This is a genomic window from Humiphilus diazotrophicus, assembly GCF_059726315.1.
On record NZ_AP040871.1, the window covers coordinates 865,072 to 922,742 of the forward strand.

28 protein-coding genes (2 of these 28 only partly in view) are annotated in these 57,671 nt (G+C 53.2%); 20 read left to right on the forward strand and 8 right to left on the reverse strand.

Annotated features, from left to right (window positions below):
- Nucleotides 1-995: the 5' portion of a B12-binding domain-containing radical SAM protein gene (locus AC6I7T_RS33215; protein ID WP_497795038.1), read on the reverse strand. 517 nt of this gene lie to the left of the window's left edge; only the first 995 of its 1,512 coding nucleotides appear in the window; its start codon is at nt 993-995; its stop codon lies beyond the left edge, outside the window.
- 147 nt (nt 996-1,142) lie between these two features.
- Between AC6I7T_RS33215 and AC6I7T_RS33220 the strand changes: the two genes are divergently transcribed.
- The 7 genes from AC6I7T_RS33220 (at nt 1,143) to AC6I7T_RS33250 (ending at nt 8,890) form a co-directional block, all read left to right on the forward strand.
- Complete coding sequence (locus AC6I7T_RS33220) at nt 1,143-2,234, forward strand: hypothetical protein (protein ID WP_497795040.1); 1,092 nt, start codon at nt 1,143-1,145, stop codon at nt 2,232-2,234.
- A gap of 64 nt (nt 2,235-2,298) precedes the next feature.
- Nucleotides 2,299-2,679: a hypothetical protein gene (locus AC6I7T_RS33225; RefSeq protein ID WP_497795041.1), complete on the forward strand. Its 381-nt coding sequence runs from the start codon at nt 2,299-2,301 to the stop codon at nt 2,677-2,679.
- Nucleotides 2,676-3,995, forward strand: a complete 1,320-nt coding sequence (locus AC6I7T_RS33230) for a nucleotidyltransferase family protein (protein WP_497795043.1) — start codon at nt 2,676-2,678, stop codon at nt 3,993-3,995. Before AC6I7T_RS33225 ends, AC6I7T_RS33230 begins: the two co-directional genes overlap by 4 nt.
- A 58-nt stretch (nt 3,996-4,053) precedes the next feature.
- Nucleotides 4,054-4,818, forward strand: a complete 765-nt coding sequence (locus AC6I7T_RS33235; RefSeq protein ID WP_497795044.1) for a response regulator transcription factor — start codon at nt 4,054-4,056, stop codon at nt 4,816-4,818.
- A 24-nt stretch (nt 4,819-4,842) separates the two neighbouring features.
- On the forward strand, nt 4,843-6,618 hold the full coding sequence (locus tag AC6I7T_RS33240) for an ATP-binding protein (RefSeq protein ID WP_497795046.1): 1,776 nt from the start codon (nt 4,843-4,845) through the stop codon (nt 6,616-6,618).
- Nucleotides 6,619-6,620: 2 nt separating this feature from the next.
- A complete protein-coding gene (locus tag AC6I7T_RS33245; protein ID WP_497795047.1) occupies nt 6,621-8,144 on the forward strand; it encodes a hypothetical protein in 1,524 nt (507 codons plus the stop codon).
- Nucleotides 8,145-8,272: 128 nt separating this feature from the next.
- Nucleotides 8,273-8,890, forward strand: coding sequence for a hypothetical protein (locus tag AC6I7T_RS33250; RefSeq protein WP_497795048.1), 618 nt, complete (start codon nt 8,273-8,275; stop codon nt 8,888-8,890).
- Between the two features lie 87 nt (nt 8,891-8,977).
- Here the strand turns inward: AC6I7T_RS33250 and AC6I7T_RS33255 are convergent, their stop codons facing one another.
- The gene (locus AC6I7T_RS33255) at nt 8,978-9,481 is read right to left on the reverse strand and encodes a hypothetical protein (protein ID WP_497795050.1); all 504 of its coding nucleotides are present in this window, start codon (nt 9,479-9,481) and stop codon (nt 8,978-8,980) included.
- Nucleotides 9,482-9,750: 269 nt separating this feature from the next.
- Nucleotides 9,751-12,042, reverse strand: a complete 2,292-nt coding sequence (locus AC6I7T_RS33260) for a nitric-oxide reductase large subunit (RefSeq protein ID WP_497795052.1) — start codon at nt 12,040-12,042, stop codon at nt 9,751-9,753.
- A 461-nt stretch (nt 12,043-12,503) separates the two neighbouring features.
- On the opposite strand from AC6I7T_RS33260, the gene AC6I7T_RS33265 reads away from it, so the two are divergent.
- Nucleotides 12,504-13,100 carry an ECF-type sigma factor gene (locus AC6I7T_RS33265; RefSeq protein ID WP_497795053.1) on the forward strand — a complete coding sequence of 199 codons (597 nt, stop codon included), beginning with the start codon at nt 12,504-12,506 and terminating at the stop codon, nt 13,098-13,100.
- Between the two features lie 28 nt (nt 13,101-13,128).
- Nucleotides 13,129-15,498 carry a protein kinase domain-containing protein gene (locus AC6I7T_RS33270; RefSeq protein WP_497795054.1) on the forward strand — a complete coding sequence of 790 codons (2,370 nt, stop codon included), beginning with the start codon at nt 13,129-13,131 and terminating at the stop codon, nt 15,496-15,498.
- Between the two features lie 59 nt (nt 15,499-15,557).
- Here the strand turns inward: AC6I7T_RS33270 and AC6I7T_RS33275 are convergent, their stop codons facing one another.
- Nucleotides 15,558-16,352, reverse strand: coding sequence for an SDR family NAD(P)-dependent oxidoreductase (locus AC6I7T_RS33275; RefSeq protein ID WP_497795055.1), 795 nt, complete (start codon nt 16,350-16,352; stop codon nt 15,558-15,560).
- A 96-nt stretch (nt 16,353-16,448) separates the two neighbouring features.
- Here AC6I7T_RS33275 and AC6I7T_RS33280 point away from each other — a divergent pair, with 96 nt between their 5' ends.
- Together AC6I7T_RS33280 and AC6I7T_RS33285 are read left to right on the forward strand one after the other, a co-directional pair.
- Entirely contained in the window at nt 16,449-17,303 is an 855-nt protein-coding gene (locus tag AC6I7T_RS33280) for a helix-turn-helix transcriptional regulator (protein WP_497795056.1), read from the forward strand.
- A gap of 509 nt (nt 17,304-17,812) precedes the next feature.
- Nucleotides 17,813-18,259: a TA system VapC family ribonuclease toxin gene (locus AC6I7T_RS33285; protein WP_497795057.1), complete on the forward strand. Its 447-nt coding sequence runs from the start codon at nt 17,813-17,815 to the stop codon at nt 18,257-18,259.
- Between the two features lie 112 nt (nt 18,260-18,371).
- Here AC6I7T_RS33285 and AC6I7T_RS33290 read toward each other — a convergent pair whose 3' ends face one another.
- Both AC6I7T_RS33290 and AC6I7T_RS33295 read right to left on the reverse strand, forming a co-directional pair.
- A complete protein-coding gene (locus AC6I7T_RS33290; protein ID WP_497795058.1) occupies nt 18,372-18,674 on the reverse strand; it encodes a type II toxin-antitoxin system RelE/ParE family toxin in 303 nt (100 codons plus the stop codon).
- 3 nt (nt 18,675-18,677) lie between these two features.
- On the reverse strand, nt 18,678-18,944 hold the full coding sequence (locus AC6I7T_RS33295; protein ID WP_497795059.1) for a type II toxin-antitoxin system ParD family antitoxin: 267 nt from the start codon (nt 18,942-18,944) through the stop codon (nt 18,678-18,680).
- Between the two features lie 842 nt (nt 18,945-19,786).
- Between AC6I7T_RS33295 and AC6I7T_RS33300 the strand changes: the two genes are divergently transcribed.
- Complete coding sequence (locus tag AC6I7T_RS33300; RefSeq protein WP_497795060.1) at nt 19,787-20,347, forward strand: hypothetical protein; 561 nt, start codon at nt 19,787-19,789, stop codon at nt 20,345-20,347.
- A 198-nt stretch (nt 20,348-20,545) separates the two neighbouring features.
- Here the strand turns inward: AC6I7T_RS33300 and AC6I7T_RS33305 are convergent, their stop codons facing one another.
- Nucleotides 20,546-22,090, reverse strand: a complete 1,545-nt coding sequence (locus AC6I7T_RS33305) for a hypothetical protein (RefSeq protein WP_497795061.1) — start codon at nt 22,088-22,090, stop codon at nt 20,546-20,548.
- A 696-nt stretch (nt 22,091-22,786) separates the two neighbouring features.
- Between AC6I7T_RS33305 and AC6I7T_RS33310 the strand changes: the two genes are divergently transcribed.
- Nucleotides 22,787-22,996, forward strand: a complete 210-nt coding sequence (locus AC6I7T_RS33310) for a hypothetical protein (RefSeq protein ID WP_497795063.1) — start codon at nt 22,787-22,789, stop codon at nt 22,994-22,996.
- 105 nt (nt 22,997-23,101) lie between these two features.
- Entirely contained in the window at nt 23,102-23,239 is a 138-nt protein-coding gene (locus AC6I7T_RS33315; protein ID WP_497795064.1) for a hypothetical protein, read from the forward strand.
- A gap of 195 nt (nt 23,240-23,434) precedes the next feature.
- Here the strand turns inward: AC6I7T_RS33315 and AC6I7T_RS33320 are convergent, their stop codons facing one another.
- Nucleotides 23,435-23,971 carry a transposase gene (locus AC6I7T_RS33320; RefSeq protein ID WP_497795066.1) on the reverse strand — a complete coding sequence of 179 codons (537 nt, stop codon included), beginning with the start codon at nt 23,969-23,971 and terminating at the stop codon, nt 23,435-23,437.
- Nucleotides 23,972-24,902: 931 nt separating this feature from the next.
- On the opposite strand from AC6I7T_RS33320, the gene nusG reads away from it, so the two are divergent.
- From nusG to AC6I7T_RS33350, 6 genes are all read left to right on the forward strand, one after another.
- The gene (gene nusG / locus AC6I7T_RS33325; RefSeq protein WP_497795067.1) at nt 24,903-25,418 is read left to right on the forward strand and encodes a transcription termination/antitermination protein NusG; all 516 of its coding nucleotides are present in this window, start codon (nt 24,903-24,905) and stop codon (nt 25,416-25,418) included.
- Between the two features lie 276 nt (nt 25,419-25,694).
- The gene (locus AC6I7T_RS33330) at nt 25,695-41,882 is read left to right on the forward strand and encodes a non-ribosomal peptide synthase/polyketide synthase (RefSeq protein WP_497795068.1); all 16,188 of its coding nucleotides are present in this window, start codon (nt 25,695-25,697) and stop codon (nt 41,880-41,882) included.
- 67 nt (nt 41,883-41,949) lie between these two features.
- On the forward strand, nt 41,950-43,065 hold the full coding sequence (locus AC6I7T_RS33335) for a MupA/Atu3671 family FMN-dependent luciferase-like monooxygenase (RefSeq protein WP_497795069.1): 1,116 nt from the start codon (nt 41,950-41,952) through the stop codon (nt 43,063-43,065).
- A 237-nt stretch (nt 43,066-43,302) separates the two neighbouring features.
- The gene (locus tag AC6I7T_RS33340) at nt 43,303-44,037 is read left to right on the forward strand and encodes an aspartate/glutamate racemase family protein (RefSeq protein WP_497795070.1); all 735 of its coding nucleotides are present in this window, start codon (nt 43,303-43,305) and stop codon (nt 44,035-44,037) included.
- 44 nt (nt 44,038-44,081) lie between these two features.
- Nucleotides 44,082-56,870 (forward strand): amino acid adenylation domain-containing protein, encoded by a 12,789-nt coding sequence (locus tag AC6I7T_RS33345; protein WP_497795071.1) that lies wholly within the window; start codon nt 44,082-44,084, stop codon nt 56,868-56,870.
- 98 nt (nt 56,871-56,968) lie between these two features.
- A protein-coding gene (locus AC6I7T_RS33350; protein ID WP_497795072.1) for a TauD/TfdA family dioxygenase crosses the window boundary here: on the forward strand, nt 56,969-57,671 show its 5' portion. 278 nt of this gene lie beyond the right edge of the window; only the first 703 of its 981 coding nucleotides appear in the window; the start codon lies at nt 56,969-56,971; the stop codon falls past the right edge of the window.

Sequence of the window (57,671 nt, forward strand, 5' to 3'; positions counted from 1 at the left end):
GCTTGAAGGCATCGCGCTGCGCTTTCATAGATGGAGTCGAAGTCTTGAAACTCCTTGTTCATGAGCTTCAAGATTTTGGGTGATCCTGAATCTACGCCCTGACAGATTTGATGAAGGCCCGCCTTATGCAAAAGCTTTAGATCTTCGATGCTGAGTTTAGCGGTCAGATTCGTTGTGGCCTGGATGCTCCAGCGATAGTGTGAACCCGCGCGTATCAGCCCCTCTGCTATCCCCCTGGCTCGATCCAGATCGACAAGAAAGTTATCATCGACAATCCAGAGCATCTCGAGGTTATATCTCTGCGTCAGATCGACAGTCTCTTCGACGAATTGTTCTGGAGGGAGAGCATTCCATTTACGCCCATAGACGCCTCCATTCGTGCAGTAGGCGCAATTGAATGGACAGGCCAGGCTGGATGTGTACATTGCCCAGCGGCGGCCACAGCTGCGCTCGTAGGCATCGAAGTCTGCAAGCTGGTAGGCTTTCGGTGGCATTTCAACTAATGGACGCAGAGGTCGCTCGGGATTGAAGACAACCTGACCTTCTTGTTTGTACCCGACGCCAAGAATCCCCTTAGCAGATGCTCCATCTTCGATATGTTGAACGAGCTCAGTAAGGGTCTCTTCTCCCTGTCCTCTCACGACAAAATCGATATAGGGTGCTGCCAACGTTTGAAAGGGAAGTAAAGACGGATGCCATCCTCCAAGGATGATTGGAAAATCCGGTTTCCATTCCTTAATTGCGCGAGCAATTTCAACGGTCTCCCGAATCATCGGACCGGTGACGAGAGAGACGCCCAGACACAAGGCGTCTTTGACCTCTTCCAGAACTCTTTTCTTGAAGTCCGGGGTTATTGTCGAATCGATCAAGCAGATGTCGTAGCCGGCTTGGATGAGCGGTGTTGCAACGGCCAGAATTCCAAGCGGTGCCGTTGCTTCGCTGCTTGAAAACGAGGGGAAGAAGAAGACGACTTTTTTCTTTGGATGTCCAGCCATAGTTGGTCTCAGGAATAATGCTCCCGACGACTTTATTTATTCCATGGAACCCTAAGTCCGTATGTCATGGAGTTGTCACAAGTTTGTCATTACCCCTTGCACTCTGTTTTTTTCTCCTGAAGAGCAGATAGGATGCTGGAAAGTAGCATGAATCAATACGAGATGCATACAACTTCCATCGTCTCTGCTGTACCCGAGAGAGTGTCCGATCAGCACTTGCCATATCGTCGTCTTTTGCGGGTCGTAGGGCGACCGTGCATACTTTACACCAACTCACTGCGTTTGCAGAAAGTGGTCACAGAGTTCTTCCATAGTTCAGCTTCTCCAACTGGTCAGTCTGGGCCAATGTTATCCATCCTGCTCTATGTCGAGAATGACATATCGCGCGATAGAGGATCTATCACTGCTCGTCAAGCTTTTGTTCCGCATTTCCGGGGCTTTGGTCCTTTTGTATTTGCAACTTATGGTCCCAAGAACCGGATAAGTTTTAACTTGCTAGATAGAGAAGTTATAGGAAGCCTTTCTTCTGCCACTGTAGAAGATGAAGATCTTTGTAGGCGTACTATTCTGCCAGTCCTAGTTGGAGTAATGAGTTCTTCCCTGGCCATGGTGGCGCTGCATAGTGCATGCCTGGTACAAGGAGACTCCGGAGTTCTGCTTAGCGGACACTCCGGTGTGGGCAAATCTACACTGTCTGCGGCATTGGCGCGGAAAGGGCTTGCGTTTCTCTCAGATGACTGGACATATCTGTCAGAGATAGAAGGGCATCTGCATGCGTGGGGCATGCCTGTTCCCATTAAATTGCTCCCTGACTCTGAGCAGTTCTTCCCTGAGTTGAGAAAGTATCCGTTGACGCAATCTTTGAATGGGGAAATTGCATATGAAATTGATCCGGAGATCGCGTTAGGTTGGCAGCGAAGTTTGCATTGTGTTCCTAAATGTTTCCTTTTGCTTGAACGTTCCTCTGCTCCTGGCACGAAATTTGAACGTATTGGGATTGACGAAATCATCCCTTATGTCGTCGATGGCCTTGAAGAGTTGCCAGAAATTCTGACGCATCTCCGTGTTCCTCAAATCGATCTGGTGCGGAAACTAGAGAATTGTGAGCTATACCGGATGCGCTTCCATGGCAGCCCCGACTACGTTGCTGACGAGGTGCTCGGGTTCTGTCAGAACCTTTTTCAAAAGGAGGATTCAGATGATGTTCCCGGAAGAAACTGTAATGAGGAATGTGCCTGATCCCTTGTGTCGCTGGACTCCGGTTGATGTTCAGCGTACATATCGTTACGCAGGCGGATCCGAGATGAAACGAATAAGCATTCGCACGAACTCGGAGTTGATTCTGGAGTCTCTTGTTTTATTTCGGCAAGGGGCACTCCACTCTATAGAGGAGCCTTCGGATTTCTGCTGGGAGATTGTGGTTCAGCAGGAAGAAACAGCCACCCATTCTGCTTCAGAGATTATGCTTTTTTCGTCGCAAGAGATGACTGCTGCCTATTTCAGTGAGAGAAGTTTCTTTGCCATCCACCCCAGACGACAATATGCAGCTGGTTTCTTGTCTCTTCCTTTTGACGAAGTGAAACGGCGGGAAGAAATAGATCAGTATCTGTCCCTGCTGCTTTACCTGACAAAAGAATCCATGCATTCGAACGACTTAAGTAACAGCCAGACCAGGGTCTCATGAGCTACCACTTTCGATACAAAATAGCCGCATTCCTGGGGCGGACGGAATCCATAGCGCAGCAGAATGTACTGGCAAATATTTCTTCGTCTGATTGGGATCGTCAAATGGGATGGCTGGATCGTAGCGGTCTCGCCTTGCCCTTGATCTCCGTGCTTCGGGAACGGAAGCTGACGCGATTGCTTCCTGCACGAACTGTAATTGCTCTTGAGCAAAGATCGGATGACAACCGTCTGCGAATGCTGGATATGCTTGGGAGGTTTTCTCAGGTAGTTGCCGTACTCATGCAAAGGCGGATCTCGTTTGTCTGTGTGAAAGGGTTTAGCCTGTTTCCGGAGTATCTCGCGCAAATCGAAGATCGGCATCAGAGCGATTTCGATTTTCTGGTAGCGCCGGAACATATGGATGCTGCCGAAGAGTGCTTGTTGCATCTGGGCTATCGGCTGAATGTCAGGGATGTTTCCGGGGAAAGGAGATTTTCTACTCCAGGTTCCATTGCCGTTGATAAGGATGCCTATCTTTACCATCTCCAGAATAGCTGCGCCGTGGAACTACACCCCTATTTCTGGGAGAATGAGGAGAAGGGGGTTCCTCTCTGCTTCCCGCTGTTTGAATGGACCCAGAATTTAGAGACCCATGAAATCGAAGGCGTGCGTTTCCCTCGATTGCGGCCGGTTTACCAGTTGACCTATCAACTAATGCATTATTTCCGGCATCTTTCAGGAACGTGGGCTCGTATGCTCTGGTTATACGAGGTGAGCCGGTTCATTTCTTCTCACAAGGAAGAAGAGCATCTTTGGCGGGATGCAATTGCTCTCTGGAGTCGTGATGCGAAAATAGAACAGGTGTGCCGGCTTGTTTTGCATCTGGCCTCTCGGACTTTTTCTGTTGCGCTGCCTGAACAAATAGAGAATTCAGGTTGTGACTGGGCTGAGTGCCGGTTGTGGGTGGATCACTTTTCTCATATCAGTCTCTATGCCGATCTTCCAGGGAACAAGGCCTCCCTCCTTTTCCTGGAGCCTTTCTTTGAAAATGTTTCTGCTTATCGCAATTACGTATGGCAGCGTCTTTTGCCTGTCCGTAGCGGACACTCGTTCAATGAGCGGTTATCAGCGGCAGGAAAGAGTGCCTGGCGCTATCGCCTGCGTAATATGTGGTACCAGGTTTCGCGATTGGTATATCATCTCCGGTCATCTCTTGCTTACATAATGCTGGATCTTCGTTGGCGTATGGCATTTCATTTTGAAAGGCTATTCCGGAAGAAACGGCGGAGGTCTTTCTCCATTGACCGGAATCAATTTCCTGGAGTTTCAAAGTAAGAAGGGGAAAAGAAGACTCATCGCTGTTTCGTCAAGCGGCTGAATTTAATAGAGATAGATGTCACAACTTTGTCATTTTCGCATCTTGTATGGCTATTCTGAATCCATTCTGGGGGAGAATAGTAAAGGAAAGGAATCGGAGGCAATGGAGACAATCCTTATCGTGGAAGATGATGTGCGTATGCAAAAGGTGTTACGCAGGCTCTTCTCTACGGAAGGTTTTCATGCGGTCTGTGCTTTGGACGGTCTCGAGGGGCTCGATCTGTTTCACTCTTCCAGCCCGTCAATTGTGATTCTTGACCTGATGTTGCCAAAGATGACGGGAAGAGATATCTGCAAGCGGATTAAGAAAGCCTCGCCGCGTACACCAGTCATTATATTAAGTGCAATTACAGAGGTTGCAGATAAGGTTCTGCTCCTGGAACTGGGTGCGGACGACTATGTAACCAAGCCCTTCAGTCCCAGAGAATTATTGGCAAGGGTTCAAGCTGCGCTACGTAGAGTTCAGCAACATGCACCGGATCCAGTAGTGAAATTCGGTGTGTGCGAGGTCGATTTCGTCCGTATGACAGTACGTAAACATACCGAACCTGTCACATTGACGGCCCATGAGTTTAAATTATTGCGTTTTTTCCTCGAGAACCCGGAGAGGGTTATTTCACGCGATGAGCTTTTGAGCGATGTTTGGGGATACAATCATTATCCGACGACACGGACTGTCGATAATCAAATTTTGAAGTTGCGACAGAAGCTTGAAGTCGATCCAGCCAATCCCAGCCATTTTGTAACCGTTCATGGCGCCGGGTATAAATTTTTGCTTTGATTTTGAACTAGAGGACCGAGATCTTTGCCAGCTCTAAAAATGCGGGCTTTGCTCCTGCTGCCGTTGCTGTTGATTCCGGCAGCGCTCACAATGGCGTGCCTTTTGGTTGTCAGGGCACAGATGCAGCGGGAGATTCGACAATCTCTCATTCTCAGCCTGGAGCATTCTGCTGCAACCTATAAGAACATCGATCAAGACCGAAGGCGCAACCTTGCTCGGGAAGCACTTCTTCTGGCTGAACAGCCGAGTCTTAAAGCCCTCCTGACGACGCAAGACACGCTAACAATCCAAAATGAAGGCGCTGAGTTTCACAAACTTAGTGGCGCAGATCTCTTTGCCTTTGCATCTCCTTCGGAAAAGGTGATTGCCCTCTATGTATCTGGATCGGGAGTACAAGATGCCACTTCTCAGATAGAACTGGCCAAAGTATTGCATAGTGCAGTTTCTGTACCGTACTGTTTTACCGGAGGTCAACTTTTTGAGGTCATCGCCGCTCCGGTCTATTTCGGTCCGCGAGAAGGCGGGACCTTACTCGGTTATGTGATTATCGGCTCTGCTATCGATGATAAGGTTGCGCATCAAATCAGCCAGTCTGTTGGCGCTGAAGTCACTTTTGCAGTCGGGAACAGTATTGTTGGCAGCACTTTGGCCTCCACACAAAGACAGAATCTAGCCTCCCGGATGCAACTCGCTATAGCGAAGTCTATGGCGCCAACCGTACTGTCCTTTGGTGGCAGACAGTATCTGACACAGGCTATATCTCTGGAGCCAACGCCTTCTCCTTCAATCAGCCTCGTGGTAATGGCATCTATGGAGAGGGCGATTGCTGCTAAAGCTCGCTTGAATCAGTTGGTACTTGGTCTGGGCGGAATTGCGCTTCTGGTTGGCGGCATCCTTGCCTTTGTCGTTTCCCAGAGACTGACTGCTCCGCTGGTGGGACTCGCAAAAGCAGCCCGGGCATTAGGTTCAGGAGATTACAGCTATCAACTGCCATCCAGTGGCGCGGTAGAGTTAAGGGAGCTTGGGGCTTCCTTTCAGGTAATGCGCAACGAGCTCGGCAAGACTCAGGCAAAACTCCTCAAGGCTGAACGGTTGGCTACCATAGGGCAGATGGCCAGCTCTGTATCTCATGATTTGCGGCATTATCTTGCATCTGTATATGCAAATGCAGAATTTCTAGCTACAACAGAGATGGGGAAGGTTGAGAAAGCAGAATTATTGGCCGAGATTCAGCTCTCTGTGCACGGTACCACCGATCTTATCGATTCTTTGCTCCTTTTCACCCACACTGGACGTGCCATTCATGGCAGCTATGAGTCGATTACGGAATTGGCCGAACGCGCCATCGCGCTCATTCGCACCCATCCGGAAGCAGCCTTGACGACATTTCATCTTTCGGCTCATTCCAGCGCCGATGCTTGGGTAGATGCGAAGAAAATCGAGCGTGCCATCTACAATCTGCTGCTAAATGCTTGCCAGGCATCGCGACTCTCGGGGGAATTGGGAGAGATATCAGTCGATATTGGTGAATCTGCTTCTGAAGTGATCGTTCGGGTAATCGATTCAGGTCCAGGAGTTCCTCGTTCCATCCGGAATAGCCTTTTTGATCCTTTTGTCAGCGCAGACAAAGAAAATGGTATCGGAATCGGTCTGACAATCGTGATGACGATTGCGAAAGAACATGGTGGAAATATTGTCCTGGAGTCAAGTGCGCCGGGAAGAACAGTTTTCCGTCTCTCTCTTGACCGCTATGCGGCTCAACCAGCAAATGCTGAAAGTCCAGCAAAGGCAGAGGACTAGCTATGGACAAGCTCAGACAGAGAAACTTCGCCTTTCGCCATCGGCTCTCTTGTATCTATAGGCTCTTACCTATGGGAATCCTTACCGTTGCGAGTGCTTGGGCTCAATCACCTTCAGGAAATCAGGCGCAATTGATCCAGCAAATGGAGGAGATGAGAAGCCAGCTTGCCGTAGCGCAAAAGCAAATGACTTCTTATCAGACCAGACTGGAAGATCTGGAACAGAAGGTTGTTTCTCTGCAAAAGCAACTACTTGAAGCCAGGGCGGATGGAACAACTACCGATGCTGCTTCCAAGCTGGCAGGAGCGGTCGAAGCTCTTCAAGAAGAGCAGGAGGTACAACAAGCTGAGCTTCAGGTTCACGAACAAACTAAAGTAGAGACTTCATCTCGTTTTCCTCTTAAGGTGTCCGGCTTGGTGTTGTTCAATGTAAACGGTATTGATGGTGTCGTGAACAGTACCTCACTTCCTGCTTTTACGAATCCGAGAACAGCAGGTGTTTCTAACGGAAGCTTGAGCGCTACTATGAATCAGACTCTGCTAAGTTTGGAAAGCAGTGGTCCGGAGATTTGGGGCGCTCATAGCTACGGAAACGTGCAGGTGGATTTCTTTTCAGAGCAATATTCCGCCGGGAACCTAACAACTGCGGGTCGTGTGCGGCTACGCACGGCCGATGTCCGTTTGCTTTGGCCAAATACAAAGGTACAAGCAGGTATCAGCCGATTAATTATTACTCCAACAGAACCGAAGTCTTACTTGAGCGTTGCCGAACCTACGATGTCCTGGTCCGGTAATCTTTGGGCTTGGATCCCGCAACTGGCTGTGGACCATACTTTCTGGTCGGGAGGACAGAAGTCCTTCTCTCTGCAGGGCGCTTTGCTTGATGTTCCTGATGCCCCCGCTACTTATGATTCGGCCTATGTTAGCGCTGCAGAACGCAGCCGGTATCCGGGATCTGCCCTTCACAGCAGCTTTTCGTGGGGTGGACCACAAAAGAGTTTTGTCGGACTCGGAGGCTATTGGAGCCCCCATTCCTACGGCACCGGTCGCCATGTTAACGGACAAGCTATTACAGCGGATTGGAATTTCGAATTGCCTGCTCATTTGGGGTTCTCTGGGCAGGCTTATTATGGCGCGGCACTCGGAGGACTAAACGAAGGCGCTTATAAGGATGTGGTTAAACATTCCTACACAGATGAATATGGCAATACAAAATCCTACTATCATGCATTACGCGACCAGGGTGGCTGGTCTCAGCTGAGTTGGAATCCAACAAATCGCGTAGGTTTCGACTTTGCATTTGGACAGGATATCGCTAATGCACATCAGCTCCGTCGGTCTGATTACGCAAATAGTAGTTCTTATCTTTCTCTTGTGAGGAACCAGACCTGGCTGGGAAATGTAATCTTCCATCCGCATTCTTCGATCATTCTGTCCCTGGAATATCGTAGGCTTTACTCCTGGCAAATCTTGGGTGCAAAGAACCAGGCGCAAATTGTGGGTTTTGCGGCGGGGTATCAGTTTTGAAAGGAATCCGAATATCTTGGCCCTTCGTCAGAGGCTTGCTGCTGCTGGCCTGCACTATCTCATCTGCACTCGGGCAAGGGTCCAAAGCCTTTGATGTGTCAGCTCACGTGCAATTTATGGATCTTCGCATGAAGGATGGGCAGACTACGCACCGACAAATTGTTGACGGCAATCTTCGTACTGTGGTGTGGCTGGAGCCGGAAGACGAAAAGAACGGGTCTCATTTCAAAGTTGCGCCCGGTAGCTTTACGATGGTTCAGCAGAACAAGGAATTTCTACCCCACTTCCTGGTGATTCCTGCCGGAAGTGTTGTTTCTTTTCCTAATCGTGATCCGTTTTTTCATAATGTATTTTCATTCTTCAATGGAAAGCGATTTGATCTGGGGCTCTACCAATCAGGCCAGACGCGTACAGTGACCTTCAACAGGATAGGAGTCTCCTACATATTCTGTAATATTCATCCGGAGATGGCTGCGGTCATCATTACGCTAGATACGCCGTACTACGCGATACCAAATGCCCATGGAGATTTGGCTTTCCAGGGAGTTCGCGAAGGTAATTACAGGCTTCATGTCTGGTCCGAGAACACCTCTCCGGACAAGCTTAAGGCCATCGAGCAGAATGTCACTATTACAGCGGGACATACACGACTGGACGACATTGCGATTCCGATTATCAAGAACACTCTAGAAAATCACACGAATAAGTTTGGTCAGCCGTATGATACCCACAATGCCGATTATTGAATCGAACTGTTGAGTCCAGTTCTTGTGAAGTGTTCGGAATCCCACTCCTCTATTGCGGACCGCCAGGGAGTGGGATTCTCCGGTTACTCAGCTTGCCTTGGGTATGGGTGATATATCCACGGGTGTATTAGCGGTTTCGCTTTTGGCATTGTCGGCTTGGGAGTTCTTCAACTGATTCAGAACGGGTTCAAGCAATGAGTATACGAATCCGGCTTCACCCTTTAACGGGATAAACTGATACTTTTCGAGCACACCTGTGGCAGGAATACGCGTAGGCCCGATATGGTTCGTAACGACTGCTTCTGTCGAAAACTTCTCCTGATTGGAGGTGCTAGACATCGTAATCGCGGGAATTAACACGCTGAAGGAGGTTGCTCCTGCATCGACTGTCATTTGTGTCGTCACTGTGAGCAGGGTCCCGATCTCGGTATGGAGAGTTCGAATTTGAGATCCCGAAAAGTGCCTTATGGGCCCATGGCCCTGAGTGATGTTTAGAGCTGGCTGTCCGACGAGAGTTGACGCTTCATAGTCAACCTTCACTGTGCCGTCGTTACTGTGCATTGTGTATCGATTTGGTTGAATATTCGCCATATAGAGTCCTTTCTACTGATGACTCCTCAACGTGCTGTTGAATTTGCTTGCAAGACACGGGATAGTGGTCTCAGTCAGATTGCGTTCTCTGGCCTCTAAATACACCATCGCAAAATTCAGATGAGTGCTGTCTGTTGATATCATGAAGATATCCATAAATGCTTCATTTAACACTCTTGCAAGTTATTCATGCCAAACAGTTCGGCTCAAAAGTTAACTTGCAATTGAGATCGAGCTCTCGCTTGCAAAGTGAAACGAAATGATGACACTCAATGTTTCGACGGGCGTCCAGCTTCTACGAGCTCCCAACCTCCTTCTTCAACATAGGTTCGGTCATCATAAGAATTTCCCGTTAGCAGTCCCAACAGAAACCAGCAGAAAGCGAACATTCCAATTGCGAAGATGGTGTCTCCCGGTACCCGTAACCAACGGAGATCATTCATTAGGCCCGTTTGGAGGAACTCGGAAGAGCGCGCGTACCAGGTTCCATACTTTACGGATGCCCAGCCCTGCAAAAGACCAACCGGAAGCAAACTCAATAGCACCATGAGCGAAAGCCCAATATTGATACACCAGAAAGCAATAGCCAGTGGTTTATCTTTCCATGCTTTTCCAGGCTGTAAAGCGCGGAGGCAGAAAAGCATCAATCCTAAACCAAGCATTCCATAGACTCCGAACAAAGCCGTATGCCCATGGACGGGGGTTGTGTTGAGTCCTTGCATGTAATAGAGCGCAATAGGAGGATTAATAAAGAAGCCAAATAGGCCTGCGCCAACAAAGTTCCAAAATGCTACGGCTACAAAGAACCGGATAGGCCACTTATAAGCCGTGATCCAAACAGCTTCATTTCTTTGTCTGCCCAAGCGAATGTTCTCCCAAGCCTCAAACCCCACCAACACCAGAGGAACAACTTCGAGTGCACTGAAAATTGCTCCGAGAGCAATAACCGCCGGACCTGTACCACTGAAGTACAGGTGGTGGAAAGTTCCGATGATGCCTCCCGACAGGAAAATGACGGTAGAGAAGAGCACTGCTCGCGTAGCGATATCCGTACGAAGAAGTTTGAGGCGTGTAAATAGAAAGGCAATTACAACGGTCGCAAAGACTTCGAAGAAGCCCTCCACCCAGAGATGTACCACCCACCAGCGCCAGTATTCAGCCGTAACAATATTGCTACGTTGTCCGTACATAAGCCCGGAGAGATAAAACAAGGGAATTGCAATACTACTAATAAGGAAGAGTACGAGTAACGGTTGACTTTCCGACGGTCTGACTAATGCCGGTCGCAATGCTCGCCACATGAGCCAAAGCCAGAAGGTTAACCCTGCAAAGAGCAAGATTTGCCAAAAACGCCCCAAATCGACGTATTCGTATCCCTGACTGCCAAACCAGAACCAGAGATTGCCAAGCTTTTGTTCAATGCCAAGCCACTCTCCTGCCATCGAACCACCTACGACAAGCACCAATGCGGCGAACAGGAGGTTGACACCCAACCGCTGCCCCTTGGGTTCATAACCGCTGACGGCTGGGGCAACATAAAGACCGGTAGCTAGCCATGAGGTTGCGATCCAGAAGATTGCTAGCTGCAAATGCCAAGTACGCGCGATGGAATACGGCAACCATTTGGCTAGTGGAATACCGTACAGTCCTGAACCTTCTACTCCGTAGTGCGCTGTAATCACTCCGACTGCAATCTGGACCAGAACTAGCACTGCGGCAGTGTAAAAGTATTTGATAGTAGCCTTTTGTGACAAAGTAGGATTAAGACCAAGCAAGGGATCTCGGGCGGGTGGGGGTTCATGTTTTGCTTCTGATTCTCGCGAAGCAAAATGCCAAACCATTCCACCGACTCCGGCGAGCAGTAGGACAAAACTCACAACGCTCCATACGATGGCACCGGGAGTAGGTTCATTCCCTACAAGTGGTTCATGTGGCCAATTATTGGTATAGGTTACCGCCCCTCCTGGGCGGTTAGTTTTCGCTGCCCATGCTGTCCACCAGAAGAAGGCCGCCATTCTGTGCAACTGGGTAGGATCTGTGAGTGCACCTGCAGGAATGGCGTAATCGTTTCTTCCCCGAGAGAAGATCTCTGCGTAATATCGCTCTAGCTCTCGAAATGCTGCTGCTTGCAGGCTTGATACTTCCAGGTTTCCACTAACTGGATTGAATGTGTTCCGGCGGAGTTCATTCCGTAGGCGGGCATTCAGAGCGCCTTTCTGTTCCTCTGAGAGTTGTTCGTAGGACGATGATCCAGTTTGACGTGCCCAGCTATCCAGGATGAAGATTGCTTCTCTGTGTAGCCAGTCTGCTGTCCAATCAGGTGCGACGTAGGCTCCATGCCCCCAAATCGTACCCACTTCCTGGCCCCCAATCGATTGCCAGACGCCTTGCCCGTTTACTATCTCGTCGCCGGTGAATAAAAGAGTGCCATCATAGGTACTTACACGTTGAGGTATCGGAGGAGCGTGACTAATAATGTGGTAGCCAACTCCGCCTAGAATGGCGAATGATATTGCGAGAACTAGGATGAGAGCAATCCAAAGCCTTCGATAGGAGGTCATGATCTACTCCGCTCTTGAAAGATGTCCTTGATTTCACACAGAGACGCCTATTGCTGGACAAAGTTAATGCAGGCATTCTGTTCTTGTCCATCCGAAAGATTGAGGAGTCGATGGCAAACAGGGGGTGCGGCAATCTGTCTGCCATTGCTTATATCTTGTTCCATTATCTCAGCTTAGGAGTTACCCATAAATCTTTCTCGTACCTCGCTGCGTAGCGCTATTTATGCAAATAGTAGTTCTTTTCTTAAGGCCATGCGATGCGCATGCAATGTTGCAGATGCCGGAGTGTAAATTATGGTATGCGCTGGTCTGAAACAAGGTTCAGAAAACTTCTTCTTTGGCGAGCCCTCAGCCACGTCGGAAGAAACTTGCTATCCGATCTCCAATGATTGTTAACTCGAGCTTGCTTGGGATAGGCGTGATAGAATCAGTTTTCCCCGTCGATGTTCAAATAGTACGCTATGGGTGATGTTACTGAGCTGCTGCGGGCCGCAAGCGATGGAAACAGCGCGGCTGCAGAAAAACTGTTTCCACTGATCTACTCTGACTTGCGGTCTCTCGCCATATCGGCTCTGAGAAGCGAGCGCCCCAATCATACCTTGCGTCCAACGGCAATTGTTCACGAAGCGTATCTGCGTATCTTCCAAAGTTCAGGTTTGACTTTTAAAGAAAGGCGACAGTTCTTCGGACTAGCGTCAAAGGTGATGCGTCAGGTTTTGGTCGATTATGCGCGACGGAAGAACGCTGAGAAGCGCGGTGGAGGCACCATCCTGATTGAACTGAACGACAACATCGAGTTGAAGGCTGGGAAGCCAGAGGAGATTCTGGCAGTTCATGAGGCACTCGAGCGTCTTGGACGACTAGACGATCGACAGGCCCAGATGATCGAAATGCATTATTTTGGCGGACTCGAAGTTGGGGAGATAGCTGCGTATTTCGCTGTATCTGCTCGTACTGTAAAACGCGAATTTCGGACGGGGCGCCTTTTCCTACGACAATGTCTTGCGACACGGATAGCGCAGTCCTCCGGCTCGGGATTGCATGATAGCCAAACCTGAGCCGTAGAGGAAGATTGTTCGTTCTGCGATGACGAGTCCTGATACAGGGGAATTGACCCCCGATAAATGGCAACTGATTAAGGAAATTGTAGCTGAGGCGCTTGAAGTTCCCGCTGACCAGAGGGAGCAGTGGATACAAACCCGTTGCAGTGAAAAGCCAGAGGTTTTGCAGTGGGTGCTCAAATTGCTTGCCGCTGATTCGGATGATCTTTCTTTGCCCTTTGCGTCGGGTGATGAAGAAGGTGATCGAGGGAAGGGCCTACAGGTCGGCATCGACATCTATTCCAAGCTTCCAACGCAGGACAGAATCGGATATCTCCAGCATGCACAAGCTGGAAATGGTAGATCTCTTGACGGTCCCTGTTCTCCTCCTGATTCGGGGGATATCTCCGTTCCTAAGCAAATTGGACCTTATCGCTTAGTCCGCGAAATAGGGCGTGGAGGCATGGGAATCGTCTATCTTGGCGTGAGGGTTGACGATTTTCAGCAGCAGGTTGCCATTAAGGTCCTTTCTCGTCAGGAAGTCGGAACCAAGATCGTTCAGCGCTTTTTGTCAGAACGACAGATGCTTGCAAACCTCGATCACCCTAATATCGTGAAGCTTCTAGATGGAGGTGCTACAGACGAGGGTAGACCTTATTTAGTCATGGAATATGTCGAGGGAGAGCCGCTTCTCGGCTATTGTAATCATCACAATCTGGGACTGGAAGCACGACTAAAGCTCTTTTGCGACCTGTGCTCCGCCGTTCAATATGCGCATCAGCGGCTGATTGTTCACCGTGATATTAAGCCGAGCAATGTACTGGTGTCTTCTGCTGGAATACCTAAGCTCCTCGATTTCGGAATTGCAAAGGTCCTGAGTGAGGACCAGCTTGCTGGAGCTACAACGACCATCGCGGCTCTCACTCCCGAATATGCCAGCCCTGAGCAGATTCGAGGCGCTGCGATTACGACGGCAACGGATGTGTATTCGCTGGGAGTATTGCTCTATGAGCTGCTGACACTCAGGCAGCCTTATCGCGTCGATGGACGAGGAATCGAACAGATAGCTAAAGCGATCTGTGAACAGGATCCAATACCTGCAAGCATGGCTGTCGTAGGGACGCAGGGACGTAAGGATGAGCAGGGGATTCTACCCGCCTCCTGGTATAAGCGCTTGAGAGGCGATCTCGATACAATTACGGCCAAGGCCCTTCGAAAAGAACCTGATCGGCGTTATTCTTCCGTCGAGCATCTTGAAGCAGATATCGAGTGCTATTTGAAGGGACTGCCCGTTAGTGCCCGGCCAGATACTATCTTTTATAAGGCAGGGAAATATCTTCGTAGACGTTGGGATATTGCAGCGGTTGCTGCAGGCTTAGTCCTTTCGGTGGCAATTGGAACTACCCTGACCGTTAAAGCTATGATTCGGGCAAATGTGCAGCGCACTCGGGCGGAAGAGCATTTGCGTGAGGTTCATAAGCTGACAGAATCTCTCATCTTCGACGTCAATAATCAAATCAGCACACTACCAGGGTCAACTCCGGTTCAGAAGCATCTTGTAGATCTAGGGCTTCGGTACTTACCAGCACTGGAGCATGATTCTGGAGGAGATCCGGAGATTCTCCGGGATATTGGGAGTGCCTACGAAAAACTAGGCGATCTTCAGGGAAATGTGCGGGGCCCTAATCTTGGTGATCCTGCCGGAGCCAGATCCAGCTTTGATAAATCTCTTCAGATTCGTGAAAAACTTAGTAAGCTGCTTCCGAACGACTACACCGTCGATCTAGCTCTTTCGCGGATACATGAAAGAATTGCAGATCTCATGTGGGCTGCAGGCGATCAAAACTCAAAACGAGAATACGAAGCTGCACGTGCCATCTTGAATCGTGCCGAACGTTTGCATCCCGAAGATGCAGATGTTCTTTATCAACTGTCGTCAAGTTCCGACGATTTAGGAGATTTAGCCTATGAAGCGAAAGATCTGAAGGAGGCAGAAGAGTATTTTTTGCACGAGTTGGACTATGCTTCCCGTCTTGAGGCACAGCGCCCACACATGCTTATTCCAGAGAAAATTCTTTCTGTAGCTCACATGAAAATTGGTCGGGTAAAAGAAGCGCAGGGTGATCTGGACGGTGCTTTACGCGAAGACCAGAATTCTCTGGATATTCGAACAGCATTCCTGAAGACAAATCCGGACAATACGGTAATGCGCCGGGAAGTGGTGGCCAGTCATATTGAGATGGGAGAAATCTACGAAGAAAAGAAGGATTTTGCGAATGCTGCGATCCACTTGAGCAGCGCTGTGAATGAAGCGAAGAAGCTGTTAAAGTCCGATCCCGATAATCATCAATTTCAATCAGATTTGGAGTTGGCTAACCAGGATCTGAGACGAGTTCTCCATAATACGCGCCATTAGCCACAATTACTGAGAATGGATAGGCTGTAGAGTATAGGGCCTATCCATCTACAGATGTGTTAGGCAATGGATCTTAACAATCCGCCTTCTGCACGTAATGCTGCGCCATTCGTGGCGGCAGAGAGGGGGCTGGCTAGATAGGCGACGAGAGACGCGATTTCCGTCGGGTCGATTAACCGCTGGATCAGTGACGCAGAGCGGTGCTTTTCAAAGAACTCTTTTTCGATTTCCGTTTCTGAGGCATTCGGGACACTTGAAACAGATTTCATGAAATCGACGATCCCTGCGGAGCGCGTTGGTCCAGGCATGACGGTATTCACTGTTACCCCGGTGCTGCGAGTTGTCTCTGCAAGGCCACGTGCGATGGTTAGTTGTGCCGTTTTTGTCGTAGCGTAATGAATCATGTCTGTAGGTACGTTCAGCGCCGATTCGCTGGAAATGAAAATGATGCGGCCCCAGTTTTTCGCAAGCATCTTAGGCAGATAGACTCGGGCGGTGCGGACTCCACTGAGGACGTTGACTTCGAAGAAGTGTAACCAGTCATCATCAGTTATCTCTGAGAACGATTTCGATTCATAGATTCCCAGATTATTGACGAGAATATCTACTTCAGGAATCTGATGGAGCAGAAGATCGGCCCCAGATTGTGTTCCCACATCTGCAACAATTCCGGTGATCTCTGTTCTTCCAACCTGTTTTGAGATTTCATTTAGTGTATGGTCAAGCTTCTTCTGTTCCCGTCCTGTAATAACAACACTTGCACCCTCTTTGACTAGGGCCTGTGCAACTGCTTGACCGATTCCTGCTGTTCCTCCTGTTACCAGTGCGCGCTTTCCATTGAGTTGAAGATCCATTTGAATTGACCTCGTTCTCCTCTTCTTAGGATGTAGTTTGAATGTGCTGAGAAAGTAGTACAAGTAATCCGTTATCCTGGTATCAGGAGTACCACTATGTCTGAAATGCTGGCCTATCCCCACACTGCAGAGAAGAGAAGGGAACTGGCGGATTTCCTGCGCACTCGCAGAGCACGGCTGTCTCCTTCACATGTGGGGCTACCTGCAGGCAGACGACGGCGCGTTGTTGGGCTTCGCCGCGAGGAGGTTGCTGAACTCGCGGATATCAGCACAACTTGGTACACGTGGCTAGAGCAGGGACGTGCTGTGTCGGTGTCCACCGAAACCCTGGAACGTCTGGTATCCGCATTTCGTCTGGATGGACGTGAAAGAGAACATCTCTTTTTGTTGGCAGGCTTCCCGGCGCCTCCGATTCACGCCGGGACTGAAGTGAAGATACTGGCACTCGTTCAACAGGCTCTTGATGGGATGACTCCCAATCCTGCTTATCTTCTCAATACACGGTGGGATATTCTTGCATGGAACGATGCTGCTTCTCGCGTCTTTGGAGACTTTGGTGCAATTCCTGAAGCTGAACGCAATATCGTTTGGCTGACATTCAAGCGTAGCTCATATTTCAGTAGTCTTTTTGTGGATTGGACTCGCTATGCACATTGTGTCTTGGGCAACTTTCGTGTCGACTCAAGTACTCATGCAGGAGATCCACTCTGGTCGAAGTTGATTCATGCTCTCATGACAGAGAGTCGGAATTTCGCATCATGGTGGCCCAATCATGAGATCGCTGCGCCACTAAGCTATCGTAAGGAAATACTCCATCCCAAAGCCGGGCTCCTCACCTTAGAGCCGTTGCATCTCGATGTGCAGCAAGCTTCTGAACTGAAGATTGTTCTGTATCTCCCGAGTTCTAATACCGAAACCGAAGAGCGTCTACGTCTTCTCGTCGAAATGTGAGTGATGTGGCGTTTTCTCCCGTTTGAACCACCCCAGGCGGGAGGTCGGCTGCCATATTTAGATTAGGAGCACCAACCCGGCGATTGCCATCTCTGCGGAACTGAAATCGTGAAGACGGCAAGTATTTGTCCTGGGTATAATGAATCGCCTGCAATGATGCTAAATTGACTCCTGGGTGTCTATTTTTATTGCGGACAGCAATACGTGGCTATGCTTCATCCTTGATGTTTTGCTGGCGTGCTAAAAGCGGTGACATCAATATAAATATATGGCATCATCTAATCCATGAGAACATCGCTAAGGTTGGATGACGAGTCCTATCAAATTGCAAGCCAATTCGCGAAAAGTAATGGCATGTCCCTCAACAAGGCTGTTAGTGAGCTGATTAGGCGCGGAGTAGGGGAGACAGTTGCTACTGTACAGATTAATGGCGTCACTGTGTTTGACGTGCCATCTGACTTGCCACTTGTGACAACAAAATACATTCGTGACATTGAAGTGGAAGAAATATGAAGACCTATTTATTTGATGTCGATGTCTTAATTGCATGGCTTTGGCCTAGGCACGAAGCTCATAAGCTTGTAGGGACATGGTTTCTCGCAAAAGGAGCTAAATCTTGGGCAACGTGTCCAATTACGCAAAATGGCTTCATTCGTGTGCTTTCGAATCCAAAAATCTCAGGAAGCCTCATAACTCCTGGTGAGGCACATAGGGTCCTCGAGAAGAATCTTGAACTTCAAGGACATCACTTTTGGCCGATTGATGCCTCCTACGGAGAAGTGACATCGCCTATCAAATCCAAAATCTACGGGCACAAGCAGATTGCCGATGCCTATTTGCTTGGTTTGGCAATCAAAAACGAAGGAATTCTCGTTACCTTGGATCCTGCAATTAACGATCTGGCGGGGAAGTATTATGCAGGGAATTTACTAGTGCTGGAACAGGGGCGACAGTAAGCGCCAACACGAGCAAAATGGCGCGGCAGAGAGGAAAGCCATTCAATAGTTAACGTATCACATTCAATGTATTGGATCGCTTTGTGCTTTTATTGCATTGATTTTGAATATGTTATTCATCTTCAAAGACCTGACGAGTAGGCAGCATCCGTGCATGAAGAATACGGCTAATGAAAATGCCATCAGCTCTTAATTGGTAGAAAACAACATGCTTTTCAAATTCCATCCGCCGGTATCCATGACGGATGCGATTGCATGTTCTACCTAATTCCGGGTTTCGGGAAAGCTTTGTAATGAGCTTCTCCAGTCTGTCCAGGTATCGGTTGGTCTGCTCCAAGCCCCAGGTCTCGAGAGTATATTCAGCTATTTCGATAAGGTCGATTCGGGCTAGTTTCGAGAGGTGATATGCAGGCAAGGACTAGGCTCTTTCTATGGCCAGAGCTCGCCTTTGGATTCTCGCTCGAATCTCGCCAAAGACATCACCCTCAGCTATTCCGCTTTCTTCGCCTGCGAGGAGTCCTACCCGCAGCGCTTCCAGTTTGGCTTGATCTTCTTTTTCGTCCCGTTCCAGAGCACGCAAACCAGCTCGAATTACTTCGCTGGCATTGGCATAGGCTCCACTCTGGATCTTGGAATCCACAAAGTTGTCCATCTCAGTGGTGAGATTAATATTTCGAGTGGGCATGTGTGACCTCGCTTCAATAGTCTACGTCGAATTGGCAAAAATTGGCAATGAAGTTAGCCCGTGGTTTGGTTCCGCCAGGGAATCCCTCATAGGGCTAAATTCTCCTGTTTAGTTAACAGAAGATTTATTATCGGACATAAAGGCAGTTTTTGAAGTGTTGCGTAGATATCTTCAGAAGGACCATCGTACGTTTAAGTAAATTTGCGTCATGCCATTAAGTAATAATGCTTCCTCGGCAATGGACAGCTTCCTCATCGAACAATCAGAACTGATCCGATTAGCTCTCTTATCCGTCAATTAATAGCCCTTCAGGGTGGGCCACTTGTTATCATCTCATTGTCTAGATCGGATCGACATAGCCAGAAGTGCCAGCGAGGTACGACGGATGATCGCAGACGGAGGGTGCGCCAGGATCAGAGATAAGTGAGCTAATCAGAGCTGCAGAAGGGCTATCACCTGATCAGATTGTTGAACTCACAGAGTTTGCACGATTTAAGAGAAAGTACACGGCTATCATGCCTACTGGCCTTCTGAGTTCAGTATTAAAAATGCACGCTGAGATGCGCTGCATATCTCTAATGGCGCGCAAAGACTACTTCCCCATCCTTCAACCGTAACATAGGGCAAATAAACGCTTTTCCCTTCCAAAAGGCATTAATTAAATCAAGCTGTTCACCCCGCTCCATGGGTTCATTGTTATGCTCAGACCCGCGCAAGTAATGGGCAATTTCATCTTGAGGCAGGATTAGTTAAGCGCACGATCAAGGTAGTATAAACGCGCTCACTATGGATTTTTTTCGGGTTCTCATTCCACTCCATATAATTCGCAAGAAGATCAGCAATTGAAAGAGTTTTTCCGAACTACCGCCCTCGTCGTCTTTGTCATAATGGCATTCGTCGCGAACTACTACCTTGATGGAGTCCTCGAAGATTCTTCTGGTAGAAAATCATCCACCTTGACTTGGGTTCCAAATCGCAGGTACGAGCCGCCGGTTGAATCAGCTCTGATCCTGCTCTCTCGGTACCAGCCTCAGTCGGTCAAGTATCTGAGGGAATCAGGTGTTCCGATTCACTTCTATAACGCGGAACAATGGGCGTCCGCTAAATTTGATGAGGGGCGATTCGGGACTAAGCGCAAGGCCTTTGGTATCACGAAGGAGGACACGGGTGAGATATGCCTAAATACAGCACGTCTGCGGTCACCAGCTACGCTTGCAGCCAGCCTGTATCATGAAGCACTTCATGCTCGATACGGCGATGCGCTCAACGCATTAAACAAAAGATCCCGGTTCTATCGCGTTTTCGTCCGACATGGGGTTGATTTGAGCGCTCGCCGGCACTCAGGCAGATGCGAGCAACTCGCGGATACCGAAGCGGCACGCCACATCGAGGACAAGGTCTGAGGATCTTCTTTCGGCCAACGTTTGCGGGATCCCTCCTTGCCGAAATGCGCATGGTCCACTCGCGGGCCAGCACAGCATCGGGGATCGTGGAGAGGTCGAATTTTGTGGTCCAGTTCACGATCCAGTTGCCGGAGTTACGTACCCGGACCCGGTACCATCCGGGACGCTCCGCTTATCTTGGAGGGGGCGCGGCTAAGCTTAGTGCTGCTGGAATGCGCCCAGATCCCATGGCCCCGAGGTTGGCCGCGGATTGCCGTCGAAATCCAAGCAGAGCGCCGTGTAGGTCAAGCACAGCGAAGTAAGGTTCATCCCTTTGCCGCCGAATGTCGTTTGGCCGCTTGCGCTCAGATGGAGATCGAGCTGCGTAAGATCGATCAATGCAGGGTTCGTGCCGGTCCGAGGCGACATATTGTTGAATCCTGTATAGGACTGGATCGGTGTCGCTTGCGTGTACTGAAAGCATCCCGTTCCGCAGCTGAAGCTGTATCCGTTGCTCACCGTGCCGGCGTTGTAGGTCGCTTCGGAGTCCGTGAATCCCTGGGTGGCGTTGTAGAGGATGTTGTTCTGGAACAGGCTGCTCGACGAGATGGCGCACCCACCCGAGTCGATCGTTCCCCATGGCCATTCGTTGCCGGCTCCATCGGATCCCAGCGAATCGTTGATAAAGCTGTTGTTGAACATGAAGAATGGTCCGCACGTTCCGCTCTTGCCAAACGAGATTGCCCAGGCGCCCCAACCGACAAACAGGTTGTTATAGAAAACGAAATTGCTCGAATTGGTGTCGAAGTCGATGAAGATGCCATCGTTGCCGGAGCTGTACCAGACGTTGTTGTACGCCGTGAAGTTGTGCATGTCGCCCCAGGCGTAAATCAGGTCTTCGTGGTCAGCGGATGTCATGTAGACATCCTCTCCGATGTAGCTGTAGCGAATCGTCATTCCGATGGTCTGGGCAGGCCGAATGATCTCCGAGAAACTGTGGATGTAAACGTGATCCATCGTTGTGCCGGTGTCCGTGCCGCTCGGATTCGGAGAGTATCCCCAGGTCGATCCGGTGCACGTTCCCTGAGGAGTATCGCTCGTTCCGGACTTGAAGGTCCTCGCACACGGCGGGCCGTTGAACTCGATGTACGTCATCGTTATCCCGGTAGGACTGCCGGTGGTGGTAATCGCGGTGAGGCCCGTCGATGAAGTATAGTTCCACTTCATCCCGTAGGGGATAGGAACCCCACTATTGCGCAGTCCCGTATCACCAATCCTGCCATCGAGCGTGAGATAAGCCCCCCTGAAGGTGATCGATCCTGCGTTGTTTACCACCTGTGAGTCATAGGCTGAGTTCCACCCCGGCGCCGAAACCGGAACACTGTCACTGGACAGAACCCTGCGGATGGTCAAGGGATTCCCTGCCGTGCATGTCTTGTTAAAGACCAGGCTGCCCTTGTAGGTTCCGCCCGCTACCCAGATCGTGTCGCCGCAGGCGACTGAGCTGAAGGAGATGTTGTTGAAATCCTTCCAGGCGTTCGTCCAGTTGGTCCCGTTGCCGGCGCCTGTGGCGGCTTTGTTGACGTACCAATTGCCAGCCCATGCAGCATGTCCGGAGATTACGAAGAAAAGCAGGAATGCAATTCGGCACGCCATCAGTCCATGTACTCCACAAGCCGGGCGATCGATGTTCGGGTGAACGTCCCGCTCATCCCGGGCTCTGATTTCGCCAATCTGCACATACCATTTCGTTGTCGTCATCATCGTCTCTTTTCTCCGCGTGTGCGATGCGCGGCCCCGTAAAACATCTACCACCGAATACAACGTCCCGGAATTGTGGCGGTTCTGCTGTCGAATACGGCAGGAATGATAGGTAACTAATCTTTGTGTGTTCGCTACATCTTATTGCCAGCGCACTCAACGCCTGGGCTCGGAAATAGTTATCCCCGATCTGCCGGACCGCCTGCACACGAATCGGCGTGATAGGCTCCTGACCTTTCACACTGTACGCAACTAACCGACACAGCCTGGTGATGTAACCGAAGCCTCGTAGTGAATGATCGACGAGGTCAACGAGCGACTCGGCGGTTTCCATCAAAATCAGTTTGAGTGCGCACAGAGATAGGAAGTTCCGGAAAGTGTAATCACCGCAATCCAAACGTAGAGTAATCTTCGAAAAAGGCTGATGGCAGTCATTCGGTATTCATCCTCGACTAGGGTGGGTTAAGGGTAACTTGTTGGGGTCAGTAACTGACAGATGACATACATGTGCTACAGAACCACAAGTACGACAACACCGGAGATGGACTGCATATTATGAAGATATGCGACTTTTCAGCTAAGAAGTTAAGACGTTCTAGCGAAGCAATCAAGACAAAACACCTAGAACCCAGTGACAACCAGAAAATACTAGAGGCAGGAACATTAGGGAATATGCAATAACCTCTTTAGCATTGTCAATTGAGTGACGAAAAAATTCATATCGAAAGCGCGATTCGTAAAGACATGGGACGTATCTCTTCTTTTTACAAGGCTCAGATAGGTAACTGCCAAGACTTTGAAATTGCAGATTATCGCTCGCTCAGATTGAACCTTCCACCCGTCTGCATCGCATTTTTAGAGCAGATCGCGGCAAAACTCACCGGCGATCCAGGACGCGGAAAAAGCTAGTAGGCTCTTCGCATTATCGTTAAGTACTACGCGAATAATCCGATCTAGTGTAGTCCGTCGTTAATCTCATCATTTAAGTAGGGAGGCACGGGCGCGGGAGACCTTTTGAAGGATGTCCTTGGCTTTGGCAGTCCAGATGAAGGGTTCAGGGTCTTGATTGTGATGGTCGATGTAATTGCCAATGGCCATAATGAGTTGCTCCAGATCGAGGAAGACGCCACGGCGGATGCGATTGACAGTTAGATCGCGGAAGAAGCGTTGGATAATATTCAGCCAGGAGGCAGAAGTAGGGGTGAAGTGCACATGAAAGCGTTTGCGCTAAGCCTGCCAATGTTGGATTGTCGGGTGCTTGTGAGTCGCATAGTTGTCGCAAATGATGTGGACTTGCTTTTGGACAGGTATGATCTGGTCAATCAGGCGCAGAAATTTCAACCACTCCTAGTGGCGATGTCGCTGCGGACATAAGCCATAAACCTCGCCGGTGACTGTATTGAGTGCAGCAAATAGTGTAGTGGTGCTACTATGGCGCTTGTAATCGTGAGTCAGGGTCTGAGCTCGGCCCTTCTTCATCGGTAAGCCGGGTTGTGTACGGTCCAGAGCCTGTATCTGACTTTTCTCGTCGAGTGACAAGACAAGTGCATGCTCAGGTGGACAGAGATAGAGACCGACGATATCTTCCAGCTTATCGGCGAAGTTAGGATCATTGCTGACTGTGAAGCTCTCAATGCGATGTGGCTTGAGCCCGTGTTGACGCCAGCTGCGACCGGCGCTGGACTCAGAAATACCAAACGGCACGGGCCATGCTGCTACGTGACCAGTGCGTGGACACCTCCGGCTTGCCCTGGGTGGTTTTGGCAATGACTGCAGCACAATGGTTTGGGCATTGATGGTGGGCTTGCGCCCGGAGCGCTGCGCATCACGCATCAACCCCTCGACGCCAAGGGCAAGAAAGCGACCGCGCCAAAGTGCAGCCATACGCGGAGCAACATGCAATTGTGCGGCAATTTGCTGTTCTCCAGCCCCTCAGCAGCTAACAAAACGATGCGACAACGTTCGACCACGCGTAACGGAGTAGTTCGCCACCGCAGTAACTTCTGCAGTTCACCTCGTGCTTCGGAACTCAATCGAACTGCTGGAGCTACTCGCATACCCGTCACCTCAACTGTACATGAGATGTTCAGCGCCCTATAAATGATTGTATTCTGACGGACTACACTAGGAGTACGAGACAAACGTTCGGGAAAGAGTGATCTGGAGGGAAACATTCCAGGAAAGTTGACGAACATCCCGAGCAATGGCATAGTTACTTGGCAGGAGTAGTGGAGAACTAACTCGAAGCATCTAAATATTAGCGGACCGTATAAAAATTTGTAACCTAGGGGATTCTGGTAGAGCATTTTCACTTCTAGTATTCACACTCTGCACTAGCGCAGAGTGGCTTTTCTTTCGCCCCCAGCAAGTCAACAGCAGACTTACTGGATCCAGGCTTAACAGAGAAGCCACTTCTGGCTGCTGTTGCTCTGTTTATGCCGGAAGCGAAAATGGGGCACTTCCCTCTTGTGGTATCTACTTCCTCAGACGCAGCTGTTTTAATCGATAGAGATGTGACTAAATGTGGAAGCACTTGCATCTGTTTTCAAGGGTAGAGTCGTGCCAGTTAGCTTTATTGTCGGCGCAGCAGTCAGCTCAAGATAGTCAGTGTTAGCAGCTGTAAATAAATCCGGAGAGTCCACGGAATAGCTCGCCGACTAGGGTTGTAACAATTCAAATAATTTTCCTGAGGCGATTTCCACAATGGGCCTCGGGTAGGCGATAGCCTGTCCTTTCTCTGGCAGTCATTGTTAAAGGTGCTTTTATCTGCTTTCTATCGATACTTACCAAATCCTTTTAGATAGGGAGTGCAACGGTGCTGCCAACGGATTCCCCGCATTGGTTTGCTCTTCAGGTCTCGCCACAACACGAACAGAAGGTGGCACTCTACCTCAACCTCAAGCAACAAGAGCATTTTCTCCCGATGGCCCGGTTTCGTCGCCAGTGGTCTGACAGAACGAAAATAGACAATAGGCCCTTATTTCCCGGATACATATTTTGCCGCACAAAAAGATCGTTCTTCGGAACCATCCTTAGCACTCCAGGCGTAGTCCGGATTATTGCCTTCGGAGGCCGTCCATTTCCTGTACCCGACGACGAGATAAGTTCGCTTCAACGCATTGCGGCCTCGGGCAGGGAAATTGCTCCAGAGCCCTATCTATCCATCGGCCAGCGGGTCCAGGTTGCTAACGGACCGCTGGAGGGCGTAAGTGGAATGGTAGTGCGGCTAAAGAATAGCGACCGCCTTGTGATTTCCGTTGATCTTATTATGAAATCTATTTCTATCGATATAGCAGCGTCGGAAGTAGCAGCACTGAAAACGGCAAGCTAGAGCAAAACCGGTGTTACTGTATTCTGCCCGGATTCAGCGATGTGCAGATTCCTTAACGGAAACTCGCGTAGGCATTTGTGGCTCGGGATGCGCCTACGCTGGCTTTGCTCTAGGGACTTATTCCTGTGCGACGGCGCTTTCTCAGGCTAAACATGTTACTCCCCCCTTACTAGAATGAAGATGTTGATTTCTTCTTGAGTATCATGCGCAATTCATAAGCATCCGCAGCATTCAGTCCTGGCCCCGCGTGTTTTAAGCAGATAGGAACGCATCGTCATGCAACGCTCACACGCAAATTTAAACAACCTGCTTGAGTCCGCCGCAGAGCACGAGACCGGGCGTGTGGCGTTTACTTTTCTCAGGGACGGCGAACGCGAAGAGACCAACTGGACATATGGCCAGTTGGAAACACGAGCTCGAATTATCGCCGCTGCGCTGCAGTTGCGGTTTCAACCAGGCGAGCGCGTTCTGTTGCTGTATCCCGCGGGACTCGAGTTTGTGGCCGCCTTCTGGGGATGCCTCTACTCTGGAACCATTCCAGTTCCCTCCAACCCGCCGAGAAGCAAGCACAGATTGGAGCGCATAGAGGCAATTGCCTCCGACTGCACTCCGGCTGCAATTCTGACCACCGCCGCCATCGCGGCAAAGTTCTCCCAGCATCGGCACGGCGACACCGCGTTTGCGCGATTGCAGTGGATCGATACGGAAGGCCTGGATGAGGAATTGGCGAGTCAGTGGTCGCGGCCTGACGTGCAAAGCTCCGATGTCGCGCTTCTACAATACACCTCGGGATCCACGGCCGCGCCGAAAGGTGTGGTGGTTACGCACAGAAACTTGCTTCACAACCAGGCGTTGATTCAAAAAGCATTTCGGCAGTCGCGGAGGAGTATCGTAGTTGGATGGCTACCGCTCTATCATGACATGGGGCTGATCGGGACGATGCTCCAGCCGTTGTATTCAGGCGGACGTTGCATCCTGATGTCACCCGTGGCGTTCCTCCAACAACCAGGGCATTGGTTGAGCGCCATTTCTCGGTACAAGGCGACCACGAGTGGCGGACCGAATTTCGCATACGAGCACTGCGTCCGTAAGATCACCCAGGAAGAGGCGCAAACATTCGATCTGAGCCACTGGGAAGTTGCCTTTAATGGCGCCGAACCGGTGCGATCCGAGTCAATGGAGCGGTTCGCGCACAAGTTCGCCCCCTTTGGATTCAGACCCGAGGCGTTCATACCCTGTTACGGTTTGGCCGAAGCGACGTTGCTGGTAACAGCGGACAACCGCCGAGCTCGCAAAGTGCAAATACAAGATGATGCCGAGGTAACAGAGGGACAGAAAGCGTCGAGTTCCAAAGTATCGACCGCCGTAAGTTGTGGCTGTCCCATTGGTGGACAGAAAGTAAGAGTGGTCGATCCCAACTCGCACCGGGTACTACCAAACGGAGCAGTCGGTGAGATCTGGCTGTCTGGCGATAGCATAGCTCATGGATATTGGGGCAATGCTGCGGAAACGCTCCGCGTGTTCCGAGCGCATATTGCCGAAGAAAGAGAGACTCCGTACTTACGGACCGGAGATCTGGGATTCCTCAAAGCCGGCCAGTTATATATCACGGGCCGGCTAAAAGATCTCATCATCGTACGTGGCCGCAATCACTATCCGCAGGACATTGAGTACACCGTGGAAATGGCCCATCCCGGTCTGCGCCTTGGCTGCGGGGCCGCATTCGCCATTGATGACGGCGACGAAGAGGGGCTAGTCATCGTTCAGGAGCTCGAACGCGGCCAGGAGAGAAACGCTAAATCTATTGTCTCTGCCATCCGCGTGGCCGTTTCCGAACGCCACGAGATTCAACCGGTCGCCGTCGTCCTCCTCCGTACCGGAACAATCCCGAAGACCTCCAGCGGCAAGATCCAACGTTTCTTGTGCCGGGATTGCTTCCTCGCCGGAAGTGCTGAAACCGTTTTCGAGTGGCGGCGACAAGCGGATAAGGCGACTGCCGCCGCATCCCGTTCCAAGAACGCATGGCTGACGTCAAGCACAGCAAGGTTCGAGCAGTGGCTCACCACTGCACTGGCCGAAGCCGCAGGTGTTCATCCCAATGAGATCGACGCCTCGATGTCTCCTGCCCAACTCGGTCTGGATTCGGTGAAGTCGATCGAGATCGCACACCTGATCGAGCGCGAATTCGGAATCAGCATTCGTCCAGAGGGTCTACTGGGTGAATGCTCCATTCGGGAGTTGTCTGATCGGCTCACAGAAGCGCCGCAACCGAATATCGAAACCGAAAAGAATGACGAACCGCATGAACAGCAGTTCTCGCTTTCAGCGGGCCAGGAAGCGATGTGGCTCTTGCACAAACTGGCGCCCGCAAGCACCGCTTATAACCTGGGCTTCGCCGCGCGCATCCCTGGACGATTTGATATCCCCTCATGGCGACGTGCGCTCGAGTTGGTGATAACACGTCACGAGTCTCTGCGCACGACCTTCCATGAAAACGAGTCTGGCCCCTATCAGCACATTCGAGACACAGTGGAGGGTTGGTTCTCTGAGATCGATGCAGGCAATTGGACGGACTCAGCAATTAAGACACGCCTCGAAGAAGAAGCAAATCGGAACTTCGACCTGGAAAGCGGAGTGCTCTTTCGGTGTGCTGTCCTGAAACGGTCGACGGAAGAATATTTTGTCGGTTTCACCGTTCATCACATTACTGCCGACTTTTGGTCTTTGGCGATTCTGATGAATGAAGCGTCCCTCGCTTATACGGCTGAGATCAAACAGAAGCGCCTCTACCTGCCGCCAATTCCTCGAAGCTATACGGAGTACGTGAAAGCACAGCGGGAACTAATGTCTGGTCCCCGGGCGAACTCACTTTTCTCGTACTGGCAAGCAGAGTTGCTCGACGCTCCGCAGGTGTTAGAGCTACCCACGGACTATGTTCGCCCCTCTGTCCAGACCTATACAGGCGCATCCGTTGCGTTCCAGCTGAACTCACAGCTAACAGCAGCGTTGCGCACGTTGGCTCGAGCGCATGAGACAACGCTCTATACCGTTCTGCTCGCGGCTTTCCAACTCCTGCTGCATCGTTATACACGTCAAACAGATATCGTCGTCGGTTCGCCTACAGCGGGGCGCGATTCCGCAGACTGGGCCGGGGTGGCAGGTTATTTTGTCAATCCTTTGCCGCTACGTGCGAACTTTACGAGCGAAGTGTGCTTCTCCCAATTCATCGCGCATACACGCGACCGCCTCCTGAAGGCTCTCGCACACGCGGCTTTTCCGTTTCCCGAACTCGTCAGGCGTCTGCAACCAGTACGCGATCCGGCCCGATCGCCACTTTTTCAGGTGATGTTCACGTTCGAGAAAACAGTGGCTCAAGAGAACGGCAACCTGAGCGCATTCGCAATCGAAGAACATGGCAGACGAATTGAATTAAATGGACTCACCCTTGAGTCCTACGGGCTCGAGAACCGAAGTGCACTGTTTGATATAACGATGCTGATCGGCGAAGCAGAGGACTCGCTTCGGGGAGTATTGCAATACAACACCGCTCTTTTTAAGAGATCGACCATTGAACGCATGGCGAGCCACTGGATAGCACTACTGAGCAGCATCGTTCAGTATCCAGACCGACCTGTAGCAAGCATTAATTTGTTAACGGAAGCAGAGCGGCAACAACTACTTGAGGAATGGAACCGCACCGAGGTGGAGTGGAGCGAGCCCGGCTGGATCCATCAGATTTTCGAGCGGCGCGTGGATCAGTCGCCCGACGCCATCGCTCTCGAATTCGAAGGACGTGAGCTAACCTATGCCGAGCTGAACGTCTCCGCCAATCGCCTGGCTCACTACTTACTCCGCCTTGGCGTCGGCCCAGACGTCCCCGTGGGCGTTTTTATGCAGCGCAGCCTGGAGATGGTCATCGCCATCTTGGCCATCCTCAAGGCCGGTGGCGCTTACGTTCCCCTGGACCCCGATTATCCTTCCGAGCGCCTTGCCTTCATGATGGCCGATGCCTCCACTCCTCTGGTCTTAACCCACACCCCTGTGCTCGACAAGCTGCCTCCCCTGAGGGGTCGCATCCTCAACCTCAGCACCGAGTGGAATCTCATCGGCCAAGAACCGGCTCTCAACCCGCAGATCCCGATTGGCGAACTTAACCTGGTCTATCTCATCTATACCTCCGGCTCCACCGGCAAGCCCAAGGGGGTCATGAACACTCATGGCGGACTGCGCAATCGTCTGTTGTGGATGCAACAGGCTTACGGATTAACCGCTCAGGATCGGGTATTGCAGAAGACCCCCTTCAGCTTCGACGTCTCCGTCTGGGAGTTTTTCTGGCCACTGATGTGCGGTTCCACCCTCGTCATAGCGAAACCCGGCGGACACCAGGATCCGGATTATCTCGGCGAACTCATCGCCAGCCGACAGATAACCACCCTGCATTTCGTCCCCTCCATGCTGCGGGTGTTTGTGGATTCGGCGGCAGTGGATAAGTGTGCCAGCCTGCGACGGATTATCAGCAGCGGCGAAGCACTGGATGGGGATGTTGCCACTAAGTGTCTGCAACGGATCGCAGCGGAACTGCACAATCTCTATGGGCCGACGGAAGCTTCCATCGACGTGACCTGCTGGCAGTGCGAGTTCGAGCAGGTCACGCAGAAGGGCGTGCCGCTGGGAGAACCGATCGCCAACACCCAGGTTTATGTCCTGAACGAGCAGCTGGCCCCGGCCCCGGTGGGCGTCGCCGGAGAGCTCTGTCTGGGAGGTCTGGGACTGGCGCGAGGGTACTGGAAGCGGCCAGCCTTGACGGCCGAGAAGTTTGTCCCCAACCCATTTGCCCACAACGGAGCAAGACTGTATCGCACCGGCGATCTGGCCCGCTGGCGGGAGGATGGCAAGCTGGAGTATCTGGGCCGTATCGATCAACAGGTCAAGATCCGCGGCAACCGGATTGAGCTGGGGGAGATCGAGGCCGTGCTGCGCGAGCAGGAGGGTGTTGATCAGGCGGTGGTGGTTGCGCAGCAGGACGAGCGCGGCGACAAGCGCCTGGCTGGCTACTGGGTGGGAACAATGACGGATGCAGATCCTCTGCGCCAGCATCTGCGCCGTCGTTTGCCCGAATACATGATTCCAGCTTTGCTGATGCGCCTCGAGGCTATTCCCCTCAGCGCCAACGGCAAGCTGGATCGCACTGCGCTGCCCACTTCCCTGCCCGAAGAACCGCACCTCTACATCGCTCCGCGCACTGCAGAGGAGGAGATCCTCTGCTCCATCGTCGCTGAGGTCCTGGGCGCTGACCGCGTGGGCCTAAACGACAACTTTTTCAAGCGCGGCGGGCATTCGCTAAGCGCCGCGCAACTTGTTGGGCGTATTCAAAGAAGGCTCGGCGCCGATCTGCCGCTACGCATCGTTTTCGAGGTTCCTCGAATCGAAGATCTTGCAACCCGGATCCAACAGGCCCATGACGAGGCGCGCGCCAGCCAGCCTCCGATTCGCCGCAACCCGCCCACTTCCAGTCTTCCTCTGTCCTACGCGCAGCAGCGGCTCTGGTTTATTCATCAAATCGAACCGGATGGAGCGTCGTACAACCTGTCCGGAATTGCCAAGATTCATGGACCACTCGACGTGCTGGCGCTACAGAGTGCCTTCGCCGAAATCGTCCGGCGCCATGACTCCTTGCGTACACGATTCATATGGGAGGCCGGTGAACCGCGTCAAGTTGTCTCAAGCGATGCTGGTCTCTCTCTCATGGTATTCGACTTCAGTCCTATGCCGAGGAGCGAACGCGACGCAATGGTTGAGGACCGTATCCGCACGGATGCGCGCACGGCATTCGATCTCGAATCCGGTCCGTTGTTTCGCGCAACGTTGATTCGTCTGTCGGAGGAAGAGTCTGTCCTGATCCTTGCGATGCATCACATCGTCTCCGATGGCTGGTCTCTGAGGATTCTGCTGCGCGAAGCAACCGCGCTCTATGAAGCTTTCGCGGCGGGGCAGCCGTCGCCGTTAGCTGAACTGCCCATCCAATATGGAGACTATGTGCTCTGGCAGAGAAAATGGCTGCAAGGCGACTTACTCCAGCAGCAACTCGATTACTGGAAAGCACAGTTGAAGGACACTCCGGTCACCCTACAGTTGCCTACCGACTTCCCGCGTCCTGCAATCTCGAGCAACAAGGGAGCCAAGCATTTTTTCCGGCTCTCTCCGGAGTTGTCGGCGGGGTTGGCCCGGCTCGGTCATCAAGAAGGCTCGACTTTGTTCACGATCCTCCTTGCCGCATATCAGATCCTGCTGTACCGCTGCAGTGCGCAACAGGAGTTTGTCGTTGGCGTTCCAATTGCCGGACGCAATCAGCCGGAAACCGAGGGACTGGTCGGATTCTTTGTGAACACAGTGGCCTTAAGATGTTCGATCGCTCCGGAACAGAAGTTCACGGATGTTCTCAGGAGCGTGAAAAATGCCACGCTCAATGCGTTTGCCAACCAGGATGTTCCATTTGAAAGGGTGGTTGAACAACTCGCGCAGGACCGAGATCTGAATCATCCGTCCTTCTTCCAAGCGCTGTTCGGATTTCAGAATGAGCCGCTTCCCGAACTCCACCTGGGTACAGCAAAATGCGAGATGCGCGACGCCGACACCGGCACGGCCCGGACCGACCTCACGCTAATGCTTGAGAACGCCGAAGATAGCATCTGCGGCGTGTTCGAGTACAGCACAGATCTGTTTGCAGAAGGCACCATCCATAGGATGGCCGAACACTACCACGTGCTCCTGGAACAAATTGTCGCTTCCCCCGGAGGCACGGTCGCGTCACTTCCTATTCTTACCACGGCTGAACGCAGAGTCGTGATATTCGACTGGAATCGCACCGTGGCAGCCTTTCCTCAGGACTGCGGGATCCATGAATTGTTTAGCAAGCAGGTCTGTCGCAGTCCTCAAGCAACAGCGGTGGAGTATGACGATGGTATTTTCACATACGCGGAATTGGATCGAAGGGCCAATCAGTTAGCGCATCATCTCCTGGCGGAGGGTATCCGTGCGGAAGATCGTGTCGGCATCTGCGTAAGGCGAAGCGCGGCAATGATTGTATCCCTGCTAGGTATTCTAAAATCCGGCGGCTCCTACGTTCCGCTTGATCCGGAGTACCCTGCTGATCGCCTGCGATTTATGATCAGCGACGCCGCAATACGCGTGGTAGTGACAGACGGTTCGCTCCCGGAAGCGAAGCTGTCCGGCAACGAACTCCTCTTAATCGACGTGCAAAATGGCTGGAGCGAAATCGCCCGGCAGAGTATCGACGAACCCGTTATCGGCGTCAGCGGCAAGAGTCTCGCGTACCTGATGTACACGTCGGGCTCTACCGGCACGCCGAAGGGTGTCCTCATTGTTCACGAGGCAATCACCCGGCTGGTGCGCAATACAAACTACCTGGAGTTGGGAGCAGGAGACCGGCTTGCGCAGGCTGCTAGCGCGTCGTTCGATGCAGCCACATTCGAGATCTGGGGAGCTCTGCTCAACGGTGGATGCGTGGTCGGGATTGATAAAGATACGAGCCTTTTACCGGGTAAGCTGGCTGAAAAGCTCAAGTCCAACCGGGTGACTGCGATGTTCCTCACGACGGCGCTGTTCAATCAGATGGCTCGTGAAGTACCGCAAAGCTTCTCTGGCATGCGCGAGGTTCTGTTCGGTGGCGAAGCAGTGGATCCGCGCCGGGTTCAGACAGTTCTGAAACAGGGTCCACCGAAGCGGCTGCTGCATGTCTATGGTCCTACAGAAGTCACGACATTCTCCACCTGGTATGCAGTAAGCGACGTAGCGGAAACAGCCCATACAGTCCCGATCGGCGCTGGTATCGGCAACACGCAGGTTTACGTTCTGGATCCGATTGGTGAACCCGTACCGGTTGGAGTCGCGGGAGAACTACACATCGGCGGCCCCGGCTTGGCGCGCGGTTATTTGAATTGTCCGGGATTGACCGCCGAGCGCTTCGTGCCCGATGGAGTGAGCGGTGCGATCGGCGCACGGCTATACCGCACCGGCGACCTTGTGCGGTGGAACAACCAGGGTAGTCTGGAGTTTCTCCGACGTCTCGACCACCAAGTGAAGATCCGCGGATTCCGAATTGAGCTCGGCGAGATCGAAAATGTGCTTCGCCAGCATGAGATGGTGGAAGACTCTGTGGTGCTTGTCGAGGAAGATCAAGCAACAGGTAAGCGGCTAATCGCCTACGTGGCCACGCGTGAACCGGGTCGAGCAACCCAAGCCGTACTCTCCGCTCACGTGCGCACGCGATTACCGGACTACATGGTGCCGTCCGGATGGGTTCTCCTCGACAGATTACCGGTAAATGCCAACGGCAAGGTGGATCGTACAGCCCTACGCAAGCTCCAACCGAATTTGGGTTCCGAAACGGAAGCCAGTCCAACGCGGGCGCGCAATCCCGTGGAGGAAATCGTGTGCGGCATCTGGGAAGAGGTGCTGAAGGTCAGTCCAATATCGGTGACGGACAACTTCTTCGATCTTGGTGGACATTCTCTGCTTGCCACTCAAGTCTTGGCTCGCGTGCACCAAGCTTTCTCCGTCAATCTGCCGTTGCGGGCGTTATTCGAAACGCCTACGGTCGAAGAGATCGGACAGTTGCTTCAGAGTACTTCCGCAGATGTATCATCCTGCACGGTGCAGCTTGAAATAGTTGATCGTTCGGTTCCACTCCCTCTCTCTTACGCGCAACAGAGGCTCTGGTTCCTGGATCAAATGAAACCCGGTAACCCTGTCTACAATCTGCCAGGAGCATTTCATATCGTGGGCCCTCTGGACGCGGAAGTTGCACGCGCAGCTTTGTCACAAGTCGTTGCCCGCCACGAGATCCTGAGAACGCGGTTTGATCTTATCCGTGGCGAAGCCCGACAGATCATTGACGCAGCCTGCCCGATCGAGCTTCCTGTCATCGACCTGAGCACGTTGAACGATGCCGAACAGACTGGCGTTATCGAGGAGCTCGAGCACGTGGAGACGCAGCAAGGCTTCGATTTGGTGCGTGGACCATTGCTGCGAGCTAAACTCCTTCGCCGCAATCCGGAGAATCACATCCTGCTGATCACCATGCATCACATCGTGTGCGATGGCTGGTCAGTGGCTATCCTGGTTCGGGAGTTTGCGCACTTCTACGAATCGTTTGTGCACGGCAACTTCGCGTCATTAGCCCCATTAGTAATTCAGTACGGCGATTATGCGGTTCGGCAGAGAGAATGGTTCCGTGAGGAGAGATTCTCGGCTCAGGTAGACTACTGGAAACGTCAACTCGCAGCTACTCAGCCGGTGGAGTTTCCTCTCGATTGGCCACGCCCGTCCGTCATGACGCATCGCGGCCGCAGCCTCCCCTTCGTGATCGATAGCGGCACTACCGATCATCTCAAAGCTGCCTGCCTCCGCGAGGGAGTCACGCTCTATATGGCTCTGCTGGCCGCCTTCAATGCGGTCCTGGCGCGATACTCAAGGCAACTCGACATCACGGTTGGATCGCCTATTGCCAATCGGACGAGGGTTGAGTTGGAGCCGCTGGTCGGCAACTTTGTTAACACCCTTGTCCTGCGCACGCACCTGGAACCGAACTCGACCTGGAAGGACTTGCTAAATCAAGTCAGACAGACGGCGCTTGACGCCTATCGCAACCAGGACGCGCCATTCGAAATGCTGGTCGAAGAGCTGCAGCCGAAGCGAGACCTCAGCCGCAGCCCGCTGTTTCAGCACTTCCTGGTTTTACAGAATGCGCCCTCTGGAGACTTACAAATAGAAGGCGCTGTAATCGTGGAGGAGCATCCCGCGCGAACCTCCGCCAAGTACGATCTTGCAGTTGACCTGATAGAAACCAGCGGTGGCCTTCGCGGCTACATCGATTACGCAAGCGACCTATTTCGCGAACCGACAATCCAGCGCTTCGCCGAGCATCTGAGAATTGCGCTGAAATCGCTATCGACCGAACCGGAAGCAGCCGTAGCAAGCATTAATTTGTTAACGGAAGCAGAGCGGCAACAACTGCTTGAGGAATGGAACCGCACCGAGGTGGAGTGGAGCGAGCCCGGCTGGGTCCATCAGATTTTCGAGCGGCGCGTGGATCAATCGCCCGACGCCATCGCTCTCGAATTCGAAGGACGTGAGCTAACCTATGCCGAGCTGAACGTCTCCGCCAATCGCCTGGCTCACTACTTACTCCGCCTTGGCGTCGGCCCAGACGTCCCCGTGGGCGTTTTTATGCAGCGCAGCCTGGAGATGGTCATCGCCATCTTGGCCATCCTCAAGGCCGGTGGCGCTTACGTTCCCCTGGACCCCGATTATCCTTCCGAGCGCCTTGCCTTCATGATGGCCGATGCCTCCACTCCTCTGGTCTTAACCCACACCCCTGTGCTCGACAAGCTGCCTCCCCTGAGGGGTCGCATCCTCAACCTCAGCACCGAGTGGAATCTCATCGGCCAAGAACCGGCTCTCAACCCGCAGATCCCGATTGGCGAACTTAACCTGGTCTATCTCATCTATACCTCCGGCTCCACCGGCAAGCCCAAGGGGGTCATGAACACTCATGGCGGACTGCGCAATCGTCTGTTGTGGATGCAACAGGCTTACGGATTAACCGCTCAGGATCGGGTATTGCAGAAGACCCCCTTCAGCTTCGACGTCTCCGTCTGGGAGTTTTTCTGGCCACTGATGTGCGGTTCCACCCTCGTCATAGCGAAACCCGGCGGACACCAGGATCCGGATTATCTCGGCGAACTCATCGCCAGCCGACAGATAACCACCCTGCATTTCGTCCCCTCCATGCTGCGGGTGTTTGTGGATTCGGCGGCAGTGGATAAGTGTGCCAGCCTGCGACGGATTATCAGCAGCGGCGAAGCACTGGATGGGGATGTTGCCACTAAGTGTCTGCAACGGATCGCAGCGGAACTGCACAATCTCTATGGGCCGACGGAAGCTTCCATCGACGTGACCTGCTGGCAGTGCGAGTTCGAGCAGGTCACGCAGAAGGGCGTGCCGCTGGGAGAACCGATCGCCAACACCCAGGTTTATGTCCTGAACGAGCAGCTGGCCCCGGCCCCGGTGGGCGTCGCCGGAGAGCTCTGTCTGGGAGGTCTGGGACTGGCGCGAGGGTACTGGAAGCGGCCAGCCTTGACGGCCGAGAAGTTTGTCCCCAACCCATTTGCCCACAACGGAGCAAGACTGTATCGCACCGGCGATCTGGCCCGCTGGCGGGAGGATGGCAAGCTGGAGTATCTGGGCCGTATCGATCAACAGGTCAAGATCCGCGGCAACCGGATTGAGCTGGGGGAGATCGAGGCCGTGCTGCGCGAGCAGGAGGGTGTTGATCAGGCGGTGGTGGTTGCGCAGCAGGACGAGCGCGGCGACAAGCGCCTGGCTGGCTACTGGGTGGGAACAATGACGGATGCAGATCCTCTGCGCCAGCATCTGCGCCGTCGTTTGCCCGAATACATGATTCCAGCTTTGCTGATGCGCCTCGAGGCTATTCCCCTCAGCGCCAACGGCAAGCTGGATCGCACTGCGCTGCCCACTTCCCTGCCCGAAGAACCGCACCTCTACATCGCTCCGCGCACTGCAGAGGAGGAGATCCTCTGCTCCATCGTCGCTGAGGTCTTGGAACGCGAGCGGGTTGGAACCGAAGAGAATTTCTTTGACATGGGCGGGCACTCGCTGCTGGCGACGCTGGTAATCTCGCGCGTGCGAAGCATTTTCTCGGTGGAGTTGCCGGTTCAGGCCCTGTTTGAGTATCCGACGGTCCGCCAACTCGCCGAGAAACTGCGCGAAGAAACCGGCTATCAATCAAGGCTCCATCCGCCGGCACCGCCGATGCGGCGCATAAGCCGGGACAACAGAACGATGCCCTTGTCTTATGCCCAACAACGGCTTTGGTTCCTCGAACAGATGGAGCCCGGCAGCGCCTTGTTCAACATTCCGCTCGCAGGCAGAATCCGAGGCAACCTGGATAGAGCTGCGCTTCAAAAGAGTCTCGATGAGATCATCCGCCGGCACGAGGTGCTGCGAACTACGTTTACCGTGCGAAATGGCGAACCACTACAGATAATCGAACCAGCACACCCTGTTCTCATTGACAATGCAGACTTAAGCCACTTGAAAAAGCCGGAACGGGAAAAGGAAGCGCTGCGATTGGCTAAAGCGGAAACCGAAAAGGGGTTCGACCTCAGCAACGGCCCGGTAATCCGCATCAAGCTTGTGCATATGGAAGCCAGGGACCACATGCTGCTAGTCACCATGCCACATATCGTCACTGATGCGTGGTCCCTTGAAATCTTCTTCCGGGAACTCAATACGCTCTATTCCGCTTTTCTCGGCGGAGAATCTTCCTCTCTCCACGATTTGGAATTCCAGTACGCCGATTTCGCGATATGGCAGCGGCAATGGTTGGAAGGAAAGTTGATGGAGGAGCAGATAGAGTATTGGAGCAATCGACTCGAAGGCATTCAACGGCTAAATCTGCCGACGGACTATCCCCGCCCATCCATCATGCATCATCACGGAGCCACGCTGCCATTCGAGTTGAGCGAAGAGCTGACGGAACAGATCAAGGCTTTGAGCTGGCGCGAAGGCGTAACTCCGTTCATGGCCTTGCTTACAGTATTTAATGTTTTGCTCGCAAAGTATTCTGGACAGGACGATATTGCCGTAGGAGTTCCGGTGGCCAATCGCAATCGCAAGGAAATCGAGGACATGATCGGTTTCTTCGTGAACACGTTGGTGCTCCGTACTGACCTCTCCGGAGAACCCACCTTCACCGAACTACTGCAACGCGTGAAGACGGTAACCATCGAAGCCTACGCAAACCAGGATGTCCCGTTCGAGAAACTGGTTGAGGTCCTGGCGCCACAACGCGAACTGGATCGCACACCTTTATTCCAGGTATCGTTGGTCCTGCAAAACTCGCCGCTTTCCGAAGCGCCACTCGGTCCGATCGAGATGCAGCTGTTCAATGTCTCAAGCGACACTTCGAAGTACGATCTCTCGTTGGGGCTGGTCGAAAAGGATGGCCGACTTCAAGGCGCCATTGAGTACAACACAGACATTTTCGCTCCGGAAACAATTGAGCAGATGATCCGCCACTATAAGAATCTGCTCGCGGCTGTCAACACTCAACCGGACTGTACGATCTCCTTGTTGCCTGTTCTGGACGAGACGGAGCGCCGGCAGTTGTTGTCTGACTGGAACCAGACTGCTGATGAATATCCACTGGACAGAAGCCTGCATCAGCTTTTCGAAGAGCAAGTATTGAAGACGCCCCGCGCGATTGCCGTCACGGATAGGAGCGAGCGGCTTTCCTACCAGGAACTGAATTGTCGGGCAAATCAGTTGGCCCATCATCTGCTCGCGTACGGAGCTGGCCCAGAGATGGCCATCGGCGTCTGCCTGGAACGCTGCACGGCAATGGTCGTCGCCATACTCGCGGTAATCAAGACGGGCGCGTTCTACGTGCCGATTGATCCTATGTATCCGCCGGAACGAATCTCCGTAATCGTGGCGGATTCAGGCATGTCCATTGTGCTCGCGGACGACACAACGGTCGGTAAGTTCCCCCCGTGCGACGCGAAACTCGTGAATTTGGATCTCGATCAGCCTCTCATATACCGCAAGAGCACTACCGATCTGCGAAACGTCGTAACTGCTGAGAACCTGGCGTACGTTATCTACACGTCCGGCTCTACGGGCAAACCAAAGGGCGTTGCTATCCGTCACGGCAGTGCGGTCGCGTTTGCTTGCTGGGCGCACTCGATTTTTCCAGACGAGCAACTGACCGGAGTCTTCGCTTCAACATCGCTTTGCTTCGATTTGTCGGTATTCGAAATCTTTTTCACCTTGAGCCGGGGTGGAACAGTCCTCCTCGCTGCGAATGCCCTGGATCTTCCCGAGGTTGCCGCCCGCGAGCAGGTGACGCTGATTAACACTGTTCCCTCCGCGATGCGCGAATTACTCCGGATGGGCTGCGTGCCCGATACGGTCCAGACGATCAATCTGGCAGGCGAGGCTTTGCCCATGAGTCTGGTGGAGGAAGCCTATCGCGGATCTCAAGCTAGCAGGGTTATTAACCTCTATGGCCCCTCCGAGGACACCACTTACTCAACATATGCAGTGCTGCCGAGACGACGGGGCTCAACCACAATGGCATCCATCGGCAGGCCTGTGACGAACACCCACTGTTACATTCTGGACAGCAATCTCGAACCTGTGCCGATCGGTGTCGCGGGCGAGTTATACATCGGAGGAGCCGGCTTGGCGCGCGGTTACCTGAATCGCTCGGAATTCACCGCCGACCGGTTCGTGCCCGATGGAGTCAGCGGCGCATCAGGGGAAAGACTATACCGCACAGGTGATCTTGTGCGATGGAATCGTAATGGAGAACTGGAGTTTCTCGGACGCTTGGATTACCAGGTGAAGATCCGTGGATTCCGAATCGAGCTTGGGGAGATTGAGACGGTGCTGCGCCGCCATGAAGCGGTGGAAGACGCCGTGGTGCTTGTGCACGAAGACGAAGGGACAGGAAAGCGACTGGTTGCCTATGTTGCCACTCAGGAAAATGGGCGAACCGTACAGACGGAATTGTCAGCGCATGTACGCAAACGCCTGCCTGATCATATGGTGCCGTCCGGCTGGGTTCTGCTCGATCATTTGCCATTAAATCCCAACGGGAAAGTAGACCGTGCAGCGCTACGCAAAATACAACCGAGTTTCGGCTCAGGCACAACGCATGCGCCGGTGAAGGCCCGGACGTCCGTTGAAGAAATCTTGTGTGGCATCTGGGAAGAAGTGCTGAAGGTGCGCCCGGAATCGGTGACAGACAACTTCTTCGATCTTGGCGGACATTCTCTGCTTGCCACTCAAGTCTTGGCTCGCGTGCAACAAGCCTTTTCCCTTGGTCTGCCGCTGCGGACGTTATTTGAGGAACCTACCATTGAAAACCTGGCTAAGGCGATCGAGAGCCACGTGCATGACAGGCCGTCACTCCCACCTGTTTGCAATCGAACGGAGAGCGGCCCCGCAGTGCTCTCTTACAGCCAGCAACGGTTATGGTTTGTGTCTCAACTCGATCCTGAGGCAAACTCGTACAACATTACCGGCGCAGTCAGAATCGATGGAGATTTGAACGTCAGCATCCTTCACAGAAGCCTTCAGGAACTGGTGGAACGCCATGAGTCGCTACGGACACGGTTCATCCTTCAGGACGGCGATGCCCGCCAAATCGTCGAACCGACAACTGCATTGGACATTCCCGTAATCGAGCTCCAGTCTCGACGGAGCGAAGAACGGCAAAGCGAAGTGAACCGCATCCTCCGTGACGAAGCTCAGGCGGTCTTCGATCTTGCGCATCTCCCCCTGGTTCGCGTGAAGATACTGCGCCTCGAGGAACGAGAACACATTCTAACAGTCGTGATGCATCACATCATTTCCGATGCATGGTCCATCAACATTCTCATCCGTGAGCTATCGTCGACTTACAACGCGTTCAGCGCCGGCACCCAACCTACTCTGCCGGCGCTCCCGATTCAATACGCGGACTATAGTGTCTGGCAGCGGCAGGCGTTGACGGAAGACAACCTGCAACCGCATCTCGAATATTGGAAGCGCCAACTGGCTAAATCGAGCACGCTGGAATTCTCCGCATCCGGCGTACGCACGTCTGGAGAAACCTGCAAAGGCCAATACATCACATTCACCATTGATCGAATGCTGACCAGTAAAATCAAAGCACTCGCACGCCAGCATAGTGTAACGCTCTACGTCACACTATTGGCCGCCTTCAAGGCGTTGCTGCATTTGCATACGCAGCAGGAAGACATTGTCGTTGGCACATCCGTTGCGGGACGCACGCGCAAGGAGACCGAGGGCGTAATCGGGTGCTTCATCAACATGCTGGCGCTCAGAACCAATCTGGAAGGGAGACCGACCTTCTCCGATTTACTGCGCAGAGTGCATAACGTGGTGCTTGATGGGCACGCGCACCAGGACGCTCCGTTCGAAAAGGTCGTGGAAGCGTTGCAGCCGAACCGGAACCTTAGCCAGTCCCCGCTATTCCAAGTCCTGTTCGTCTTCCACAACGTGCCTGAAGCTGAATTTCAGATAGGCAACGCACGGCTGACGGTCTTGAGTTCGGGCAGCGACGAAGCGAAGTTCGATCTCACTCTGTACCTCTCGGAGAACGCCGGAACCTTGCTAGGCACACTCCAGTACAACAGCGGCTTGTTCGAGTCGGAGGCAGTCCAGAGCATGATCGAACAATACCGACTACTGCTTGCAGCCGTCACCACTGATCCCGGACAGGCCATCGTCAACATCGATCTCACGACAGAAGAGGAACAGCGCCGGGCACTCGCTTTGTGGAACGAATCCGAACAGGAGTGGCCGGAAGAACAGGCGCTCACGGCGGATCAAGCAGGCGGAGACAACTCCTGATCGTGCAGTGCTGTGCAGTGCTCACCATCGTCTGTAGCAGATGGTCATTTTCAGTGAGGTTCTCGAGATGGAATTTGGTTTGATGTTTTTCGCGAGCGCGGAACAGACCGGCGATCAAGATCGCTATTGTCTGGTTAAAGAATCGGCCCGCTTTGCGGACCAGCACGGATTCCGGTGCATCTGGACGCCGGAACGACACTTCCATGATTTCGGAGGGTTGTTCCCTAATCCGTCGGTCCTCAGTGCGGCCCTGGCCATGATCACATCGCGGATCCAGATCAGAGCCGGCAGTCTTATTTCACCACTTCATGACCCGGTCCGGATCGCCGAGGAATGGTCATTGGTCGACAACCTCTCTGCGGGACGTGCAGCCGTCTCCTTCGGATCCGGTTGGAACGTGGATGACTTTATCTTCTACCCCGACCGATACAGCAAAAGACAGGCAGTTATGTACGAACAGATTGCTGTTGTACGTCAACTGTGGAACGGACAATCCATTCAGCGAATAAACCCCGCGGGAAAAGAAGTCTCAGTGCGTCTGCTTCCGCCACCCATACAACAAGAGTTGCCAATCTGGATCACGTCGTCGGGGAATATCGAAACATTTAAGTCCGCTGGCGCACACGGGTTTAATCTGCTTACGCACCTGCTCGGTCAAGATCTTTTCACGCTTCAGGCCAAGATCTCTGCATATCGTGAGGCGAGGGCCGCAAACGGGTACGAACCCTCCACCGGAATCATTTCGTTGATGCTGCACACTTATCTCAGCGAGGATCTAAAGACCGTCAAGGATCTGGTGAGAGCTCCATTCCGCCAATACCTTCGTTCTGCAATTTCCCTGGAGCGCGAAGCGGCTTTGGGAGGCGGAGTGATCAGCGGAGGAAAAAATCTGACCCCGGAAGAGATCAAGAGAGAACACCTGGAAGAGCTGCTCGATCTTGCATTCGAGCGCTACTTCAGCACTGCGGCGCTGATGGGGACCGTGTCTTCACTTACTGAATTTGTACATCAAATCGAGGAAGCGGGAGTAAATGAGATCGCCTGCCTTATCGATTTCGGATTGCCTACTGAAACGGTTCTTGAAGGTCTTGTGCATTTGAGCCATCTGCAGGAGAATTGCGGCACTTTAGCCCAATCGAGGGCAGTAGAGATGACACTCGCCGAATTTGCCGCCGATATTTAGAGCAATTTCACTTTTAGAGAGCGTTTTCGCTTTCGATGTAGAGCAGGAATAAATGGCCACTCGTGATTCTGTTCTTTCTCTGGCGCCGAAAATGAAAACACTCTAGAGTATCTCTCCTGTTGCTGTGGAGTAGAAGAGAGCCATTCAGTGCGTCTTTCCTTGAGGGAAAAGACTCGCCAAGAGTTCCTGCTTTCCTCTACACCTACGGGGAGAGATGCTCTAGCCGGATACATTGATATGCACGAACAAAGAGAAGTCTGGGGCATACTCGGGGGCATGGGTCCGATCGCCTCTGCGGAATTTCTGAAATCCATTTACCAAGAGACCATCAGTGGAGCGGAACAGGATGCGCCGGTGGTGATTCTCCTTTCCGATCCCACCATCCCAGACCGAACCAGCCATCTGCTGAATGGCCATCACCAGGTGTTGACGGAAAGGCTCGCATCTTCGGTTGACCGGCTGCTAGCAGCCGGAGCTACGCAAGTGGTCATCTGCTGCATCACGATACACATTCTGTTACCGAATCTCCCCCCTAGATTGCGCGAAAAGATCGTGTCTCTGCCGGATCTCCTGCTAGAAGCCGTGATCGATCGTCCAGCCCGACATCTGATGCTCTGTACCTCTGGAACCCGCAAATTACAGTTGTTTGAACAACATCCGCTGTGGCCACCTGCAAGGCAGAACATCGTGATCCCCGAAGAGGGAGATCAGCAACTGGTGCACGAAGCTCTATATGAAATCAAGGGACAACAGCCAATCGTTCCTGGGATCGAGCTGGTTGAGCGCTTGATGCGGAAATACTCAGCCTCCAGCTATATCGCAGGTTGCACGGAAGTGCATGTGTTGGCCAAGGCGCATGAGCAAGCTTGCGGACGCGATCGCCACGAGTTCTGTATCGATGCGCTCGACGAACTGCTCGCCCTGATGCGGGGATCGCGTGCCCGGGGAGCGGCTCTGTCCCCCGCCTTATAGTCCATCTCTGAAAAATAGCCTTCACCCAATCTTCAGGAGACACAATGCGGTTGCCCTTCGTACATGAAATGTTCGACAAAGTCGCGCGCGAATGCGCTACCGCTATCGCTATTGAGAGCAGTGCGGGAAGCATCACCTACGCCGAATTGAGGAATATCACGGATCGAGTGGCCGCAGCAGCCTGCGCTGCGGGCGTCAAGCAAAACGACCCGGTTGCAATCTACGGCAACGATCGCACGTTCTTTGTGGTATCGATGATCGGGATCTTGAAGGCGGGCGCAGCGTTCGTGCCACTTTCACCCGTCATTCCCGAAAAGAGACTCCGGCAGATGCTGGACGAATGCAGACCTGGATGGGCCATCGTGCAGCCTGAGCTTACGGCAACATTCTCCGCGTTGAATGCCTCTGGCGAGATGACCATGATTGCCCCGGGAACGGGCCAAGACTTCCTGCCGGACTTCGAAGCGCCGAGGGATCTGAACCCCGATGGTTTGAGCTACATCTATTTCACCTCGGGATCTACAGGGCGGCCCAAAGGAATTGCCGGGCGTCTGAAGGCAATCGACCACTTCATTCGCTGGGAGATTGAGACGTTCGCAATCGGCCCAGGCAGCCGAATCAGCCAATTGATGTCTCCCACCTTCGATGCCTTTCTGCGCGACGTCTTCGCGCCTCTCTGCAGTGGCGGAACATTGTGTATCCCCACCGAGGAAATACAGTTGCATGGAGGACAGCTCTCTCAGTGGATTGATGAGCAGAATATTTCACTCATCCATACCGTGCCTTCCGTCTTCCGGCTGATCTTATCTCAAACTGAAACCGGCAGATGGGGAAACGTCAAACACATGCTCCTCTCCGGAGAGCCGCTCTATCCTGCTGACGTGCGTCGTTGGTACGAGGTCGTAGGTACGAAGGGCGGACGGTTAGTGAACCTTTATGGACCCACCGAGACGACTATGACAAAGTTCGTCTATATGGTGACCGAGGCCGACCAACAGAAACGCAGTATCCCAATTGGGAAGCCCATGAAAGGAGCAAAGGCAGTTGTCCTCGATCAGAATCTCCGAATCTGTCCGCCATGGAAAGCCGGCGAACTTTATATCCGCACACCATATCGCTCATTGGGTTACTATGATCAGCCCAAGCTGACATCCGAAGTATTTGTTCCGAATCCCTTCTCGAACGATCCGGAGGATCTGGTCTACAAGACGGGAGATCTCGTCCGGATGATGGACAGTGGGGAGTTCGAGATGCTTGGGAGAAAAGACAATCAGGTCAAAGTCCGTGGCGTCCGAATTGAATTGGCGGAGATAGAAACCGCACTCAGCGAGTGCCCAGGCGTTGCGCACTGCGCCGTCATCGCTCCCGAGGATAGTGAGGGAGCGAGAAGCATGGTGGCCTTTATTGTGCCTGCAAGCGGCGTCGTAACCATCGGCAGCCTCCGCAAGCAGCTTGCCGAAAAGTTACCGGATTACATGCTGCCGTCTCTATGGCACATGGTTGTAGAACTCCCCCTGATCCCCACTGGCAAGGTTGACCGCCAGGCACTCAATACCCTGAATATCAAACTGACTGGCGAGCGTAATGGCGCCCCCTCTGAAGCGAAAACCCAGCTACAGGATCTGTTGTGCGATATCTGGGCCGAGGTGCTGAAGATTCCCTCGATCGCCGTTCACGACAACTTCTTCGAACTGGGCGGACATTCGCTCCTGGCTACGCAATTGGTATCACGCATCGCTCCCGCGCTGGACATAGACCTGCCCCTTCGCGTGGTATTCGATTCACCAACGGTCGAACGGATGGCACAAGCTATCGAAGAGGCGAAGCAGAAAGAGCAGCAGATCCCTCCTATAGCCACTACGGTTCGAGGGCCTGGGCTGCCACTCTCTTTCGCGCAAGAGAGACTATGGTTTATTGACCAGCTCGACCCCGGACAAGCCACCTACAACATGCTCTGGGCAATCAGGATTAGCGGGCCACTGGATCATGCCATTCTCGAACAGAGTTTATTCGATGTTGTGCGCCGGCACGAATCGCTGCGCACCTCGTTCCAAGTAAAAGACGGAGAACCGCAGCAATGCATTCATGACGTCGTCGATGTCCATTTGACTCAGGAGAATCTCCACTCCGTACCGGCAACCGAACAACTCGGCCTCGCGCAGGCGCTCCTTCAGAGAGAATTCGAAAAGCCGTTCGATCTGAGCAACGCACCGCTATTCCGGGCTCAACTCATCCAGCTCAACGACGACGACCACGTCTTCGCGCTCATAATTCACCACATCGTCTCCGACGGTTGGTCTCTTGACGTCTTTGCTCGCGAACTACTGCTCTGCTACAAGGCGAGGAAGCTGGCCCAGCCCGCAGACTTGCCTGAACTCGCCATTCAGTACGCCGACTTTGCCGTGTGGCAAAAAGCAACCTTCTCGGGCAAGGTCTTGGAGACCCAACTTGATTATTGGCGCAAGCAACTAGAAGGAATAGAGACACTCCAACTGCCAGTCGATCACCCCCGCCGAGCGCTCTCCAACCCGCCCGCAGGACGAGTGCACTTGAACTTTAACCTCTCAGAAACGAATCGTCTGAAGGCTGTTGCGCGCCAAGAGGGGATCACAGTATTCATGCTGCTGCTCTCCGCTCTCGAAGTAGTCTTTTCGCGTTACTCCGGCCAAACGGATCTGGTAGTAGGAACCGATGCGGCAAACCGCCATCACGTTGAGATCGAGCCGGTAATCGGCTTCTTCGTGAACGAGCTCGTGCTGCGACTGAAACTTCGTCCCGATCTGACCGGCCACGATCTCTTCAAGCTGGTTCGCGAAATGGTGCTATCGGCATATGAACATCAGGACTTGCCGTTCCAGATGGTTGTCCAGGAGTTGCAGCCCAATCGAGATCTGACGCGCTCGCCCTTATTTCAAGTCGTGGTGCTGTGGCAAACGCTCAGCAGCAACAATCCAGTATTGCCCGGCATTACGTTCTCGAAACTCGATAATCCTCAGCGTCCCGCGAAGACAGATCTCAGCATCATGTTCGGAGTTACGTCCAGCGGCATTTCGTGTGTCTTCGAGTATTTCACTGAGTTGTTCGAAGCAAGCACCATCGAACGGCTGGCCAGACATTTTCGAAATATTCTTTTCGACCTCGTGGAGCGACCAGAAGAGCGGCTTTCTGCGCTGTGCCTGTTGAGCGAGGCCGAATACCAGCAAATAGTGACCGACTGGAACCAGACCGAAAAAGCATACCCCGCAGATAGGTATGTGCACGAGATCTTCGCCGACTTGGCGCGCCAGCATCCAGACGCAATCGCCGTTTGCTGCGGAAGCAATCGCCTCACCTATGGAGAATTGAACGAACGTGCGGACCGTGTGGCGACCCGATTGCGAACTCTCGACATCACATCCGGGAGATTAGTTGGCCTTTGTGCGGGACGATCCGTCGAAACACTCGTCGGCATCATGGGAATCCTGAAGGCGGGTAGCGCCTACGTTCCGCTTGACCCGATGTACCCAGAAGATCGTCTGGATTTCATCATTCGCGATGCCGCTGTCGATTTGATCCTCACTGAGCGCCAATCGGCTGGAGCATTCACTCGGTTTCCTACGCCCATGTTGGTATTGGATGACGACGATCAATGGAGAGACGAGAACAATATCGTTTTCGAACCCGCTACTATCGAAGCCGAGGATCTCGCCTACGTCATCTATACCTCCGGTTCCACCGGAAGGCCAAAGGGTGTGGCAGTCACACATGACAACCTACTGCATTCCACACGTGCACGCGAGTTCGCATACACCGAGCCCGTGGAGCGATTCCTGCTCCTATCCTCGTTTGCGTTTGACAGCTCGGTAGCAGGATTGTTCTGGACCTTGACACAAAGCGGCACTCTGCATCTGCCAAAGGAAGGCGCGCACTCGGATGCGTCCGCCATTCGCGAGATCATTGAACAGGCCAGGGTCACGCATATACTCAGCCTGCCTTCTCTGTATGCTGCCATCCTTGATGCGGGCGAAGCACCCTCGCTGAACAGTCTCAGAAGAGTGATCGTCGCGGGCGATAGCTGTCCCGCCGAGTTGCCATTGTTGCATGATCGGCTCGCGCCTGGAAGCGCTCTGGCCAATGAGTACGGCCCCACCGAAGTCTCCGTCTGGAGCACGGTTCATTTCCACCAGCCGCATGCTACCGGTTCTGTGCCGATCGGGAGACCGATCGCGAACACCAGGATATACGTGCTTGACGAGAATATGTCGCCGTCCCCCGTCGCAGCGCCAGGGGAACTCTACATTGGCGGCGATGGTCTGGCGCGTGGTTATCTGAACCGTCCGGCACTGACCGCCGAACGGTTCCTTCCCAACCCGTTCGCAACAAGCCCGGGCGAACGCCTCTATCGCACCGGAGACCGGGTCCGATATCTGACCTGCGGAGAATTGGAGTTTCTCGGTCGTAACGATGAGCAAATCAAATTGCGCGGATACCGGATAGAACTCACCGAGATTGAAGAAATTATGCTTGAGTGTCCGGGAGTGCGTGGCGCAGTTGTAGCCATCCGTGGAAGTGCTGGTCGCGAAGGCTTAATTGGATATTGGACGGCGAAACATGAAAAGGCTGCCACGGCCGCCGAGGTGGATGCCTGGCTACGCCACAAACTGCCGCAGTACATGATTCCAACTGCGCTCGTGCAACTCGATGAGTTGCCCCAGACGCCAAACGGCAAGGTGGATCGCTCGGCGCTACCGGCTCCGGGCGTAGAGACGCTCGAATATTGCGCACCATCCGACACGGTCGAAGAGATACTATGCGGCATCTTCGAAGAAGTGCTGGATCTGCCGGAACTAGGCGTTACTGCGAATTTCTTCGATCTCGGCGGGCATTCACTGCTCGCCACCCAAGCAGTCTCACGGATTCGTAGCGTATTCCATGTAAATCTGCCACTGAGAATCTTTTTCGAGGCCCCAACAGTTGTGGGCCTTGCCAAGGTCATCCGCGCCGGGCGAGGTGCGATCCAGATTACGGGGCCTTCGTTAACACCGGTGGCGCGCCACCGCGATCTCAAGTTGTCGTTTGCACAACAACGGCTGTGGTTCCTCGAGCAATTGCAACCGGGAACCAGCGCTCATAATGCGCCGTTTGCGATCCGTCTGGCAGGAGTTCTTGACCTCGATGCGTTACGCAGCGCCATCGACGAAATCGTGAGCCGTCATGAGGTGTTGCGGACTTACTACCCAGAGAAGAATGGAATGCCGGTACAAGAAATCGTACCGAATCTCAAATTGACTGTCGAACTGTCTGATTTCTCCACGGCAACCTCAGAAAACTGCGAGCGCAAAGTTCACCAGTTTCTGCTCACCGAGGCCGACAAACCGTTCGATCTATCATCTGCCCCGTTGGTTCGCGTCCACCTGGTCAGGCTCGCAAAAGACGACCACATCCTATTCATAAACATGCACCACATTGTCAGCGACGCATGGTCGATGGGTATCCTGGTGCGCGAATTCGCGGAGCTGTATCGTGCACGGATCGAAGGCACAGCGCCACGCTTGTCCGCAATTTCTATCCAATACGCCGACTTCGCCGCATGGCAGCACGAATGGCTGAAAGGTGACGTGCTTGAACAACAACTCACCTATTGGCGCAAACAACTGGCGGGCATCGAACCCCTCCAACTGCCCTCGGATGCGCCACGTCCCGCGGTTCTAACAAACGAAGGCGAGATCGTACCCTTTGAAATTTCGCGTGAACTGACGACAAAATTAAAACAGACGAGCCGCCGCGAAGGCGTGACGGTGTTCGTAATATTGCTCGCCGCCCTACAGCTTATCTTGTCGAAGTATTCGGGCCAGGACGATATCGCAGTCGGAGCCGCCATCGCAAACCGCAACCGGCAGGAACTCGAAGCGCTGATCGGTTTCCTGGTGAACACACTGGTGCTACGAATCCGGATTGACGCCGATTCGACCCTTCGGGAACTGCTCCAGCAAATTCGCGAAGTCACGTTGGAGGCTTATGAACACCAGGATATGCCTTTCGAAAAGCTGGTGGAGGAACTGCATCCCAACCGCGATTTGAGCCATTCACCGCTATTCCAGGTTCTCTTGGTCCTACAGAACGCCAGGACGGAAGAACTGCAGATTCCACAACTGCGGATGCAGGAGTTCCCGGTCAAAACCAGCTCCGCAAAGTTCGAGATCATGTTGACACTAGCGGAATCGGAAGGCCGGATCTCGGGCGAGCTCTCCTATATGACGCAGCTCTACTCGCGCCCAACCATCGAACGGCTGCTGCTGCACTTCCGGAACGTGGTGGAGTGCATCGTCTTCACTCCGGAACAGCGCATCGGCGATATCTCGTTGCTTATGCCAGCCGAGCGGAAACAACTCCTTATTGATTGGAATAACACGGAAGTCACTTTCGCGCCGTCGTTTGTCCAGGAGCGATTTCATCAGCAGGCCGTACGTACACCAAATGCCATCGCTGTTCAGGAAGGATCGCAGGTATTCTCCTATCAGAGCCTCGACGCTTTGTCAGACGCCGTTGCCGCAGGACTGCACGCCAGGGGCGCCGGTCCAGAAACGATCATCGGCCTCTGTCTGAAGCGCTCTTTTGCAATGGTAGCCGCTATTCTCGGTGTGCTGAAAGCAGGTAGCGCCTATGTACCGCTCGACCCTGGTTATCCCAGCGAACGGCTGAAATATATGATCGCGGACAGCCGCGCCGTTGTCGTGCTCACCGCCGATGGAACGGATCTCAACATCAAAGGCGCAACGGCCACCATCCTCAATATCGAGAGTCTGTACGGGACGCCTAAGAATGAAGCGCCCGTAGCACTGCATCCGGACAACCTTGCATACATCATCTACACATCCGGCTCCACCGGTCTGCCGAAGGGAGCTGCGATCACACATGGTAACCTCTACAACCACATGATGTGGATGCAGCGCGTACATCCTGTGAGCTCACGCGATTCGGTGCTGCAGAAAACTCCGTTCAGCTTTGACGCTTCTGTGTGGGAGTTTTACCTGCCCCTGTTGTCCGGCAGCGTTCTCGTGCTGGCGGAACAGGATAGCCACCAGAACCCTGAATACATGATCGAGTGCCTGCGCCGTGAAGGCACCACTGTACTGCAATTAGCTCCATCTCAATTGCGCATGCTTCTCGAGCGTGCGGAGTTTGAACGCTGTTCGTCGCTCCGCCGCGTTTATTGCGGCGGCGAGGTGCTGACTCCCGATCTAGTCCAGCTCTTCCATCGACGCTTGCCCGAAGCCACACTGTACAACCTCTATGGGCCCACAGAGGCGACTATCGATGCGACCTGGATGGAATGCGGATTGAACGAGGAGGGCGCAAGCGCGCCAATCGGAAAACCGATCGACAATGTCCGAGCATATGTTCTCGATAAAGGACAGCAACCCGTTCCTGCCGGACTTATCGGAGAGCTCTACATCGGCGGAGCCGGACTGGCGCGAGGATACATCGGACAGCCGAAACTAACCGCCGCGAAGTTCATACCGGATGCCTTCAGCGGCATTCCAGGAGCGCGGTTGTACCGCACCGGAGACAAGGTGAAGTGGACTCGGGACGGACACCTGCAGTTTCTTGGCAGGCTTGACCACCAAGTCAAGGTCCGGGGTTATCGCCTGGAGTTGGGCGAAATCGAAGCGGCCCTGCGGGGCTGCTCGAACGTCAATCAGGCTATTGTCCTCTGGGAAGATGAACGGCTGACAGCCTATCTCGTTATGTCGGAAGGATCACGCGTCGACTCTCGGATGGTCCGAGCTTTCCTGCAGAGCATATTGCCCGATTATGCAATTCCATCTGCGTTCATCCAACTTCCGCGGATCCCTCTGACGCTCAATGGAAAGATCGATCGCAAGGCTTTGCCTAAGCCGGCCTTCCAATCGGCACCAGATGATCGCTATACGCCACCGCGCACGCCGGAGGAGAAGTCCCTCTGCACTATATGGTCAAACCTTCTGAACATCGAAAGAATAGGAATCGAAGACAACTTCTTCGAACTCGGTGGTGATTCAATCCTCGCCATTCAAGTCGTTTCACATGCCCGCGAAGTGAACCTGCACTTCACGGTCCGCCAGTTGTTTGAACGGCAGACAATCGGCGAACTGGCCGCAGTAATGGAGAAACATTTACATGTCGATCCGCCGGTTCTTTCGAGTGCAGTTCCGCGCACTGAAACGACAGCGGTCCAACGCGAGGACCTGAAGGAGTGGATCGGTGATGGCAGCGCAATCGAGGACATCTATCCACTGACTCCATCGCAACTCGGATTGTTGTTCCATTCTCTATACGAATCGTCGCAATCGTATTTCGTTCAGATGGGTTGCCGGATGGAGCGCGGGATTGAACCGCTCATGTTCCGGCGCGCCTGGCAGAAGATTGTCGACCGTCACGCAATTCTGAGAACAGCGTTCTTATGGGAAGCTGCCGACCCACCTGTCCAGGTCGTATGGAAAAACGTCACCGTGCCTTGGCGCGAGGAGGACTGGCGCAACATCACGCAGGCCGAGCAAGAGCACCGTTGGCAGCGTTTCTTGAAAGAAGATCGTGAGCAGGCTTTCGATTTCCAGCAGCCGTGCCTCCTTCGTCTGGCGCTGATCAGAATCGGCGAAGACTCATACTACTTTGCCTGGAGCGCCCACCACATGTTGATGGACGGTTGGTCACGGCAGATTCTCATTCGCGAGGTTTTTCTGCTCTATCAGTCTTACCGGCATGGAATATCGATCGAGCTTCCGAATCCGCCGAGATACGGTAGTTATGTCGATTGGCTGCTCTCTCTCGACGAAGAGAAGGCTGCGGCATTCTGGCAGGAAGAATTGAGGGGATTTCATGTTCCAACCAGGCTCGGGTTAGAACGTCCCGGCCATGATGCCGAGAACAATGTCAATCCACACGGAGAGATTCCGCATCACCTTGGTCCGGAATTGACTGCACGGCTGGAAGCTCTCGCCCGTCGCGAACAGGTGACGCTCAATACGATTCTTCAAGGTGCCTGGGCGTTATTGCTGGCTCGTCACAGCGGGCAAATCGAGGTGGTTTTTGGAGCCACCGTTGCGGGACGACTTGCCGGGATTTCCGGCATTGAGAACATGGTGGGACTCTTCATTAACACGTTGCCCGTCCGTGTCCGATGCGATGAGTCGGAGAGAGCCACGGCATATCTGCAACGCCTTCAAAGCAGGCAGGCAGCTGCCCGTGAATTCGAGTCCAGCCCTCTGGCCAAGGTGCAGGGCTGGAGTGAAGTCAATGGCAGCGCCCTGTTCGACACTCTCGTCGTTTTCGAGAACTATCCGACTGATTCGGTCCTTAGAACCCAAATCGGAGATACCATCAAGATCGATCAGATGGAAGTCCTAGACCGCTCCAGTTACTCGCTCGCCCTGATAGCGGTTCCAGGAGAGGACATGGTCCTCAACCTGCAATTCGACCGGAAGATCTGGCGGGATCGCGATGTCGAACTCCTTCTGGTTCATTTGTGCGCGATACTCGATGATATAGCGAGAGATGCCGACCGGCCACTTAGCAGCATATCGATGATGCCGGAAGCCGAACGTCATCAGGTGCTGGTCCAATGGAACCACACGCAATCGGAGTACTCGCGTTTCGCCGTACACGGAACTTTCGAACGGCATGCTGTACGCGCACCTCACGCCTTGGCGGTCGAATGCGGAGATCGGAGGCTCACCTATAGAGAATTGAACGTCAGGGCCAATCGCTTGGCGCGGCATCTGCGCATGCTAGGCGTCGGCCCCGAGGAGCGTGTGGCCATCTGCGTGCCACGGAACCTGAATCTGATCACGACCATGCTCGCTGTGTTGAAGGCAGGCGCCGCTTACGTTCCGATCTCTCCCGAATATCCACCCGACCGAATTGCATTCATGCTCGCCGACGCCGGCATCCGCGTAATTGTGACAGAGGGGGCCGTGCTCGAATCCGTCGGGGGCGCACCTCCAGGAGCAGTGGCCGTAAATCTGGTGGAGGAGTGGGATGACATCTCCTGCCATAGCGATGCGAACCTCGATCTTCCCAGCGATGGAAAGAATCTGGCCTATGTAATGTACACCTCTGGTTCCACCGGGCAGCCCAAAGGCATCCAGATTGTCCATAACGCGATCACGCGCCTCGTCTGCAACACGAATTATGTCGATTGGAGCACTGATGACCGGATCGCCCAAGCTGCAAATACGTCCTTCGATGCTTCGACGTTTGAGATCTGGGGAGCCCTGCTGAACGGAGCGCAGTTGATCCTGCTCTCGAACGAACAGCCTTCTCTGCGCGAGCTAGGCGAATTCATCGCTGGGAAGCGCATCAGCATACTCTGGCTCACCGCCGGCCTCTTCAGCCAAATGGTGGAACACGAACTCGACAGCTTCCAATCTGTACGCCAGTTGATAGCCGGAGGAGATGTGGTCTCGGGTACTCACATCGCTCGCCTCCGCAGCACATTCGGGAACTGCACAGTAATCAACGGATACGGGCCGACCGAGACAACCACATTCGCCTGCTGCTACCGGGTGGATGGGACCGGCGCATGCGAAAATCCGCTGCCCATCGGCGCACCCATTGCAAACACCAGAGTGTACGTTCTAGACCAGGCGCTGAATCCGGTTCCTGTAGGTGTCGCCGGGGAGTTGTACATCGGCGGCGACGGATTGGCGCGGGGCTATCTGAACCGTGCAAAACTCACCGCCGAGTCCTTCATACCGTCGCCGTTCTGCGATGATGAGGCGCGACGAGGGGAGAGGTTATACAAGACGGGCGATCAGGTGCGCTGGTTAGCGGACGGCAATATCGAGTTCCTCGGACGATTCGACAGCCAGGTCAAGATTCGAGGCTTCCGTATCGAGTTAGGCGAGATCGAGAACGTTCTGAAATCGGTAGCGCTGGTATCGGAAGCTGTCACTGTCGTCTCCCACGATGGAATCGGAAACAAGCGCTTGGTAGCTTACGTGATCGCTGGAGACGGAATTACCAGCCGCGATCTCCGACAGGCTCTCAAACGACGGCTGCCCGATTACATGATTCCTGCAATTATCGTTAAACTCGACCGATTTCCGCTCACGGAAAACGGAAAGATCGATCGTAGATCGTTGCCGGAACCAAACGGTGAGGTTCTGATCTCTGAAGACGCGTACATCGCTCCCCGAAACAAACACGAAGAGATCCTCTGCAACATCTGGGAGAAGCTTCTGAAGATGGATCGAATCGGCGTGAATGACAATTTCTTCGAACTGGGCGGCGACTCCATTGTCAGCATTCAGGTAATTGCTCGAGCGCGCGAAGCTGGTTTGATGCTGACTCCACGCCAGATTTTTGAGTATCCCACCGTCGCTCAGATTGCGGAGCTAGCAACTAAAGCTGCACCGGCTGCCACAGCGGATAACGGGCAAAACGCGACCGGAGTGATCCCGCTTACCCCCATTCAAGCGGCTTTTTTTGAGTGGGCGCTTCCGAAACCGAATCATTACAACCAGGCAGCTCTTCTCAAGCTAAAGCCCGAGGTCGATTCGGCATTTCTAGAAAAATCCATTCAAGAATCGCTACATCGGCACGAAGCGTTACGCCTGCGGTACCAATGCAACGAGTTTGGCTGGGGGCAGTCTTGTGAATCGGACACCACCAACCATATATATCGGCGAGTTGACCTGAGCCTACTTTCGGGCGCACAGCAGCGATCGACGCTTGATCGGGAGGTGAACCAGATACAAGCCAGCCTCGACATTCAGACGGGCTGCCTTGTTGCTGCGGTGGAATTCAACCTCGGTCCTGAGCAAGGACGGCGTCTCCTTCTGGTAATCCATCACCTTGCAACCGACGGTGTATCCTGGCGTATCCTGCTGCAGGATTTGGAGCGCAACTATCGCCAGTTGCAGGCACAGAACTCCATTTCACCGATGCCTGAAATCACAAGCTTCCGGAAATGGGCTTTCGGACTCAAGGCGTACAGTGCATCGGACCATCTCCGCAGAGAGCTCGAATATTGGACATCGCCAGCACGCAGCCAAATTGATCCTCTGCCCCAGGATGGTGACGCGCAGTCACCATCCCGCAGTGGACTGCATACGGTGAAGCGGATTCTGAGCGAAGAAGAAACCAGAGAACTCCTGCAGGATGTGCCGCGAGTTTATCGCACGCAGATTAACGATATCTTGCTCACTGCCTTGACTAGAGTTCTCGCCGAGTGGACAGGCTCCCGGCAGGTTCTCGTCGACATGGAAGGTCATGGCCGCGAAGAAGAGATTCCAGGAATGGACCTTTCGGAAACGGTCGGATGGTTTACATCGATTTATCCCGTGATCCTGGAGCACGGAGAGACTTGGGATCCCGGACGTGCGATCCAGTCGATCAAAGAGCAGCTTCGCGCAATCCCCTCCCGAGGCTTCGGCTATGGCGTGCTCCGCTATGTACACGAAGATAAATCGATCAGAGAGAAGCTATGCAATCTGCCACAGGCGGAAATCGGTTTTAACTACCTGGGGCAGTTTGATCAGGTCTTCCGGGGTTCGGCGCTGTTTGCTCCTGCGGAGGAAAGCAGCGGCCACACTGTGGCGCCGGAGAATCCGCCCCGTCATCTGATCGAGGTTGGCGGCATCGTCGTCGGAGGATTCCTGCAGATGGGCTGGACTTACGATGAGGCCGCTTTTCGCACTGAAACGATGGAACGCATAGCCAGTCGCTACATGGACACGTTGCGAGAACTGATGGTTCATTGCCGGTCTGCAGAAACAGGCGAATATACTCCTTCTGACTTCCCGTTATCGAATATCGACAAAGACGACCTCGAGCAAATCGCAACCCTATTGCGCACCTCCGGCCAATCGTAATTGCTGGATACTGCGCGCCCCGCCAGGCTGCGCTCAGGTTGAAATAAAACGCTAAGTAGAGATTGAACCGTTGCGAGGAGTAAAGGAACGAATCTGTTATGGACAACAAGCTTCCCCACATCATTACGCCCGATGGAAATCGGGATCCCAAGTTCTGGATCTCGGCAAATCGATCATGGATCGACAGCACTCTCGACACCTGCGGCGCAATCCTGCTGCGGGGATTTCAAATAGCCACTGAAGCAGAATTCAAGGAATTGGTGCATACTTTTTCTGCGCAGCCGCTTCCCTATGTCTATCGATCCACTCCTCGAACGTCTCTAGGACAAGGTGTGTATACCGCCACCGAGTACCCGCCCGGGCTCTCCATCCCACAGCACAATGAAAACGCCTACCAGAGGGAGTGGCCTTTGCGCCTGTTGTTCTTTTGCGAGTATCCGTCGCAAGGAGGCGGAGGGCGGACGCCACTTGCATCAAGCATAAGGGTCACGTCCCGAATCGCTCCCGAAATTCGGGAGCGATTCGCAAGAAAAAATGTGATGTACATTCGCAATTACCGCGACGACATCGATCTGCCTTGGCAAGCGGTCTTCCAGACCGATTCCAGAGCTCAGGTGGAAGAATTCTGCCATGCACACGATATTGCCTGCGAGTGGAAGAATTCGAATTCGCTACGCACCCGTCAGGTTTGTCAGTCTTTCGCGCGCCATCCCCGCACGGGGGATGTAGTGTGGTTTAACCAGGCCGCTCTGTTTCATCCCTCGGCACTCGATCCACGGACACGCCAAGTAATGCGTGAAA

Excerpts from the sequence above, each read along its gene's own strand:
- AC6I7T_RS33230 (WP_497795043.1), top strand. The coding sequence starts at position 2,676 with ATGAGCTACCACTTTCGATACAAAATAGCCGCATTCCTGGGGCGGACG.
- AC6I7T_RS33345 (WP_497795071.1), top strand. The coding sequence starts at position 44,082 with ATGCGGTTGCCCTTCGTACATGAAATGTTCGACAAAGTCGCGCGCGAA.
- AC6I7T_RS33245 (WP_497795047.1), top strand. The coding sequence starts at position 6,621 with ATGGACAAGCTCAGACAGAGAAACTTCGCCTTTCGCCATCGGCTCTCT.
- AC6I7T_RS33260 (WP_497795052.1), bottom strand. The coding sequence starts at position 12,042 with ATGACCTCCTATCGAAGGCTTTGGATTGCTCTCATCCTAGTTCTCGCA.
- AC6I7T_RS33235 (WP_497795044.1), top strand. The coding sequence starts at position 4,054 with ATGTCACAACTTTGTCATTTTCGCATCTTGTATGGCTATTCTGAATCC.
- AC6I7T_RS33295 (WP_497795059.1), bottom strand. The coding sequence starts at position 18,944 with ATGCCCACTCGAAATATTAATCTCACCACTGAGATGGACAACTTTGTG.
- AC6I7T_RS33330 (WP_497795068.1), top strand. The coding sequence starts at position 25,695 with ATGCAACGCTCACACGCAAATTTAAACAACCTGCTTGAGTCCGCCGCA.
- AC6I7T_RS33285 (WP_497795057.1), top strand. The coding sequence starts at position 17,813 with ATGAAGACCTATTTATTTGATGTCGATGTCTTAATTGCATGGCTTTGG.
- AC6I7T_RS33305 (WP_497795061.1), bottom strand. The coding sequence starts at position 22,090 with ATGATGACGACAACGAAATGGTATGTGCAGATTGGCGAAATCAGAGCC.
- AC6I7T_RS33275 (WP_497795055.1), bottom strand. The coding sequence starts at position 16,352 with ATGGATCTTCAACTCAATGGAAAGCGCGCACTGGTAACAGGAGGAACA.
- AC6I7T_RS33255 (WP_497795050.1), bottom strand. The coding sequence starts at position 9,481 with ATGGCGAATATTCAACCAAATCGATACACAATGCACAGTAACGACGGC.
- AC6I7T_RS33225 (WP_497795041.1), top strand. The coding sequence starts at position 2,299 with ATGAAACGAATAAGCATTCGCACGAACTCGGAGTTGATTCTGGAGTCT.
- AC6I7T_RS33265 (WP_497795053.1), top strand. The coding sequence starts at position 12,504 with ATGGGTGATGTTACTGAGCTGCTGCGGGCCGCAAGCGATGGAAACAGC.
- AC6I7T_RS33320 (WP_497795066.1), bottom strand. The coding sequence starts at position 23,971 with ATGGCTGCACTTTGGCGCGGTCGCTTTCTTGCCCTTGGCGTCGAGGGG.
- AC6I7T_RS33280 (WP_497795056.1), top strand. The coding sequence starts at position 16,449 with ATGTCTGAAATGCTGGCCTATCCCCACACTGCAGAGAAGAGAAGGGAA.
- AC6I7T_RS33270 (WP_497795054.1), top strand. The coding sequence starts at position 13,129 with ATGACGAGTCCTGATACAGGGGAATTGACCCCCGATAAATGGCAACTG.
- AC6I7T_RS33250 (WP_497795048.1), top strand. The coding sequence starts at position 8,273 with ATGAAGGATGGGCAGACTACGCACCGACAAATTGTTGACGGCAATCTT.
- AC6I7T_RS33220 (WP_497795040.1), top strand. The coding sequence starts at position 1,143 with ATGAATCAATACGAGATGCATACAACTTCCATCGTCTCTGCTGTACCC.
- AC6I7T_RS33340 (WP_497795070.1), top strand. The coding sequence starts at position 43,303 with ATGCACGAACAAAGAGAAGTCTGGGGCATACTCGGGGGCATGGGTCCG.
- AC6I7T_RS33335 (WP_497795069.1), top strand. The coding sequence starts at position 41,950 with ATGGAATTTGGTTTGATGTTTTTCGCGAGCGCGGAACAGACCGGCGAT.